This is a genomic window from Mesorhizobium sp. P3_A8 (genome assembly GCF_056402995.1).
Genome location: NZ_JBFUGI010000015.1, coordinates 1 through 55,897 on the forward strand (window position 1 = coordinate 1; position 55,897 = coordinate 55,897).

53 protein-coding genes (1 of these 53 cut by a window edge) are annotated in these 55,897 nt (G+C 61.4%); 36 read left to right on the forward strand and 17 right to left on the reverse strand.

The window, feature by feature from the left end; genetic code table 11:
* The first annotated feature begins 321 nt into the window (after positions 1–321).
* The 10 genes from AC1DX4_RS29075 (at position 322) to AC1DX4_RS29120 (ending at position 9,018) form a co-directional block, all read left to right on the forward strand.
* Positions 322–648 (forward strand): DUF736 domain-containing protein, encoded by a 327-nt coding sequence (locus AC1DX4_RS29075; RefSeq protein WP_113190782.1) that lies wholly within the window; start codon positions 322–324, stop codon positions 646–648.
* 303 nt (positions 649–951) lie between these two features.
* Complete coding sequence (locus tag AC1DX4_RS29080) at positions 952–1,233, forward strand: helix-turn-helix transcriptional regulator (protein ID WP_135906825.1); 282 nt, start codon at positions 952–954, stop codon at positions 1,231–1,233.
* Positions 1,234–1,250: 17 nt separating this feature from the next.
* A complete protein-coding gene (locus AC1DX4_RS29085) occupies positions 1,251–2,306 on the forward strand; it encodes a replication initiator protein A (protein ID WP_477223584.1) in 1,056 nt (351 codons plus the stop codon).
* Positions 2,303–2,794, forward strand: a complete 492-nt coding sequence (locus AC1DX4_RS29090) for a DUF2840 domain-containing protein (RefSeq protein WP_477223585.1) — start codon at positions 2,303–2,305, stop codon at positions 2,792–2,794. The genes AC1DX4_RS29085 and AC1DX4_RS29090 overlap by 4 nt, the downstream gene beginning before the upstream one ends.
* Positions 2,791–3,336 carry a S26 family signal peptidase gene (locus tag AC1DX4_RS29095; RefSeq protein ID WP_477223586.1) on the forward strand — a complete coding sequence of 182 codons (546 nt, stop codon included), beginning with the start codon at positions 2,791–2,793 and terminating at the stop codon, positions 3,334–3,336. The genes AC1DX4_RS29090 and AC1DX4_RS29095 overlap by 4 nt, the downstream gene beginning before the upstream one ends.
* A 35-nt stretch (positions 3,337–3,371) precedes the next feature.
* Complete coding sequence (locus tag AC1DX4_RS29100) at positions 3,372–3,701, forward strand: DUF736 domain-containing protein (RefSeq protein ID WP_477223587.1); 330 nt, start codon at positions 3,372–3,374, stop codon at positions 3,699–3,701.
* Positions 3,698–4,474, forward strand: coding sequence for a lytic transglycosylase domain-containing protein (locus tag AC1DX4_RS29105; RefSeq protein WP_477223588.1), 777 nt, complete (start codon positions 3,698–3,700; stop codon positions 4,472–4,474). The genes AC1DX4_RS29100 and AC1DX4_RS29105 overlap by 4 nt, the downstream gene beginning before the upstream one ends.
* A 243-nt stretch (positions 4,475–4,717) precedes the next feature.
* Complete coding sequence (locus AC1DX4_RS29110; protein WP_477223589.1) at positions 4,718–6,457, forward strand: relaxase/mobilization nuclease domain-containing protein; 1,740 nt, start codon at positions 4,718–4,720, stop codon at positions 6,455–6,457.
* Positions 6,458–6,598: 141 nt separating this feature from the next.
* On the forward strand, positions 6,599–8,578 hold the full coding sequence (locus tag AC1DX4_RS29115; protein WP_477223590.1) for a conjugal transfer protein TraG: 1,980 nt from the start codon (positions 6,599–6,601) through the stop codon (positions 8,576–8,578).
* Positions 8,579–8,583: 5 nt separating this feature from the next.
* Positions 8,584–9,018: a CopG family transcriptional regulator gene (locus AC1DX4_RS29120; protein WP_477223742.1), complete on the forward strand. Its 435-nt coding sequence runs from the start codon at positions 8,584–8,586 to the stop codon at positions 9,016–9,018.
* Between the two features lie 91 nt (positions 9,019–9,109).
* Here AC1DX4_RS29120 and ehuB read toward each other — a convergent pair whose 3' ends face one another.
* The 3 genes from ehuB to AC1DX4_RS29135 all read right to left on the reverse strand — a co-directional run bounded on the left by ehuB (position 9,110) and on the right by AC1DX4_RS29135 (position 13,049).
* Positions 9,110–9,982, reverse strand: coding sequence for an ectoine/hydroxyectoine ABC transporter substrate-binding protein EhuB (ehuB, locus tag AC1DX4_RS29125; RefSeq protein WP_477223591.1), 873 nt, complete (start codon positions 9,980–9,982; stop codon positions 9,110–9,112).
* A 603-nt stretch (positions 9,983–10,585) separates the two neighbouring features.
* Positions 10,586–12,121, reverse strand: coding sequence for a Fic family protein (locus tag AC1DX4_RS29130; protein ID WP_477223592.1), 1,536 nt, complete (start codon positions 12,119–12,121; stop codon positions 10,586–10,588).
* A gap of 460 nt (positions 12,122–12,581) precedes the next feature.
* Entirely contained in the window at positions 12,582–13,049 is a 468-nt protein-coding gene (locus AC1DX4_RS29135; RefSeq protein WP_477223593.1) for an Lrp/AsnC family transcriptional regulator, read from the reverse strand.
* Between the two features lie 126 nt (positions 13,050–13,175).
* On the opposite strand from AC1DX4_RS29135, the gene AC1DX4_RS29140 reads away from it, so the two are divergent.
* The 3 genes from AC1DX4_RS29140 to AC1DX4_RS29150 all read left to right on the forward strand — a co-directional run bounded on the left by AC1DX4_RS29140 (position 13,176) and on the right by AC1DX4_RS29150 (position 17,687).
* Positions 13,176–15,557: a transketolase gene (locus AC1DX4_RS29140; RefSeq protein ID WP_477223594.1), complete on the forward strand. Its 2,382-nt coding sequence runs from the start codon at positions 13,176–13,178 to the stop codon at positions 15,555–15,557.
* Between the two features lie 118 nt (positions 15,558–15,675).
* Positions 15,676–16,620, forward strand: a complete 945-nt coding sequence (locus tag AC1DX4_RS29145) for a GHMP family kinase ATP-binding protein (protein ID WP_477223595.1) — start codon at positions 15,676–15,678, stop codon at positions 16,618–16,620.
* Entirely contained in the window at positions 16,614–17,687 is a 1,074-nt protein-coding gene (locus AC1DX4_RS29150) for a PLP-dependent cysteine synthase family protein (protein ID WP_477223596.1), read from the forward strand. Before AC1DX4_RS29145 ends, AC1DX4_RS29150 begins: the two co-directional genes overlap by 7 nt.
* On the opposite strand, the gene AC1DX4_RS29155 is transcribed toward AC1DX4_RS29150, so the two are convergent.
* Positions 17,682–18,944, reverse strand: a complete 1,263-nt coding sequence (locus tag AC1DX4_RS29155; RefSeq protein WP_477223743.1) for a threonine synthase — start codon at positions 18,942–18,944, stop codon at positions 17,682–17,684. The genes AC1DX4_RS29150 and AC1DX4_RS29155 overlap by 6 nt on opposite strands.
* 202 nt (positions 18,945–19,146) lie before the next feature.
* On the opposite strand from AC1DX4_RS29155, the gene AC1DX4_RS29160 reads away from it, so the two are divergent.
* The 3 genes from AC1DX4_RS29160 (at position 19,147) to AC1DX4_RS29170 (ending at position 20,991) form a co-directional block, all read left to right on the forward strand.
* Positions 19,147–19,413 carry a helix-turn-helix domain-containing protein gene (locus AC1DX4_RS29160; RefSeq protein ID WP_477223597.1) on the forward strand — a complete coding sequence of 89 codons (267 nt, stop codon included), beginning with the start codon at positions 19,147–19,149 and terminating at the stop codon, positions 19,411–19,413.
* 168 nt (positions 19,414–19,581) lie between these two features.
* Entirely contained in the window at positions 19,582–20,310 is a 729-nt protein-coding gene (locus AC1DX4_RS29165) for a LuxR family transcriptional regulator (RefSeq protein WP_477223598.1), read from the forward strand.
* 66 nt (positions 20,311–20,376) lie between these two features.
* Positions 20,377–20,991 carry an acyl-homoserine-lactone synthase gene (locus tag AC1DX4_RS29170; RefSeq protein ID WP_477223599.1) on the forward strand — a complete coding sequence of 205 codons (615 nt, stop codon included), beginning with the start codon at positions 20,377–20,379 and terminating at the stop codon, positions 20,989–20,991.
* Positions 20,992–21,319: 328 nt separating this feature from the next.
* On the opposite strand, the gene AC1DX4_RS29175 is transcribed toward AC1DX4_RS29170, so the two are convergent.
* From AC1DX4_RS29175 to AC1DX4_RS29185, 3 genes are all read right to left on the reverse strand, one after another.
* Positions 21,320–21,502 carry a hypothetical protein gene (locus AC1DX4_RS29175; protein ID WP_477223600.1) on the reverse strand — a complete coding sequence of 61 codons (183 nt, stop codon included), beginning with the start codon at positions 21,500–21,502 and terminating at the stop codon, positions 21,320–21,322.
* 62 nt (positions 21,503–21,564) lie between these two features.
* A complete protein-coding gene (locus AC1DX4_RS29180) occupies positions 21,565–21,870 on the reverse strand; it encodes a hypothetical protein (RefSeq protein WP_477223601.1) in 306 nt (101 codons plus the stop codon).
* 1,880 nt (positions 21,871–23,750) lie between these two features.
* Positions 23,751–24,194: a Ros/MucR family transcriptional regulator gene (locus tag AC1DX4_RS29185; RefSeq protein WP_477223602.1), complete on the reverse strand. Its 444-nt coding sequence runs from the start codon at positions 24,192–24,194 to the stop codon at positions 23,751–23,753.
* A gap of 876 nt (positions 24,195–25,070) precedes the next feature.
* On the opposite strand from AC1DX4_RS29185, the gene AC1DX4_RS29190 reads away from it, so the two are divergent.
* Entirely contained in the window at positions 25,071–25,769 is a 699-nt protein-coding gene (locus tag AC1DX4_RS29190; protein ID WP_477223603.1) for a winged helix-turn-helix domain-containing protein, read from the forward strand.
* 63 nt (positions 25,770–25,832) lie between these two features.
* Here AC1DX4_RS29190 and AC1DX4_RS29195 read toward each other — a convergent pair whose 3' ends face one another.
* Genes AC1DX4_RS29195 through AC1DX4_RS29205 form a run of 3 tightly spaced genes read right to left on the reverse strand, consistent with a single transcriptional unit; the run spans position 25,833 to position 27,917 of the window.
* Positions 25,833–26,609 carry an amino acid ABC transporter ATP-binding protein gene (locus AC1DX4_RS29195; protein ID WP_477223604.1) on the reverse strand — a complete coding sequence of 259 codons (777 nt, stop codon included), beginning with the start codon at positions 26,607–26,609 and terminating at the stop codon, positions 25,833–25,835.
* Positions 26,609–27,268, reverse strand: coding sequence for an ectoine/hydroxyectoine ABC transporter permease subunit EhuD (ehuD, locus tag AC1DX4_RS29200; RefSeq protein ID WP_477223605.1), 660 nt, complete (start codon positions 27,266–27,268; stop codon positions 26,609–26,611). The genes AC1DX4_RS29195 and ehuD overlap by 1 nt, the downstream gene beginning before the upstream one ends.
* A complete protein-coding gene (locus tag AC1DX4_RS29205; protein WP_477223606.1) occupies positions 27,258–27,917 on the reverse strand; it encodes an amino acid ABC transporter permease in 660 nt (219 codons plus the stop codon). Before AC1DX4_RS29205 ends, ehuD begins: the two co-directional genes overlap by 11 nt.
* Positions 27,918–28,308: 391 nt before the next feature.
* Between AC1DX4_RS29205 and trbB the strand changes: the two genes are divergently transcribed.
* From trbB to AC1DX4_RS29260, 11 genes are read left to right on the forward strand one after another with little or no spacing between them, the layout of a single operon-like run.
* Positions 28,309–29,292: a P-type conjugative transfer ATPase TrbB gene (gene trbB, locus AC1DX4_RS29210; protein WP_477223607.1), complete on the forward strand. Its 984-nt coding sequence runs from the start codon at positions 28,309–28,311 to the stop codon at positions 29,290–29,292.
* Positions 29,289–29,621, forward strand: a complete 333-nt coding sequence (locus tag AC1DX4_RS29215; RefSeq protein ID WP_477223608.1) for a TrbC/VirB2 family type IV secretion system protein — start codon at positions 29,289–29,291, stop codon at positions 29,619–29,621. Before trbB ends, AC1DX4_RS29215 begins: the two co-directional genes overlap by 4 nt.
* A complete protein-coding gene (locus AC1DX4_RS29220) occupies positions 29,621–29,902 on the forward strand; it encodes a VirB3 family type IV secretion system protein (RefSeq protein WP_477223609.1) in 282 nt (93 codons plus the stop codon). Before AC1DX4_RS29215 ends, AC1DX4_RS29220 begins: the two co-directional genes overlap by 1 nt.
* A 10-nt stretch (positions 29,903–29,912) precedes the next feature.
* Positions 29,913–32,363: a conjugal transfer protein TrbE gene (gene trbE / locus AC1DX4_RS29225; protein ID WP_477223610.1), complete on the forward strand. Its 2,451-nt coding sequence runs from the start codon at positions 29,913–29,915 to the stop codon at positions 32,361–32,363.
* Entirely contained in the window at positions 32,360–33,118 is a 759-nt protein-coding gene (gene trbJ, locus AC1DX4_RS29230) for a P-type conjugative transfer protein TrbJ (protein WP_477223611.1), read from the forward strand. Before trbE ends, trbJ begins: the two co-directional genes overlap by 4 nt.
* 11 nt (positions 33,119–33,129) lie before the next feature.
* Complete coding sequence (gene trbK-alt, locus AC1DX4_RS29235; protein ID WP_477223612.1) at positions 33,130–33,456, forward strand: putative entry exclusion protein TrbK-alt; 327 nt, start codon at positions 33,130–33,132, stop codon at positions 33,454–33,456.
* A 2-nt stretch (positions 33,457–33,458) separates the two neighbouring features.
* Positions 33,459–34,796: a P-type conjugative transfer protein TrbL gene (gene trbL, locus AC1DX4_RS29240; RefSeq protein ID WP_477223613.1), complete on the forward strand. Its 1,338-nt coding sequence runs from the start codon at positions 33,459–33,461 to the stop codon at positions 34,794–34,796.
* Between the two features lie 4 nt (positions 34,797–34,800).
* Entirely contained in the window at positions 34,801–35,490 is a 690-nt protein-coding gene (gene trbF, locus AC1DX4_RS29245) for a conjugal transfer protein TrbF (protein WP_477223614.1), read from the forward strand.
* On the forward strand, positions 35,487–36,551 hold the full coding sequence (trbG, locus tag AC1DX4_RS29250; RefSeq protein ID WP_477223615.1) for a P-type conjugative transfer protein TrbG: 1,065 nt from the start codon (positions 35,487–35,489) through the stop codon (positions 36,549–36,551). Before trbF ends, trbG begins: the two co-directional genes overlap by 4 nt.
* Complete coding sequence (locus tag AC1DX4_RS29255) at positions 36,548–37,684, forward strand: TraB/TrbI/VirB10 family type IV secretion system protein (protein ID WP_477223616.1); 1,137 nt, start codon at positions 36,548–36,550, stop codon at positions 37,682–37,684. The genes trbG and AC1DX4_RS29255 overlap by 4 nt, the downstream gene beginning before the upstream one ends.
* 1 nt (position 37,685) lies before the next feature.
* On the forward strand, positions 37,686–37,907 hold the full coding sequence (locus tag AC1DX4_RS29260) for a DUF2274 domain-containing protein (RefSeq protein WP_477223617.1): 222 nt from the start codon (positions 37,686–37,688) through the stop codon (positions 37,905–37,907).
* 349 nt (positions 37,908–38,256) lie between these two features.
* On the opposite strand, the gene AC1DX4_RS29265 is transcribed toward AC1DX4_RS29260, so the two are convergent.
* Positions 38,257–39,588: a phospholipase D-like domain-containing protein gene (locus AC1DX4_RS29265; RefSeq protein WP_477223618.1), complete on the reverse strand. Its 1,332-nt coding sequence runs from the start codon at positions 39,586–39,588 to the stop codon at positions 38,257–38,259.
* Between the two features lie 529 nt (positions 39,589–40,117).
* Here AC1DX4_RS29265 and AC1DX4_RS29270 point away from each other — a divergent pair.
* The 3 genes from AC1DX4_RS29270 to AC1DX4_RS29280 all read left to right on the forward strand — a co-directional run bounded on the left by AC1DX4_RS29270 (position 40,118) and on the right by AC1DX4_RS29280 (position 42,761).
* On the forward strand, positions 40,118–40,348 hold the full coding sequence (locus tag AC1DX4_RS29270) for a hypothetical protein (protein WP_477223619.1): 231 nt from the start codon (positions 40,118–40,120) through the stop codon (positions 40,346–40,348).
* Positions 40,349–41,491: 1,143 nt separating this feature from the next.
* The gene (locus tag AC1DX4_RS29275) at positions 41,492–41,791 is read left to right on the forward strand and encodes a DUF1236 domain-containing protein (RefSeq protein ID WP_477223620.1); all 300 of its coding nucleotides are present in this window, start codon (positions 41,492–41,494) and stop codon (positions 41,789–41,791) included.
* Between the two features lie 514 nt (positions 41,792–42,305).
* The gene (locus AC1DX4_RS29280) at positions 42,306–42,761 is read left to right on the forward strand and encodes an ArsR/SmtB family transcription factor (protein WP_477223744.1); all 456 of its coding nucleotides are present in this window, start codon (positions 42,306–42,308) and stop codon (positions 42,759–42,761) included.
* A gap of 481 nt (positions 42,762–43,242) precedes the next feature.
* On the opposite strand, the gene AC1DX4_RS29285 is transcribed toward AC1DX4_RS29280, so the two are convergent.
* On the reverse strand, positions 43,243–43,464 hold the full coding sequence (locus AC1DX4_RS29285; protein ID WP_477223621.1) for a DUF768 domain-containing protein: 222 nt from the start codon (positions 43,462–43,464) through the stop codon (positions 43,243–43,245).
* A 46-nt stretch (positions 43,465–43,510) separates the two neighbouring features.
* Here AC1DX4_RS29285 and AC1DX4_RS29290 point away from each other — a divergent pair, with 46 nt between their 5' ends.
* A complete protein-coding gene (locus AC1DX4_RS29290) occupies positions 43,511–43,645 on the forward strand; it encodes a hypothetical protein (RefSeq protein ID WP_477223622.1) in 135 nt (44 codons plus the stop codon).
* 1,191 nt (positions 43,646–44,836) lie between these two features.
* Complete coding sequence (locus tag AC1DX4_RS29295; protein WP_477223623.1) at positions 44,837–45,055, forward strand: hypothetical protein; 219 nt, start codon at positions 44,837–44,839, stop codon at positions 45,053–45,055.
* A 25-nt stretch (positions 45,056–45,080) separates the two neighbouring features.
* Here AC1DX4_RS29295 and AC1DX4_RS29300 read toward each other — a convergent pair whose 3' ends face one another.
* Positions 45,081–46,874, reverse strand: a complete 1,794-nt coding sequence (locus tag AC1DX4_RS29300; protein ID WP_477223624.1) for a PAS domain S-box protein — start codon at positions 46,872–46,874, stop codon at positions 45,081–45,083.
* 550 nt (positions 46,875–47,424) lie between these two features.
* Here AC1DX4_RS29300 and AC1DX4_RS29305 point away from each other — a divergent pair.
* Positions 47,425–48,711, forward strand: a complete 1,287-nt coding sequence (locus tag AC1DX4_RS29305; protein ID WP_477223625.1) for an NRAMP family divalent metal transporter — start codon at positions 47,425–47,427, stop codon at positions 48,709–48,711.
* A 1,076-nt stretch (positions 48,712–49,787) separates the two neighbouring features.
* On the opposite strand, the gene AC1DX4_RS29310 is transcribed toward AC1DX4_RS29305, so the two are convergent.
* On the reverse strand, positions 49,788–50,024 hold the full coding sequence (locus tag AC1DX4_RS29310) for a DUF6894 family protein (protein WP_477223626.1): 237 nt from the start codon (positions 50,022–50,024) through the stop codon (positions 49,788–49,790).
* A 191-nt stretch (positions 50,025–50,215) separates the two neighbouring features.
* On the opposite strand from AC1DX4_RS29310, the gene AC1DX4_RS29315 reads away from it, so the two are divergent.
* The gene (locus AC1DX4_RS29315) at positions 50,216–50,935 is read left to right on the forward strand and encodes a Crp/Fnr family transcriptional regulator (protein WP_477223627.1); all 720 of its coding nucleotides are present in this window, start codon (positions 50,216–50,218) and stop codon (positions 50,933–50,935) included.
* A gap of 114 nt (positions 50,936–51,049) precedes the next feature.
* On the opposite strand, the gene AC1DX4_RS29320 is transcribed toward AC1DX4_RS29315, so the two are convergent.
* From AC1DX4_RS29320 to AC1DX4_RS29330, 3 genes are read right to left on the reverse strand one after another with little or no spacing between them, the layout of a single operon-like run.
* A complete protein-coding gene (locus AC1DX4_RS29320; RefSeq protein WP_477223628.1) occupies positions 51,050–52,690 on the reverse strand; it encodes a glycoside hydrolase family 1 protein in 1,641 nt (546 codons plus the stop codon).
* Positions 52,691–52,692: 2 nt separating this feature from the next.
* Positions 52,693–53,823 carry a UDP-galactopyranose mutase gene (gene glf, locus AC1DX4_RS29325; protein ID WP_477223629.1) on the reverse strand — a complete coding sequence of 377 codons (1,131 nt, stop codon included), beginning with the start codon at positions 53,821–53,823 and terminating at the stop codon, positions 52,693–52,695.
* On the reverse strand, positions 53,816–54,985 hold the full coding sequence (locus tag AC1DX4_RS29330; protein ID WP_477223630.1) for a glycosyltransferase family protein: 1,170 nt from the start codon (positions 54,983–54,985) through the stop codon (positions 53,816–53,818). Before AC1DX4_RS29330 ends, glf begins: the two co-directional genes overlap by 8 nt.
* 170 nt (positions 54,986–55,155) lie before the next feature.
* Here AC1DX4_RS29330 and AC1DX4_RS29335 point away from each other — a divergent pair, with 170 nt between their 5' ends.
* Positions 55,156–55,897 carry the 5' portion of an amidohydrolase family protein gene (locus tag AC1DX4_RS29335; protein ID WP_477223631.1) on the forward strand. 83 nt of this gene lie beyond the right edge of the window, so the window shows 742 of its 825 coding nt (coding positions 1–742); the start codon lies at positions 55,156–55,158; its stop codon lies off the right edge, out of view.

Genomic DNA, 55,897 nt, shown 5'->3' on the forward strand with positions numbered 1-55,897 from the left:
TTGGCGAACCAATTCGGTTTGTCTCTGAGCCACCGATGCCGCCGTTGCCTCCCCTTCATTTCGCCGAGCGCACCAACGACCTCTCGAACGGGCTGATCTGGCCGAAGGACGGCTGAAGCCTCGATCGCCTATGCCGCAATGGCGCGTCGCGCGTTTCTTCCCCTGGGCAAAGCCCATTCCTCGCGGAACCAAGAAACGCGCGCCTGCGCCATCCTCCGCTTTGCTTCGGTCGCAAGCGATGCGGCGGCGGTCGCCTTCGGCCTCGCGATCGCCATCGAGGTCGCATGGTGCGGGCTCGGAAACGAAGAACGGAGACTGAAAATGGCTACCATCGGCACTTTCAAGAAGACAAATGCGAACGAGTTCACCGGCGAGATTGTCACCCTCAGCGTCCAGGCCAAGGGCGTACGCATCGTCCCCGACACCCGGGCCAGCGGCGAAAACGCTCCAAGCCACCGCGTGGTGGTCGGCAAGGCCGAAATCGGCGCCGCCTGGTCCAAGCGCTCCAACGAAGGCCGCGACTATCTTGGGCTCAAGCTGGACGATCCGAGCTTCACCGCTCCGATCTACGCCAACCTCTTCGCCGACGAGGAAGGCGAGGGCCACAGCCTCATCTGGTCCCGCCCCAACCGCCGCAACGGCGAGTGAATTGGCAAACGCCTCGCCCGGTCCCGGGCGAGGCGTCCCCTGCCGGTGATCGCGCAGGCTTACCGCGCCGCCGACCCCTGTAAACGGGCTTCCTGTCGTCGGATGCGTTGCTTGATACGCGATGGCGTGACGATGGTCGAGCGCGGCTATCACCAATTGCTGCGCGCGCCGGCGCCACTCCCTGAAGGCCTCTTGGCAGTGCGAAATAGCGTCCCACAATTGCGCACCTGATCACCGTCCCCGAGCTCCTCCATCCTTGCCATCGATCGCCGTTCAACCGCAACGGCCGCAAGGAGACATCCCATGAATGCCGACGCCGCGCCATTGCCGCCCCGCTACCTGCGCACTTCGGAAGCAGCCCATTTCCTCAGTCTTTCCGCGCGTACGCTGGAAAAACACCGCACCTACGGCACCGGGCCTGCCTATCGAAAACTCGGCGGCCGCGTCGTCTACGCCGTCGACGACCTCCAGGCCTGGGCCCAGCGCGGCGCCATGACGTCGACATCCGATCCGCATGGCTCTGTGCTGCCAGCCAAGCCTCAAGCCGCCCGCCTGATCGCCTATGCCGGGCGCGAGAGGCGCTGAGCTCGCCGATCTTCCCTATGTCTGGACGCACACGCCAACCGTCGGAACGCGGACAGCTTGATCTGTTCCACGCGCTGCCCGGTGTTGTCGCGCCACGCGATGCGCAGGACCTCATGGCCTATCCCTTCTTCTCGCTTGCCAAATCCAGGCGCATCGCGCCGATCGACTTTCGCGCCGGCGATGTGGCTATCCGTGTCGAAGCGATGCCCGACCACGGCATGGCGACGATCTGGGATGCCGATATCCTGATCTGGGCCGCGAGCCAGATCGTCAACGCGCGGGACGCCGGATTGCGCACGTCGCGCCTGATGGCCGCGACGCCATACGAAATGCTTACCTTCGTTGGCCGCGGTGTCTCGAAGCGAGACTATTTGCGCCTCAAGGCGGCGCTCGATCGCCTGCAGTCGACAAGCGTCGTCACCTCCATTCGCCAGCCCGCCGAAGGCCGGCGCCATCGCTTCTCATGGATCAATGAATGGCAGGAGCGCTTCGATCGAAACGGCCGCCCGCTTGGCGTCGAGTTGATCCTGCCCGATTGGTTCTATCGCGCCGTCATGGATGACGCGCTGATCCTGACAATAGACCGGGCCTATTTCGGGCTGACGGGCGGCCTGGATCGCTGGCTCTATCGGCTGGTGCGCAAGCATGGCGGACGCCAGCGCGCCGGTTGGCGTTTCGACATCCGGCACCTGCATCAGAAGTCCGGCAGCCTCTCGCCGCTCAAGCGCTTCGCCTTCGAGCTGCGTGACATCGTGCGCCGCCAGCCTTTGCCGGGATATCTGCTGTTCACGGAAGTCGAAGCCAGCGGCCGTGTGTTGCTGGCGTTCGAACCGGCGCCCGCGCCGGTTGACAGGGTCGTGCCATCGGGAACCCGAACTATCGTGCCATCGGGAACCACATCCTCGTGCTTTCGGGAACCGCGATCGGCCTTAAGGGACGGGCCGGCAACGGAGAATCGCGCTCTTAACTTAGAGTCTAACTCTCAATCTAACAGTCTTGCGCGCAAGCTGCGGAATAGCGGTGGGGAGCAGAGGCGGCGGTGCGTTGGCCGGCGCGAGGGAGACGACACATGACGTCGTCTAGCCAATCGACGCCGCGCGACAACCTCACGACGGTCGAGCTGATCTGGATCGAGAAGCGGATCGAGCATCGCATCCGCTTCGGACGTGCTGCCGATGAGACGATCATCGACAAGCAGCGCCGCGTCGTCGGATTTGCGCCAGGCAGTGTTTTTGCGTTCGTGCGCTGGGCGGCGAATGACTTCGGCACTGTCGTTTCGCGCATCGACATCGTGCGCGCGGTGTTGCCCGCTGAACCGTATCAGACGCTGCCTTACATCCGGCCAGGCGGCGAGATCCTGCTCAAGATCGCAGGCTGGGACAAGGTTGAGCGGGTTCTCCAACGGATCGATGCGATCGAGGCGATCGGTCTCGATCCGGCCGAGGCCGCACCGGACTATTGGCGTCAGACCCACAACCGACTGATTGCCGGCGCAACGCCGCGTGTCTATTCGCTCGAGCAGCATCGGGCCTTTCTGTTGCGCAAGCGGGTGACCTCATGAGCCGCGCCGCTTGCATAGCGGCGGCGCTGGCGGCCGTCGTCGCGACGGTCGCTCCGGCTGTCTTCCAGATGCCGCAGGTGCTGCTGTGGAACGCGTCGGCCAGCGCGCCTCTTGGGCTCTATGCGATCCGGAAAATGGCCGTACCAACGGCAGGCGCGCTCGCTGTCATCGCACCGCCAGACAAGGTCGCTCGGTTCGCCGCCAAGCGTGGCTACCTTCCGCTCGGCGTGCCGATGCTGAAACACATCGAGGGCCTTCCTGGGAGCCAAGTCTGCCGCCTCAGTCGCGTCATCACGGTGAACGGGCTTGCGGTGGGTGCTGCATTGGAGCGTGACCGCAAGGGGCGCGCGCTGCCGGACTGGCAGGGCTGCCGCACCATCGCCGCCGCCGAAATCTTCGTCATGAACCGGAAGGTCGGCGACAGTCTCGACGGTCGCTATTTCGGCCCGTTCCCGGCGAGCTCGATCGTCGGCCGCGCGCTGCCGCTTTGGACCGACGAGAGGGGCGATGGCCACTACACCTGGCTCGCTCCTGCGAACTGAAATTCCGCCCAGCCAACAAGAGAAGGAGATAATCCATGGCCGAGATCGGCGTCTTCAAGAAAACAGATTCGGGTTATTCCGGACGCATTCGAACGCTGCTCGTGGACGCCGAGCTGGTGCTCGTGCCAACCAAAATATCTGACGGCAAAGCGCCGGATTTTCGTATCCACATCGGCGACGGCAGCGGCCCCGAGGTCGGCGCGGCCTGGAAGGAAACCGGACAGACGGCCGGCGACTATCTGTCGTGCCGGTTGGAAGATCCGCTGTTTGGCCGGCGCTTTCGCGCCGGTCTCTTCCGAACCGACGACGGCTCCTGGTCGCTGCGCTGGATCCGGCCCAAAGCGCGGCCGGAGCCTGCTCGATGAGTGGGCCATCAGCGCCGAACTGTGCGAACGGAAGCCGCGCCCTCAGTCGGTTGCCTGGTCGGCGAGAAGCACTTTGCCTTATCGGTGGCATGCTGATCGTCTGTCACGCAATGACGGGGGCCTTCGCACAATCCGCGCCGGCCCCACGCAAATCCGCGGACGATCCTTACGCCGCGCCCATTGCCGAGGCGTCGCATCGCTTCCGCCTTCCCGAGCGCTGGATACGGGCAATCATGCACCTCGAAAGCGCCCGCGACCCGCGCGCCGTGTCGCGAAAGGGGGCTTTGGGCTTGATGCAGATCATGCCCGCAACCTTTGCCGAGCTGCGCCTTCGTCACCGGCTCGGCCGTGATCCCTATGATCCGCGCGACAACATCCTTGCAGGCGCCGCCTATCTTCGCGAGTTGTATGATCGATACGGTTCACCGGGCTTTCTGGCCGCCTACAATGCCGGACCGGGGCGTTACGAAGCCTCCTTGAAGGGCCGTCCGCTGCCGGCTGAGACCCGGGCCTATGTTGCGACGCTTCGCCCTTTTTGGGGTGGCGGTGATGCACCCGGCGCGCTCACCGCCGGTCCTGCCAAGGCCGTCAGCTGGAAGGCTGCGCCGCTGTTCATAGTGCCGTCCACGTCCATGGCCGCTTCCGGTCTTCCGTCCGGCGAAGACGCTTCCGTCGAGGTTTCGTCGTCACCGTCGGTGCGCAAACTTTTCGCGGCCGGTTCGCAGCCGCGCCAGCTGTTCACTGGGTCCGACGTGCGGACATCGCAGCGATGACGAAGCCTCCGTCAGATCGCCCCCTGGGGTCTCTTTTGACGTCGCAGCCTGTGAGGCGCGCCGGGCAAAAGGCAACAACCGAGGGATGGCAAGATAAAAGGGCGCACATTGCGCGGCGGTCGGTTGGTTGTATTTGCTGGGCTTCTTGCCGCTTTCCGCACATTGCTGCGAACAGGCGCAATGTGCTGAACGCATGCAAATCATTGTATTTGCTATACTTTTGGCAGGGTGAGGGCGCATGCGATGCCCGATGAGGGCGAGTTCCGCGTCCGTCCAGGTCGCATTCGCTCGACACGAGCCCAATCGTCGCGGCCCTTCATCGCCCAAGCTCTTGCTGCCGTTCAGAAGTCTGGCGGCGGCGTGTCGCGGGCCGGAGGGATCGGGTCAGGCAAGCGCTCGCAGTTCGGACGTGGCAGGGCAGCGAGCGTCCAGGCCAACCGCTTGCTTACCGGCCGCTCCCGCGTCGCCATGATCAAGGCCCGCGTGGTTCGTCATTCGAAGCGTGGCGCGCCACTGGCGATCCACCTCAACTATCTGCGGCGCGAGGGCGTCACACGCGACGACGCGAGAGCCCGCATGTTCGGACCAGAAGTCGACGAAGCGTCGCCCCCGGATTTCGTCGCGCGCTGCAACGACGACCGGCATCATTTCCGCTTCATTGTCTCGCCCGAGGATGCCGTCGAAATGGCCGACCTGAAATCCTTCACCCGCGATCTCATGGGTCGCATGCAACAGGATCTCGGCACGGCGCTCGACTGGATCGCGGTCGATCATTGGAACACCGACAATCCGCATGTCCACGTCATCCTGCGCGGCCGGGCCGACGACGGACAGGACCTGGTGATCTCACGCGACTACATCAGCCGGGGAATGCGCGATCGCGCCAGCGACCTGGTCACGCAGGAGCTTGGCCCCCGGTCCGATCTCGAAATCCGCCGGCATGTCGAGCGTCAGGTCGACGCCGAGCGGTGGACCGGGCTCGACCGCCAGTTGCTCCGGGACGCACGCGACAACGGTGTCATCGATCTCGCGCCGCATGCCGATCGCCAGCCTGATGAATTCATCGTGCTCAAGGTGGGGCGGCTGCGCAGACTGGAGACACTCGGGCTTGCCGAGCAACTCGGTCCCGGCCAATGGGTTGTCAGCGACAGCGCGGAGGCAACGCTGCGTGCGATGGGTGAGCGCGGCGATATCATCAAACGCATGCAGCGCGCATTCTCGGCCCGCGATATCGAGCGCGCGAGCGCCAGTTATGTAATCGCGGCCGAGACCATTGATGAGACGATTATCGGCCGCCTGATCGAGCGCGGACTGGATGACGAACTCAAGGGCACCGCCTATGCGGTCATCGATGGCGTCGACGGCCGTTGCCATCACGTCCGGCTCGCCGATATCGAGGCGGCGGGCGATGGTGCGCCGGGCTCGATCGTCGAGCTGCGCACATTTGAGGACGCCCAGGGACGCCGGCGGGCGGCGCTTGCCGTGCGCTCCGATCTCGACATCGGCGGACAGGTCGATGCGGACGGGGCGACCTGGCTCGACCGGCAGGCGCTCGCGCGTCCCGCGGCGGCACTATCGGATGGCGGCTTCGGCGCCGAGGTCCGCCTGGCGCTCGAAAGGCGCGCCGAGCACCTGGTCGGACTGGGGCTGGCTGAGCGGAAGCCGGGCGGAACAGTCTTTGCGCGCAACTTGATCGGCACGCTGCGACAACGGGAACTCGACGCGCTCGGAAGCAGGCTGGCAGCCCAAAGTGGCCGGTCGTTCAACCGTGCCGGCAGCGGCGACTTCGTGTCCGGCACCTACAGCCAGCGCTTTGCGCTCGCATCTGGCCGTTTCGCGATGATCGATGACGGCCTCGGCTTCCAGCTTGTGCCCTGGACGCCTTCTTTGGAGCGCCATCTCGGCAATCACGTCTCCGGTGTTGTCCGCGCTGATGGCGGCACCGATTGGAGTTTCGGCCGCAAGCCTGGTCTCGGCCTGTGACCGCGCTCTCCCTTGCGCCGGGGATCTTGGGCTGCCGATCCCCTGTCTTCCTTGCCGGCAGCGCGACGCGACGCGATCGGTGCGAGACGGCTGTTGAATCTCGCATCAACCTTGCTGACTTTTCGCCACGAGGAGGAACCAATGTCGGGAACGAAAGTCCTTTGGGGGCAGATCGTCATTGTCTTCCTGATTGTGCTCTTGACGATCTGGGGATCGACGCAATGGTCCGCGTGGCAACTGGGCTATCAGCAGCAACTGGGGGTGCCGTGGTTCGTCATCGGCGGCATGCCAGTCTACTATCCGCCTGCCATCTTCTGGTGGTGGTATTTCTATGATGCCTATGCGCCTGGCATCTTTGCGCGTGGCGGCCTCATTGCCGCCTCGGGCGGCTTCATCGCGATCGCCGTGGCGATCGGCATGTCGCTCTGGCGTGCCCGCGAGGCGACGAAGGTCGTGACCTACGGTTCCGCCCGCTGGGCCGATAGGAGCGAGGTGCAGGCGGCAGGCCTGCTCGCGCCGGACGGCGTGGTGCTGGGCCGGTACGGGCCGCACTATCTACGCCATGACGGGCCGGAGCATGTGCTTTGCTTTGCCCCGACGCGTTCGGGCAAGGGTGTCGGCCTCGTCGTGCCGTCGCTGCTGACCTGGCCCGGCTCGGCCATCGTCCATGACATCAAGGGCGAGAACTGGAGCCTCACCGCCGGCTTCCGCGCCCGGCACGGCCGGGTGCTGCTGTTTGATCCGACCAATGCAAGATCGGACGCTTACAACCCTTTGCTCGAGGTTCGCCGTGGTGAATGGGAGGTGCGCGACGTGCAAAACATCGCCGACATTCTTGTCGATCCGGAAGGCTCGCTTGAACGGCGCAACCATTGGGAAAAGACGAGCCACGCGCTTCTGGTCGGCGCGATCCTGCATGTGCTCTATGCCGGACCGGACAGGACCCTGGCCGGCGTCGCGGCATTCCTCTCCGATCCCAAGCGGCCGATCGAAGCGACCCTGGCAGCGATGATGACGACGGCGCATCTGGGGCAGGGCGGACCCCATCCCGTTATCGCCAGCGCCGCACGGGAACTGCTGAACAAGTCTGACAACGAACGCTCCGGCGTGCTCTCGACCGCGATGTCCTTCCTTGGGCTCTATCGCGATCCGGTGGTGGCGCAGGTGACCCGCGCCTGCGGCTGGCGCATCGCCGATCTGGTCGCCGATTCTCGTCCGGCGACGCTCTACCTCGTTGTTCCGCCCTCCGACATCAGTCGCACCAAGCCGCTGATCCGTCTCATCCTCAACCAGATCGGCCGCCGCCTGACCGAGGATTTGCAGGCGAGGGCGGATCGCCATCGATTGCTTCTGATGCTGGACGAGTTTCCGGCGCTCGGACGACTCGACTTCTTCGAATCCGCGCTCGCTTTCATGGCCGGCTATGGGCTGAAGAGCTTCCTGATCGCGCAGTCTCTCAATCAGATCGAGAAGGCCTACGGGCCGAACAATTCCATACTGGACAATTGCCATGTGCGCGTCAGCTTCGCGACCAATGACGAGCGCACCGCCAGACGTGTCTCCGACGCCCTTGGTACGGCAACCGAGCTGAAGGCGATGAAGAACTATGCCGGTCACCGGCTCTCGCCATGGCTCGGTCATCTCATGGTTTCGCGCTCGGAGACGGCGCGGCCATTGCTGACGCCCGGCGAGATCATGCAATTGCCGCCTGGTGACGAGATCGTCATGCTGGCGGGCACGCCGCCGATCCGCGCGAAGAAGGCGCGCTATTTTGAAGACCCGCGGTTGCGAGAGCGCATCCTGCCGCCACCCGCACCTAGGGCGCGAGCCGAGCCGGAGCCTGACGATTGGACAACGCTTCCGTTGCCGCTTCCGCCAGCGGGGATGGCTGCCGCGCCCGTCGCGGTGAAAACCCAGCAGGAATCGACGGATTCCGAGTTGCGGCGTCAACCCGAACTCGATCCCCCGGCCACGGCGGAGCCGCCGCTCGTCAACGAATTCGAGATCGACGCGCCTGACGAGGCGGATGATCTCGCTGCAAGCAGCAGCCGGATGGCTGGCCTTGTGCGGGGCGTGGCGCGTCAGATCGCGCTCGATCCGGACGATGGCATGGAGCTGTGACGACTGTGCCGGCGACGAAGAAAAAGGTGCAGATTTCTGTCTATCTTGATCCTGCCGTGATGGCGGCGCTGCTCGACTATGCTGCCCGGCGCGATCGCTCGCAGTCGCTCATCGCTGAAGCGGCGATCGCCTCTTTCCTCTCGCCCGACGCCGACGCGCAAAGCGAGGCGGCGATCTCCAGGCGTCTCGACCGGGTCGACCGCCGGATCGCGCGGCTGGAGCGCGATGTCGGCATCTCGATTGAAACGCTGGCGGTGTTCATCCGCTTCTGGCTCGCGACCACGCCTGCCTTGCCGGAACCGATGGCGCAGGCGGCGCGCGCCAAGGCAAGCGAGCGCTACGATGCATTCGTCTCTGCTCTTGGCAGGCGCCTGGCCAAGGGACCGACCTTGCGGCAGGAAATCCCCGAAGACGTTGTGCCGTCCAGCGATGCGGAATGACGATGAAAGGCATGTCGGCAGAGGCGCCGCCCACGCTAGGGCGGCGGCGCCCGCTCTGTTGATGCCGGCTGGGTTCTGCTGCTGATGGCGCTCAGTTGGCGGCTCCGCACAATTGCGACGTCGTCAGTCCTGGCGGCACGTTTTCCGTGGGACCAAATCCGTACTTGGCCATGAGGGTGGCGATCGTGCCGTTTGACATGACCTTCGCCAGACCCTGATTGTAGAGGTCGCGCAGTTCGCCATCGTCCTTCCTGAACGCGATCGCGATGTAGCTGATCGACTTCTCGTCCGTCGTGAACGGGCTGGCGCGCTCCAGGTCGGGGGTCCTGTTGCCGGCCAGCAGCCCGATCACCGTCGGGGACGAGAACACCGCGGCGTCGATGCGGCCGGCGCGCAGTGCGGCGATGTTGGTCTCGATATCGGGGAACTGCAGGATGCGGTCCTCCGGCACGCCCTCGGTGATGGCGTTCTTGATGACATTGCTGCCGCGGCCGCCGCCCATGATCGCGTCGGATTTCTTGGCAAGATCCGCATAGCTATGGATCGCCTTGGGGTTGCCGGCGAGCACGATCGCCGCGTCGTCCGATCTCAGGTCGGGCGCGCCGAAGGCGACCTGTTGGCATCGCTCCGGCGTTATCGACAGGCCGGATGCGACGGCATCGAAACGCCCGGCCATCAGGCCCGGGATCAAGGCGCCGAACTCGGTGACCTCGAAGTCGACCTGCTTGACGCCGAGATCGGCGAAGGCAGCTCTGAGGAGATCCGGATGCCAGCCGAGCAACTCGCCGGTTCCCTCCTTCTTGTAGCCCCACGGCGAGCGGTTATGGATGCCGATGACGATGCGTCCTTCCTTCAAGACGCGTTCTTTCGTGGTCTCCGCCGCGGCCGGTAGTAGAGATCCAACAAGCGCGGCATAGGCGATGCAGGCCAGGCCAATGGCGGCAGATCGGGCTCGAAATTTCATCGGTGCAGTCCTCCCGTGAGATTGAGTTGTTGCGCGCAGGCGTTCCGCCTCAGCCGCGCGACGCTACGTTTGAAGGCGGCAATTCGTCAATATAGATATACAAAATATGTACAGAATATTGCGATATCAGCAGTGAGGGCTCTCGCTCGTGGCGACGAGGGGAATACGTTTGTTCGTGAGTTGCGATTGGGTTGATGGTGGAATTCGCGGCCTTGATCTACGCGGCCTGGTGCGTATTTCCTCCAGGTCGCCGTTGCCAACCCTGGAGGCGACGAAACGCCATCCAGAGGGCTCCCGCGCAATCGTGACAAGGCAGCCTCGCTCTTCGGCGCCTGTCAACAAGGTGCTCACCAACAAGAAACTGCTGCCGACATCGGAGCATAAACTCTACGGCCTGCGGCACACTTTCGAGGATCGGGCTGACGGCAGTTGAGGCGCCTGAGGAAGCAATCGCTCCCTTTATGGGCCGCAGATGTATGCGGCCGAAATACGCGCCGCACCATCCTTGGCGCAGAGGCGCCTGTGTGGCTTCAAAGAATCGCCTCTATTCGACCCGCGAGGATCAGACTGATGGGAACGTAGGGTTTATCGTCTTCTTGTTTGTTATCTGCCAGCTTGCTCTGAGGACCATTTGACCCGTTTCGCCAGGAATTCAGCGAAAGGCTTTACATTCATCCCAACGCTAGCCTGTTCAAGCCCAGCGAGGTATGCCTTCCGGTCCTCCACTCTCACCACTGTCCAGGCATAGCCGCCTGATGCCAGCATGGCATTCATCAGAAAGCGAGCCACGCGTCCGTTTCCGTCAGGATAAGGGTGAACATAGCCGAGAAGCCAATGCCCCAGAACAGCGCGAACTGCGGGGTCTGCTTCGGCTTCTAGTAGATCGAATAGCGCATCCATGCCGTCGAGTACCGCCTCCACACGCGGCGGTACGTGAGATGACCCCTTGAGATACACAGGGTGGTTTCGATAACCGGCGAGAGCGCTCGCTTTCAGTATGCCTGCACTCACTGAGGGCGCGAAGAGCTCCCTATACCATTCGCGATGCGCATCCCTTGTCAGTTTACCCGCAGGTGCGCCGTCGATAATCGCGGCAACCGCATCCTTGACCTTTTGGAACGCCTGATAGTAGCCGCGGGCGGCCAGCGCATCGCGGTTCTTACGATCTGCTTCATCGATCTCTGGATTCCAGCCGCCATCGCGCACGCGATCGATCAGTTCTGGCGTAACGCTGTAGCCTTCAATCGACAACGAATGATAGGCATCGCTCTCATAAATATCTTCCACGAATTTCATATAGCTATCCTTGTCGGACGGCAGCCCGGGTGCTTTCGGGAAAATTTCGGCCACCGCATCGCGCTGTGATTCCCAGATGGCGTGGAGCCTTGTCACGATCGGCGGCGCGCCTGACGTGATGGCAGTAACGCCGACCTGCCCGGCGAAAGGATCGGACTCTCGAATGTCATAGCTTGCAGCCTTGAACGCGGCGACGATCTCGTCAGAGAAGGCATCGCGCCCTATGCGCCGAAACGCGCCGGCAAGCCGCCCGGCGATAGCCGAATGGCCTCCATCGAGCAAAAGCCCTAGCACGCCTGAGACACTGCGTAATGAAGCCATAGCAACCTGGGCTTCGATTGGGTAACGCTGGAAGAATGCCTCGGGCACACGGACGAGGGCGGCATTGACGGGAAACAGGCGCAAGCCGTTCTTCTCCGTCAGGTTTTCAGGCATATCCTTGATTTTGAGGTCGTATAGCGATGTGCCAAACAGCAGGTCGATTTTATTGTTGCCTCCGTAAGGGCTGCTGACCACCACCTGCGGTGGGATCGCAGCAGCCTCTGCGTGCAGGAGCAATGATTGCTCGGGAGAAAGGTACCACGCCTTCCCGAAACGCTCGTTGCAATACATCGCGCAAAACTCCCAGAAGCTGGCATACCAAGGCGTCGTGTCTTGCTCCTGCGCTTGCGGTCCGGTGGACATCAACCACCCTTTGATCACCTCACGGAGGAATCCGTTTTGGAGTAGGCGTTCACGATGGACCCGGGTGATCTCTTGAGATTTGAAAATGCGGCGCCCTCCTGCCTGCAGGTCCTGAAGGATGGCGAGGGATTCCGCGAGTTTTTCGTGAGGCTTAGCCATGGCTGTGCCCTTGCAAGTTTCTGGTGCCGTTCAAATACAAGTATATAGAGATGTGTGATCGCAAGTCAATTACGCTGCGCAAATACAAGTTTTTGGTGATGTGTCATTACAAGTTTTTGACGCTGGACAGACGAGAAAAATCTTAAATCTCAATGAGATATACGGATATATCGCTGCCGACGTCACCATGAAAAACCGGGTTTGTAGGAGGCAGCTGCAAAGCTTACGCTCCTGTTGGCAGAATGATGGCAACAGGAATTCGCGACATCGAGCTTACCGGCATCGGTTCACATTTGCCTTTCGGAACAACTATCATATCGACCCGACAGGCCGCCCCATCCCGTAACAGTGAGGTGGCGATGGCCCTAAGGGACTTTCTGTCAAAGAGCATGAGCTTGCTTTCGTCGAGCACAATCTGAGTTCCGTATCGACAACTGGCCGTCGCAGAATACCGGGTCGGTTAGATAGGCAGCACTTCCGAGCGCTTGACCTGGCCAAGCGCGAAGCTGCTTTCGATCGACGCGATGTTGTCCAGCCGCGTCAGCTTGTCCTTGATGAACCGCTCATAGGCCTCGAGGTCGCGCACCACGATGCGCATCAGGTAATCCCGCTGGCCGGTCATCAGATAGCAGTCGACCACCTCCGGCCAGCGCAGCACCGCCTGGGAGAAGCGGTCGAGATCATCCTCGCGTTGCCGTTCAAGCTTGATCGACGCGAAAGCGCTGATCGGCAGGCCGAGCTTCTTCTGGTCAACGACCACGGTGTAACCCTTGATGACGCCGGCGCTCTCCAGGAGCCGCACGCGCCGGGCGCAAGGTGAAGGCGAAAGTCCGACGGCTTCGGCGAGCTCGTTCGTCGTCGCCTTTGCGTTCTTCTGCAGCGCAGCGATGATTTTAAGGTCGATTGCATCGAGCGTCGGATTTGGCACGTTTCCCTCGTCTGGGCGTCACTATTGGCTGGATCAGCCAATATCATTGATATGCTTGCGCAAGAATAGCCACTTTTGAGAGACCTTGGCCGCTATCGTTGAGCCGCGATTTCACGGGAGCCGACGATGACGATCCTTTCCGAACTTGAACGCAAGGTTCTGTGGCTGGCTGTCTGGATGATCCATCATGCCAATCATGTTCGCGGGTCGCAGGAGGGCCTCAAGGTTGGCGGACATCAGGCGTCGTCGGCCTCCGCATCGACCTTGATGACGGCGCTCTACTTCCAGATCCTCAGGCCCGAAGACCGCGTTGCCGTCAAGCCGCATGCCAGCCCGGTTTTCCATGCCATCCAGTATCTGTTCGGCAAGCAGACGCTTGAGCAGCTGCAGAATTTTCGCGGCTATCGCGGCGCGCAGTCCTACCCGTCTCGAACCAAGGATATCGATGATGTCGATTTCTCGACCGGGTCGGTCGGACTGGGCGTGGCGCAGACCCTTTTCTCCTCCCTGGTCCAGGATTATGTCAGGGCAAAAGGCTGGCACGCGGACCAGCCGGAAGGCCGGATGATTGCCCTTCTCGGCGACGCTGAGATGGATGAAGGCAATATCTTCGAGGCGCTTCTCGAAGGCTGGAAGCACGGCCTGCGCAACACCTGGTGGGTCGTCGACTACAACAGGCAAAGCCTTGATGCGGTGGTGCGCGAAGGCCTGTGGCAACGCTTCGAGTCCATCTTTCTCAACTTCGGCTGGGATGTGGTGATCCTCAAACATGGGACATTGCAACAAGCGGCTTTCCAGGAAGAGGGAGGCGAAAAGCTGCGGTCCTGGATCGATGCTTGCCCCAATCAGCTCTATTGCGCGCTGACCTTCCAGGGCGGCGGCGCATGGCGCCAGCGCCTTCTGGACGACCTTGGTGATCAGGGACCGGTCACCCGCCTCATCGAGAAGCGCAGCGACGAAGACCTTGCCGCCTTGATGGCGAATCTCGGCGGCCATGATCTGGCGAGCATCGTCGATGCCTTCGAGGCAGCGCGCGGCCATGATCGTCCGACCTGCTTCATCGCCTACACCATCAAAGGCTTCGGCCTGCCGCTCGCCGGCCACAAGGACAATCACGCCGGATTGATGACGCCGGCGCAAGTCGACACGCTGCGGCAAGGCATGGGTGTCCGCCAGGGGCGTGAATGGGAGATGTTCGAGGGCCTTGCGTACGATGAGGCCGCGATCCGGTCCTATCTGGCGTCGTCACCCTTCGCGCAGGCAGCCACCCGTCGCCATAAAGCCCCAGCCGTGCCCGTGCCGGCACAGATACCCTGGAGCGCACAGGCCTCCATGTCGACACAGCAGGGTTTCGGCCTTTTGATGCACGGGATCGCCAAGTCAGACAGCGATTTTGCAAAGCGTGTCGTCACCACGTCTCCGGACGTGACCGTCTCGACCAATCTTGGCGCCTGGGTTAACAGGCGGGGTCTGTTCGCGCGCGGCGACCAGGCGGACATTTTTCGTGAAGAACGCATTCCCTCGACCTTCAACTGGACGTTTTCGCCGTCGGGACAGCATTTCGAACTCGGCATCTCGGAGATGAATCTCTTCACGATGCTGTCGGCGCTGGGTTTGTCGCACTCGCTTCACGGCGAACGCCTGCTTCCGGTCGGAACGCTCTACGACCCCTTCATCGAGCGTGGCCTCGATGCGCTCAATTATGCCTGCTATCAGGACGCGCGCTTTATCCTGGCGGGGACGCCTTCCGGAGTGACGCTGGCGCCCGAGGGCGGAGCGCATCAGTCGATCGCCACGCCGCTGATCGGCATGGCACAGGACGGCCTGGCGACATTCGAGCCGGCCTATGTCGACGAGCTGGCAGTCATCCTGCGCTGGGCATTCGACTACATGCAGCGCTCCGGCGAGGCCGAGCCCGATGACCATACCTGGCTGCGCGATCAGACGGGAGGTTCGGTCTACCTCAGGCTCTCGACGCGGTTGATCGAACAGCCGACACGCCAGACCGGGGATCCGCTGGCGCGCGACATCGTCGATGGCGCCTACTGGTTGCGCAAACCCGGGCCGAATGCCGCGGTGGTGATCGCCTATTCGGGAGCTGTCGCGCCGGAGGCGGTTCAGGCATTGGGGCTGATGGCCGGTGACCGGCGCGATGTCGGGCTTCTTGCCGTGACTTCGGCCGATCGGCTGAACGCCGGCTGGTCGGCCGCGGCGCGGGCGCGCCAATATGGCCATCCGCATGCGACCAGTCATGTCGAGCGCCTGTTGGCGGGCCTGCCTGCCTCATGCGCCATCGTGACGGTGTTGGACGGACATCCCGCAACGCTCGCCTGGCTTGGGTCGGTTCATGGACATCGCACGCGCGCGCTCGGCGTCGAGCATTTCGGCCAGACCGGTACGATCGCGGATCTCTATCGGCACTACGGGATCGATGCGCAAGGTATCATGGCCGCAGTGCAATCGGTGTCGGCCGGCCGGCCGCTCAGGCACCTTGGCTCCGCCGCCTGACGATCCGCCAGCATCGCCTTGCGGCCGGGTCGTTCGTCAGGAAGCCGTCAATACCTGAATTCCTTGAGGGCGGCTGCCAATCGTCGGCGCCATCTTCCCGTGTGGCAAGCGCGTGGAGATGAAAATGGCTGAGGCCGGCGATCTCATGGGTCGTGAAGCGCTGCGGTCGTCGGTGGGGACGGCGGCGGCGATTGCGCATCACGGCGAACTCATCCAGGGCGTCTTCAAGGATGATGGCGGGCGCCTTCATCGCGGGCTCGTCACGCTGCCGATCGCCGGCTTGAGATCGGAGGCGCGCTTTGCCAGGAGCGACGCAGATGCGGTCGTTGTCCACCCCGATCACAAGGTCAAGGCGTCGGCCGCCGCGCGGCTTACGCTCGATTTCTTGAACGTCACCGGCGGCGGGGAACTGACACTTCAAAGCGCAATTCCCGTGGGGCACGGCTACGGCTCATCGACGGCGGACGTTGTCGCTTCCATTCGCGCTGTCGCCGCTGCCGTCAGCGTCCAGCTGCGGCCGTCAAGCATCGGGCGTCTGGCGGTGGCTGCCGAGCGCGCCAGCGACGCGATCGCGTTCGACGATCACGCAGTGCTTTTCGCGCAACGCGAAGGCACGGTGATCGAGAATTTCGGAGGCTCCCTGCCGCCGCTGCTTCTGGTCGGGTTCAAGGCAAATGGCGGGGTTCCGGTCGATACATTGCAGCTGCCGCCCGCACGCTACGACAGTGCCGAAATCCAGGAATTCGGCGTGCTGCGGGCGCTGGTGGCGCGGGCGGTTCGCCTTCAGGATCCCTATCTTCTCGGACGCGCCGCCTCGGCCAGTGCCCTGATCAGTCAACGGCACTTGCCGAAACAGAGCTTCGGCGAGATCGCCGAAATCGCCCGGCGAGCCGGAGCGTGCGGGGTGCAAGTCGCCCATAGCGGTTCGTTGTTCGGCCTGATTTTCGATCTCTTCGCATCGAATCTGAAGCGACGCGCGGCCCTGGTCGCGCAGCAGATAAGACGTGCCGGCTTCAAGGATGTCGAGGTCCATCTGGTGAATGCGGAGGGCTGGACATGGTGACCCTCGACGTGGACTATTTCAGGGACCTGGAGACCCCGCGCCTTGCGCGCCTGGCGCCAAATCTCGTGGCCGCGGCGTTTCCGCTGATGAAGCTGATGCCGGCCCGCTACATTCTGGATCGGGCAGCGTCGGATGGCGAACTGAAGGCAGGCTCCCACATTGTCGAAACGACGTCCGGCACGTTCGGAATGGCGGTCGCGCTGCTGGCGGCGGCGCGTGACTATCAGCTTACGCTCGTCACCGCTTCAACGCTGATCGATGCCAAATACAAAGCCCGCCTGGAGCGCATCGGCGCCACGGTCATCGCCCTTGACGATCCGCGCGGCGACGGCAACCAGCCTGGCCGGCTGGAGCGCCTGCAGGAAATCTTGGCCGACGAGCCGGATGGCTTCTGGACCCGCCAATACGACAGTCCGGGCAACTGGCTTGCCTATGCGCGGCTGGCCGAACTCTTCATCCGCGCAATGGGCAAGGTCGACTGCCTGGTCGGCTGTGTCGGTACGGGCGGCTCGCTATGCGGCACCACCTCCTTTTTGCGAACTGTCTTTCCGCATCTGACGGTGTTTGCCGTCGATACCCATCGCAGCATCCTGTTCGGACAGCCCGTCGGCAAACGCATGCTGCGGGGCCTGGGCAACAGCGTTCTGCCGAAAAATGTCAGGCATGAGCTTGTCGACGAGGTCCATTGGGTTGGCGCCTATCCGGCTTATAGGACCGCGCATCGTTTGCTGCGCGAGCACGGCCTCTTCATGGGGCCGACCAGCGGCGCAGCCGCGTTGGTGGCACAATGGGTTGCAACGACACTTCCGGATGCGCAAGTGGCGGTCATCATGCCTGACGAAGGCCATCGCCATGCCGAGACTGTCTACAATGATGACTGGCTTGCGGCTCTGCCTGGCTGGCCCTGCAAGGAACTGTCGGAGCCAAGGACTCTGGCCACCATCGCACCGGCCGCGGAGACGCAATGGACGCGCTTTCTTTGGCTGCGTCGCAGTCTCGACGATGTGCTGAAAACGCAGGCAGCAGGCGACGTGCCACCGGCTGTTGGCGCCGCGGAAAAACTATGAAGCGAGATCCAGCCCGTTTTTGTCGAGCCAGCGCCAGGCATCGTCCGTCGTCTGGAAGATAGGATCGTGTTCGTTCGATCCGGCCGACCGATCGAGGTCCTTGAGACCGCTGGCTGTCACGACGGCCACGACACGGTCTGTGGCTGCGATAACACCTTGGTCCTTCAATGCCGATATCGCCATCAGCGGCGTGACCGACGCCAATTCCGCAACGATCCCTTCGTCCCGCGCGAGGCGTTCCTGCATCGCGATCAGGCCGTTATTGCTGACGGGGACGGCGTGCCCGCCGGATTCACGCAGCGCCTTCAGCGCCTGAAAGGTGCTGCGCGGCGTGCCGATCGATACGGCAAGGCTGTCGAAAAGCATCTTGCGTTCACTCAACGCATCGGCGCCGCTGGCCAGAGCGTCCGCCAGCGACCCATGCACCTCCGCCGCGACGAGACGAGGCAAGCGCGTGATCGACCCTGCCGCGAACAGCTCGCAAAAGCCGGCCCATACACCGGACAGGGCATCGCCGTAGCAGACCGGCAGGACGCACCAGTCTGGCGCCATGCCATCTGATTGCTCGACGATCTCGTAGGCGATCGTCTTGTAGCCCTCGATGCCGAGTGGATGGCTGCCGACGACGGGACCGTGATAGGGCGAGGCGATGAACCAGTCGTATCGGGCCGCCGCCTGTTCAAGCAGCGACCATCGGTCCATTTTGCTGACCAGGGGCAGTACCGTCGCGCCATATTTGCGGATCTGCGCCAGCATCGCGCCCGCCGATCCCGCGAAAGTGGTGACGACGCATTTCAAGCCCGCGCGGGCAGCGTAGGCCGCCAGCGAAGCCCCGGCGTTTCCCGATGAGGCGGTCGCGACGATCTTCGCGCCACGCGCGCGCGCCACACTGACCGCGATGGTCGAGAACCGGTCCTTATGCGACCAGGTCGGGTTGCGGCCTTCGTCCTTGATTGCAAGATCCGGCACGCCGAGAAACGCGCCGATGCGCGGCGCGGCAAGCAAAGGCGTCAGCCCCTCACCGAGGCTCACCGCCTCGGCTTCCGTGCAAGGCAGCATATTCGCAAAACGCCACAGCGAGCGCGAGCTGGCGGCGCCGGCCAAGAGGGGAGACTGTGGGGCCGCGTAGACGGGCGCAAGATTTGCCGGCGCGGTGTCTTGGCACCGTGCGCATCCTTTGGAGTCGATTGTGACATCGGCGGGGTAGGAAGCGCCGCATCGGATGCAGACGAGTTCCAGAATCCGGCTTTTGTGCATCCCGGGACGGCTGATCTCGCCTGAGGAATGCGCGGACATGTCGTGCGCGAGGTCGCGAAACGGCCGGCTCGTCATGGCTATTCCTTGTCCAGGAAACGATGAATTCGCTGGTTGTTTCAAACAGCCCGCAGCACGGCTGTCAATGCGGAATGTGCACTATAGTGTGTCGCACCATAGTGCGCGTCGTAGCATCCGTTGTTTGATGAAACTTCGCGGCGTTTTTGGCCTGAACGTGCAGCGGCTTCGCAGAGAGCGAAAACTCTCGCAGGAGCAGTTGTCTTTCGTTTCGGGCCGCACGCGCGCCTATATCAGCAGCGTCGAGGCCGGGCGACGCAACGCCACGCTGGATACAGTCGAAATTCTGGCCAAGGCGTTGAATGTCGAGCCACAAGAGTTGGTTTCGGCAAGCACGACAAGTAAGCGAGCTATTCGGGTGACGAAGCAGGCGACTTCAAAGTCGACGGATTGAAGCCAGACTTCCTCAATGCTGTACTGACCCGGTTTTCACTTATCTCGTCTTTGTGATGCGGGATTGACTCCTTTAGTGTACATTCGATGCTTGTCCCATTGAAGGTGGTGTCTAGACAGCCATAGGTTGTTCCGCGGGGTAGGGCCTGACTGTGGTTGAGGTCTACCGATGGAGAACGAAACTGTTATCGACCTTTTTGCGGCGATCACGAAGATCGACACCGCGCGGTCGGCTGATGCGATCCTTCAGGCGTTCCGCTTAGCCATGGAACGCTACGGATTGCGCAATTTTCTGGTCACCGGACTGCCTGTGCCGCACGGTACGGACTGGCAGCGTGAAATTCTTGCTGATGGCTGGTCTCCTGAATGGCACCGTCGCTATGTCACGGAGGAATATTTTTTGCACGATCCTTGTGTCGCCCAGTGCCGGCACTCGCCAGAGCCTTTCCGATGGGGCGAGCTGCCCGCCGAAAGGCTGGTTGCACGCGCGAAGCTGGTCATGGACGAGGCGGCTGAGTTCGGGATGAAAGAAGGTATCTGCGTCCCAATTCATGTCCCATTGGCCGGGCCAGGTGTCGTCACTATGGCGAGTGACCGGATGGACGTTCCGCCAAGCGCCATGCCCCTTATCGAAACGCTTTGCGTGCACACCTTTCGCAGCCTCTCCGCGCTGGGAACACCCGCCGACGGCGATGAAACCACGCCCTTGACGGCCCGTGAGCGCGAACTCCTGGAGTGGAGCGCGCAAGGCAAATCCACCGATGACATCGCTTGTATCCTCGGTGTCACCAGGAACACGGTTGAAAGCCACCAGCGCAACATTCGAGCAAAGCTCGACGCGATCAATGTCGCGCACGCCATCGTCAAGGCGCTGCGACGGCAGGAAATCCAGATTTAGCAATACCTGAATTCCGTCATACGGACGGCAAGTCCATTTTTCTACGACCCTCCGCCTGGAGGCGTCATGGTTCGTATACATCTGGTCACTTGGGATAACAGGAAGCACTACAGGAAAATTCTGGAGCGCTACTTTCGGCTACGCTACGAGATTTACGTCAAGCAGAGGGGTTGGCGCGCCGTCGCACGGCCCATCAACATCGAGATCGACGCCTTCGACAACGAGCATACGCTTTATGTTCTGGCGCTTGACACCAACGGCAAGGTCGTCGGCGGCTCCCGTCTCGTGCCGACGCTGGAGCCGCATCTCATGAGCGAAGTCTTCCCGGTTCTCGCCGGCGGCAGGCCTCCGCGCGCGGCTGAAATTTTCGAATGGACGCGTTTCTTCGTCGTTCCATCCCTTCGCACGCACGGAAGCCCGTCGCCGATCGCCGGCTTGGTTCTCTGCGGTCTGCTCGAAATCGCTCAACGTCTGGGGGTTCGGCAGATCAGTGTGGTCTGCGAGACGTTCTGGCCGAAACGGCTGCGCGCCCTCGGCTGGACGCTGACCGAGCTCGGTGACGGTCTCGAACATCCCGACGGCGATATCATCGCGTTGCTGATCGACGTCACGCCCGAGGCTGTTGAACAGACGCGCCGCGCGTACGAAATCAACGGCGTCATACTTGCGGACATCGTCTAGGCTCGTATCCAGGCACTTTCGGGGAGCCCGCGAGGGGTCGATCGTTGGCGCAAATTCTACAGGCTTACCCCCTCGGTACTCGCTCAGAATATAGCTCTGAAGGAAGAAGAAGAATTCGGCCTGACCGGACCACGATATCGCCGCGGTGGCGCTGCGCCGACAAGCTCGCGTGTCGGCGGCTTCTCACCCATACGCGCATCCACTTTGATCGATTTGCGCCTGAGCCAGGCAGGCAACAATTCCCTAAACACGGATTTGAGATAATGCACCATGTAACGCCAACGCGCGTTGACGATCAGGGTTCCGTCTATGCCAAAGAGGGTCTCGGCTAGTGCGGCGCGGAAGCGTTCATGTGAGCCAGCGTCTCCACCGCTCGCTCGACCTTCTGGGCTGCAGCGTCGGTGTCCTGGAAGCACAGCATCAACTCGTGCTGCAGGAGCGCGAGCCTGGCAGCGCGGTAGATTGGACCGCTCCTGGCGATTTCTGGGTTGTAAGGAAAAGTCGGGCTCATGTGCCCAATCCTTCAGCCGATCGACCCGGCTCCAATCTGAGAGCCGGGTCTGGAGTCGGAGATCAGTAATCGTTGTTTTGGATGACGACGTGGCGATGACGGTGCATCGGGCGGTCGTCCGAACGCTTGATGACGACGACATCGTGACGATGATGCCTGCGCCAATGATGGCGATTGCCGTTGTCGTAGAACGCTTCGCTGCCATGCCGGCGATGATGGAGGCGACCGCCGTCCTCATTGATGACGACGGCTTGCGCACGGTGATGATGTCGGTGCTGGTTCGTGGTCAGAACGATCGCATCGGCCGAGGCAATCGAAGGCGCAGCCAAGCAAAGTGCCAGCGCGCCCAGAATCAGGGTTGATTTCATAATCAGTTCTCCGAGAATTTAAGTTGCCCTTCGCCACCTAAACATCGCTGCCACGATTTTGTTCCTGTGGCGAAACCAGCTGGCAACGGGCGCGGACCGATGGAGGCGCTGCATAGTGCTAGCCCTACAGGATCGCATCTGCTGCGGCTGGCGCGGATCAAAGCTGCGGAGGCCGCGCTTGCTGCTAGGCTGGCCGAACGCGACAAGGATTGCCGTGACGGTCATTCGACCCGTTACGACAGCCACCAGCAATCTACCGAGGCCCTTGCGGCCGCTCGGCGATCCCCGCAGCTTGGCTCTCAAGAGGGTATGATTGATGTTCCGCCGACATAGGGGTGTATGCCGCACAAAGACGGGGACGGATCTGCAATTTCACCCATCGCGCTCGTCCTGCACGTGACATCGGAAAAGGAAAGCGACACAGGCGACAGGGTCGGCGCAAACCGCCAGCCGCTGGGTAGCGCTTACAGGCGGCGCGACGGCTAACGCCAGCAATTCAGCGGGCGCGTCCAGCCCTCGCATGGCCTTGTGCAAGGCCGCGGCGACGGTCGCTAGATATCTTCCGGTTTGCGTTGTCGTTGGCGAGGTCTGGCGCGTGAGGCGCCATAGGAGAGTTATGCGCCTTGTGGTCGTCGGTCCACTGCTGCCGGACGGGGAAAGCTTCAGTCGAGGCCGCTCGGTCGGGGTGGGAACAGTCGATGGTTGATGAGCAGGCAAGCCGCAGACTGATGGCACCATCGCCCTCAGTCGATGCGACTGGCATTGCACAACAAGCACGCGAGCCTATCGCCTTCCTTGGGCTCGATTGGGCTTCCTTGGTGCGAGAAGCGCGGTTGCTGAAAAAGCGTCAGCCGCAATCAGCTCAGTTCCTGACCTTGCCAGGGTGTTCCGCGTCGGCCATCAGCTTATTGAAGACGGCAGCGTCCTCTGCGGTGCCAAACGGTGTTGCCTTCGCCGTCCCGTCCACTGTGAGAATAACAGCCAAGTATGGCAGACCCAGCAGTGGCGGGCTGTATACGGCATACGACGGTTTCTTTTCATCGTACATGTTAACGGGGCTACCCGCGAAGCGCTATAGGCGCGTGACTTCGGCAAGGCCGAGACGAGCCCGCTGGCCTTCAGCATACGCCAGAGCGAACGATTCCAGTTCGAATGTCAGGGTGCTTTTTCGGTCATCTTCGACAACCCGGACGTACCATTCGCCGCAGGCTTCGACCACTTCAACGCAAGGGTGAACCTTACTGTTCGTCTCGACGCAATCCATTACGGCTTCCTTGGAAAGCAATGGGCAACGTCGGGCATTATATGACGGCGGATTGGGTGCTGACATTTAAAAAAGATGTACCGGGCCGGCCCTGACGAGGATCCCTGCGAAGGTGCAGGCAGAAGAAATCCCGCCGAAGTCGAAGAGTCGCTAGTGAATTATGCCAGCAATGCGAACGGCAAGTGCATCTAGGCCGCTGGTGTAGATTCTTGCCAGTACAATCTCCGCAACTTCGGCTCTTTGTAGTGTGCATCCCAGAAGGTCGCCGCCGCCCAACCTGGCCGGCCTGTTGGCGACGCAATCCCAAACGCCCTATGATCCGTCGGCTTCGATATGGCAGTAGAATCTGTGCTGGTGACTTTTCATACAACCCAACGGCCATGCCGAGCTTTGGGTCCACCTCATTCACTAAGGTAGTTAATGGGATCGCGCGCCAGCACAGACAGGCAGTCGATCGAATTGAAGATGGCCGGCGCCAGTTTGGGAGCTGTGGGATGTGTGGCGCCGGCCAAGCGGACGTCAGATCCGCCGCCAGTCTTAAATGACCGATTCGGCGAGGCGCCGGCATGGTGTGATCGCGGAAGAGCTACGCGGGCCTTTCGCACCAAGCACGGTACTATTTGGCCTTTCGCTTAGCCGGAGCCTTTTTCGGCGGCGCTGCTCTCTGCCCAAGGCCAATCGATTTCGCGAGCGCCGAACGCTGTGCGGCATAGCTCGGCGCCACCATTGGATAGTCGCCAGGCAGGTTCCACTTTGCGCGATATTCGTCAGGCGTCATGCCGAGCTGGGCCAGGTGACGCTTCAGCGATTTGAACTTCTTGCCGTCGTCCAGGCAGATGATGAAATCAGGTGTCACCGACCGCTTCGGATTGACCGCTGGCGTAAGGGGCTCGGCTGGCCGTGGCATGTCTTTGCCGACTAAAGAGAGGGACGCGTGAACCGAGGAGATCAGATCAGCCAAGTTTGAGACAGGCACCGAATTGTTGCTCACGAAGGCCGAAACAATATCGGTGGTGAATTCGATAAGATCGACGGCGTTCTGGTCTGTCGTGTCCGGCATTTATTGTGCGTCCTGATTGCTTTGGCGTTTATGTATTGTGTTCGAATTGGCGATGCAAGCCAACCGGCGGCGCGCCACTCGCCACGCGGGAGCGCGCTAGCTCCAGTTATGGGGCTTGGTCATCGTGCTCGCGCAGGAGCGCTCGTTGTGGGAGACGTGGTGCGGGCGGATCGCTGGAACAGGTCGGCGACGTCACGCGCGTCCCCCCGTCGAAAGCCAATTTAATGCCCGCTGCCGAAGCCCTACGCTACCCGCCAGGCAGCGGGCTTACCTTTTCTCCAACTCCGTGGCGATTGCTTCCAACGCCTGAATGTCACTGTCATAGGAGGCGGCGTGGGCTGGATATCGCTGGCGCTGCTGGCGGTAAAACGCGAGCCACGTCGGCAACTCGGCGATGGGAAAGGTCCCGCGCCATTTGTCTTTCACGATTGTGAAAGTGCCAGTCCCCGAATCGTAAGTCGCAGTGGTTTGCATGCCCGGTTATAGCCGCGACGTCGCGCGCCTCCACCTCTCCAACGATAGCCCCGGCTAAGTTTTTACACGTTTCGCTAGGGGGCTTCGAGGTGTTCAGGCACAGAAGCGGTGTACAGGAACGGGGCTTCGATGGGGGTGCGACTGGTGCTCTAAGCCGATCGCGCGTACGCTTTGCGGAGGCGACTACAGGAAAGGGATCGCTTGCAATGCCAGGGCGTGTCGCATGCTGTGCGCTCCGTTTGCGCTGGAGATCGAAACGTGGCGTAAAGACTCGTATTCTGGCGTACACTCGTGTCCACCCGGCAGGTTCTGCCGATTTGAAGTGAATGAGCAAATGGCGAAGAACCTAGGCCACGGACTGGCCCTCGCACCGATAATGTTTCGAAATCGATTGATGGACTCATGAAGCCACTGGTCCTGATCGCCTCGAAGGATCCGGATTTTTTCCTGGTCTTCGGGCACATACTTTCTGTAGCTGGTTTCGAAACGCAGCTGATCACGGGAGACCGGGAAATAGCACGTGCTATCGCGGCGGCAGCCCCGCTTGCCATAATCATGGATTGTCATCCAGGGGACCGCGCGATCGTCAAGCAGTCCAGCTGGTTGAAGTCCACCGCCGCAACCAAAGCGACGCCGGTCGCGAGCCTGGTTGCCCCGCGTTCCGGCAAGCTGCATCTCGATTTGATCAAGGCTGGAGTAGACGAGATATTTTCCCGGCCGTTCGCCCCCGAACAGCTTCTGGCTTGGCTTCATGGCAAAGCGGGCCTTGTGAAGCTATCGCGCGAAACGCATTCGGGTGAGCTGGTGCACGGCAATTTCCGGCTGGAGCGACAAACCCACAGGACATTCTTCAAGCAAAAAGAAATCGTAATGCCACCGATCGAGTTCAAGCTTTTGCGCAGCCTTTTGGCGCAGCCTGGCAAAGTCTTCAGCCGTGAAGAGCTGGTCACGGCCGCATGGCCTGAACATGCCGCCGCAACCGACGTGCGGGGCGTCGACGTCCATATAGCCAGACTGCGCAAGAGGCTTCGTGCATCCGTGGGAAGCGATGTGATCCGGACCGTCCGCTCGGCTGGCTACGCGTTCGCGCCGGACTGGTGATCTGCCGACCGTGCACCCGTCCGGCGCGGTGTTGCCGGCATGCTGGTCGACACGCGTCTCATCTCAATGGCTCACGATGGTGTCCAGGAACAGCCGCGCGCGTGGGTGAGCGGTCGCAGAGAAAAACTCTTGCGAAGAGGCACGCTCGATGATGCGGCCGTCGTCCATGAAAACGATCTCATCGGCGACTTCGCGTGCAAAACCCATTTCATGCGTCACGCAGACCATGGTCATGCCCGTTTCCGCGAGCGCGATCATGACGTCGAGGACTTCCTTGATCATTTCCGGGTCCAGCGCGGAGGTGGGTTCGTCGAACAGCATGATGCGGGGATTGAGGCAAAGCGCGCGCGCGATCGCCACCCTTTGTTGTTGGCCGCCCGAGAGCTGGGCCGGGTAGGCCTGCGCCTTTTCGGGGATACGCACCGCCGTCAGATGCTGCATGGCGATCTCTTCGGCCTCCCGCCTGGATTTCCGGAGAACCCGGCGCAGCGCGAGCGTGCAGTTGCCGAGCACGGTGAGATGCGGAAAGAGATTGAAACTCTGGAACACCATGCCTGTCAACTGGCGCGCCGCCGTCGTGTCCCGGACACTTCTTCCCAGTGCTATCCCGTCGAGCTGGATCGTTCCCTTTTGAAAAGGTTCGAGACCGTTGCAGCAGCGGATCAAGGTCGATTTGCCCGAGCCGGATGGTCCGCAAACGACGATGCGTGTGCCCGCACGGATCGCCAGATCAATGTCTTTCAAGACGTGCAGCGCACCGAACCATTTATTGAGGCCATCGACCCGGACATGCGGCGTGGCTTGAACGGTGAAGACTGGAAGCGGGGCTTGAGCGAGCATCAGCGACGTCCAGATGCAAGCAGGCGCTGCTCGATGCGCTTCACGCCGTAAGAGATGAGCAGGGCCAGTGCGAGAAACAGAATACCGGCGACGGTCAGCGGCTCTGCATAGCGGTAGGTTTCGGAGGCGATATCGAAGGCGCGGCCGAGCATTTCGGGCACGGCCAGAATTGCGAGATAGGGCGTCGCCTTCAGGATCGACACAAGATAGTTGCCCAACGGTGCAGCCACGTTGCGCAACATCTGCGGCGCGATGACGAAAACGACCGTGTCGCGGCGGGTGAGCGACAATGCTCTGGCCGCTTCCTGCTGGCCTTTCGGGATCGAGTCGATGCCCGCTTTGAACACCTCCGCCAAATAACCGCTGTAATACAGGCTCAGCCCCAGTATGCCGACCGTCATGGCGCCAAGCCGGATGCCGTAGAAGGGCAGGACGAAATACAGGAAATAGAGCCAGGCCAGAACCGGCGTCGAGCGGATGAAGTCGATCAGGAAGCGGACGGCGAGGCCAGTCGCACCGCCGCCGCGGCGGATCATTTCGAAAGTGAAGCCAAGCGCCGAAGCGCCGACGCAACTCAAGACCGTTGCGAGCAGAGTTGCGCCAATCCCCCTTATGATCGTCGGGACCGTCGTTAGTGCGAAATCGAAGTTAAATCCCACGCGGTGTTCCTCTTTCAGGACTGACCCGCGCCTCGAGCCAGCGGCCGGCAAGTGCGATCGGATAACACACGACGAAGAAGGCCAGCAGCAGCGCCGAATAGATCGCGACGGGGTCGTAGTCGGTCTGCGCGATTTCCTTGGCGCGGAAGGTCATGTCCGTCAGCGTGACCAGCGAGACGAGGGAAGTTGCCTTGACGAGCTGGATAAGGTTGTTGACGAAGGTCGGACTCATCGCGACCAGCGCCTGCGGCAGCTCGATCAGGAGCAGGATCGCCGGGCGCGAGAGGCCGAGCGCCATGCCCGCCTCGCGCTGGCCGGCGGGCAGCGACTGCAGCCCGGCGCGAACCGCCTGGCTGGCATAGCCGCCGGTGTTGAGACCGAGCACCAATGCACTGACGGTCAGCGCCGACAGAGTGACCCCCATCACCGGCAGCACGTAATAAAAGAAGAAGAGCAGGACGACGACCGCTGAGCTGCGCCAGAATTCGATCACGGCGGTAACCAGAAAGCGCGTAATGCCGGTGGTCTGAAACTGCGCGACGCCGAAGACGAGCGCGAAGGGGACCGCAAAGACCAGGCCATAGGCCGTGACCTCTGCGGTGATACCCAGCCCTTGCAGAATGCCCAGCCAGATCTTGAGCATGCTCACTGGGTGCCACCACTCTTTGTCGAGACGGGCGGCGACGATGTCAGTATCGTTTCGGCGTGCCTGATGAGGGCGGTTTCGCGCCGGGAAATCGCGCCCTCCGGACCGGACCTCATGAAACCCTCCGCGCGGTGGAAAGAACGATACCTGTTGGAGCAGGCCATCGGTGGTTCTCTCATAAACCCGGCGGGAGTCGCGTGTCAATAAACATAGATATATTATTGCGAAAGTACATATTATAGTGCCGCTGTCGTCGGCACCGTCGTTGGCCGGTAATTGCACGCTACGCTACGATGACGGCTGAAACCCGTTGAATCGGACCGCTTCAGGGCTCTTTTGATCGTCCCCGACCGGGCGATTTGTTTGACGCGTTCCCGGCTCAAACGGGGACAAGATGGCTATATCGCACAACGATACCGAGGGACGCGCGCGCAGTTCGCGCATGCTGCGCACCGCGCTCGGACCCGCCATCGCCCGGTTTCTCGACGATCCCGCGATCGTTGAAATCATGCTGAACCCGGATGGCCGTATCTGGGTGGATCGGCTTTCGGTGGGTTTGGCCGATACGGGGGAAATGCTGGCACCGGCCGCTGGCGAGCGCATTGTGCGCCTGGTCGCCCATCATGTCGGCGCCGAGGTCCATTCCCGTTCCCCGTGCGTCTCGGCCGAGTTGCCGCAGACCGGCGAGCGTTTCGAGGGCTTGCTGCCGCCTGTCGTCGCAGCACCCGCCTTCGCGATCCGCAAGCCCGCCGTCGCCGTGTTCACCCTCGATGACTACGTCGCGGCAGGCGTAATGTCCGCCGGTCAGGCCGCGATATTGCGCGCCGCCGTTGCCGGTCGCGCGAACATCCTTGTCGCTGGCGGCACATCGACTGGCAAGACCACCCTCACCAACGCCCTGCTCGCCGAAGTGGCGAAAGGGATGGATCGGGTCGTCATCATCGAGGACACCCGCGAACTGCAGTGCGCCGCGCCTAACCTAGTCGCAATGCGCACCAAGGATGGCGTCGCCACGCTCGCCGACCTGGTTCGCTCGTCTTTGCGCCTGCGGCCCGACCGCATCCCCATCGGCGAGGTGCGCGGCGCTGAAGCCCTGGATCTGTTGAAGGCATGGGGCACCGGGCACCCGGGCGGCATCGGAACCCTTCATGCGGGCTCCGGCATGGGGGCGCTGCGCCGTCTTGAGCAGCTTATCCAGGAAGCCGTCGCCGCCGTCCCGCGTGCGCTGATCGCAGACACGATCGGCCTTGTCGCTGTGCTCGCCGGACGCGGCGACGCGCGGCGGCTTGTCGAACTGGTCAGGGTCGAGGGTCTCGGCCCCGACGGCGACTACCGCATTGCTGACGCCACCCCGATCACCACAGGAGAAACTTCATGATCTGCCTGCTTTCACGCTGCCGCGCCGTCCTGGCTGCGGCCAGCGTCGCAATTGCCTTCAATCTCGTGGCCGCTCCGGCCGCCCATGCGTCGGGCTCCTCGATGCCGTGGGAACAGCCGCTCGAAAAGATCCTGCAGTCGGTCGAAGGACCGGTCTCCAAGATCATGGCCGTCATCATCATCATCGTCACCGGCCTGACACTGGCCTTCGGCGACAGTTCGGGCGGCTTCAGGCGGCTCATCCAGATCGTTTTTGGTCTCTCGATCGCGTTTGCGGCGTCGAGTTTCTTCCTGTCGTTCTTCTCGTTCGGTGGCGGAGCGTTGATCTGATGAAAACCGCTTTCGAACAGCTTGATGCAGTGCCGGGGTGGATGGTGCCCGTCCACCGGGCGCTGACCGAGCAGATCCTGCTTGGCGGCGCGCCGCGCGGACTGGCGATCCTGAACGGCACGCTGGCGGGCGCTGTCGGTCTTGGGCTGCGGCTGTGGCTGGTCGGTCTCCTCATCTGGGCAATCGGACATCTCACGGCGGTATGGGCCGCCAGGCGCGATCCGCTGTTTTTTGAGGTTGGACGCCGACACCTGCGGCTTCCCGGGCATCTGTCGGTTTGAGGGCGCCGCCATGATGAGCCTTGCCGAATACCGCCGCACCGCTGCTCGCCTTGCCGACTACCTGCCTTGGGCAGCACTGGTCGCGCCGGGCGTCGTGCTCAACAAGGATGGCAGTTTTCAGCGCACCGCGAGGTTTCGCGGCCCCGATCTCGACTCCGCCGTCGCGGCAGAGCTGGTTGCAGTGGCGTCGCGCATAAACAATGCCTTTCGTCGCCTCGGCTCGGGTTGGAGCGTCTTTGTCGAAGCGCAGCGGCACGAAGCCGCCTCCTATCCCGAGAGCCAGTTTTCCAATGCGGCCTCCAGCCTGCTCGATGCCGAGCGCAAAGCCGATTTCGACGAAGAGGGGGTTCATTTCGTATCGAGCTACTTTCTCACATTCCTGTTTTTGCCACCGCCCGAAGACGCCACGCGCGCCGAGGGGTGGCTTTATGAGGGTCGCGGCCAGTCGGACGCGGACCCGGGCGAGATCGTGCGCGCCTTTGTCGACAGGACAGAGCGCGTGCTGTCCCTGCTCGACGGTTTCATGCCGGAATGCCACTGGCTCGATGACGGCGAAACGCTCACCTACCTGCATTCGACGATCTCCACCAAACGCCATAAGGTACGCGTCCCCGAGACGCCGATCTATCTCGATGCGCTGCTGGCCGACGAACCGCTGGCCGGCGGGCTCGAACCGCGTCTTGGCGACAAGCACCTTCGCGTGCTCTCGATTGTCGGCTTTCCGACCGCCACGACACCCGGCCTGCTTGATGACCTCAATCGGCTGGCCTTCCCCTACCGCTGGTCGACCCGCGCGATCCTGCTCGACAAGGTCGACGCTGTCCGCCTGTTGACCAGGATACGGCGGCAATGGTTTGCCAAGCGCAAGAGCATCGCCTCGATCCTCAAGGAGGTGATGACCAATGAAGCCTCGGCCCTCCTCGACACCGACGCCGCCAACAAGGCGGCCGACGCCGATACGGCGCTGCAGGAGCTCGGCGCCGACATGGCGGGCATGGCCTATGTCACCGCGACCGTCGCCATCTGGGATTGCGACCCGCGCGTCGCCGACGAGAAATTGCGGCTTGTCGAAAAGGTCATCCAGGGCCGCGACTTCACGGCGATTGCCGAGACCGTCAACGCCGTCGACGCCTGGCTCGGCTCCTTGCCCGGGCACGCCTACGCCAATGTCCGCCAGCCGCCCATCTCAACGCTCAATCTCGCCCACATGATGCCTCTTTCTGCCGTGTGGGCGGGGCCGGAACGGGACGAGCATCTTGTCAGTCCTCCCTTGCTTTACGGCAAGACCGAAGGCTCGACCCCGTTCCGGTTGGTCCTTCATGTCGGCGATGTCGGCCATACGCTGGTCGTCGGCCCCACCGGCGCCGGCAAGTCGGTGCTGCTCGCGCTGATGGCGCTGCAGTTCTGCCGCTACCGCAAGGCTCAGATCTTCGCATTCGACTTCGGCGGCTCCATCCGCGCCGCGGCGCTCGCCATGGGTGGCGACTGGCACGATCTCGGGGGGCACCTCACCGAAGGCATGGACGCCTCCGTTTCGCTGCAGCCGCTCGCCCGGGTTCATGACACATACGAGCGTGCCTGGGCGGCGGACTGGATCGTCGCGATCCTGATGCGCGAGGGCATCCAGATCACACCGGACGCAAAGGAGCAGATCTGGGCGGCGCTGACGTCGCTTGCCTCGGCTCCCGTCGAGGAGCGCACCATCACCGGGCTCAGTGTGCTCTTGCAAGCCAATGACCTGAAACAGGCATTGCGCCCGTACTGTGTCGGAGGCGCTCACGGCCGATTGCTCGACGCCGAGGCCGAACACCTCGGACAGGCATCCGTGCAGGCCTTCGAGATCGAAGGATTGGTGGGCACGCAAGCCGCGCCGGCTGTCCTGTCCTATCTGTTCCATCGCATCGGCGACCGGCTCGACGGGCGTCCAACGTTGCTCATCATCGACGAAGGCTGGCTTGCCCTCGATGACGAGGGGTTTGCCGGGCAGTTGCGCGAGTGGCTGAAAACGCTGCGCAAGAAGAACGCCAGCGTCGTCTTCGCCACCCAGTCGCTTGCCGATATCGACAATTCGACCATCGCGCCGGCGATCATCGAAAGCTGTCCAACCCGGCTGCTGTTGCCCAATGAGCGCGCGGTTGAGCCGCAGATTACCGCCATCTATCGGCGCTTCGGCCTGAACGACCGCCAGATCGAAATCCTGGCACGAGCGACACCCAAGCGCGATTACTACTGCCAGTCCCGTCGCGGCGACCGTCTCTTCGAGCTCGGCCTGTCCGAGGTCGGGCTGGCACTTTGCGCCGCGTCCTCGAAGAGCGATCAAGCCCTGATCGGCAGCATCATCGCCGAGCATGGCCGCCACGGCTTCCTGGCGGCCTGGCTGCGCGCCCGCCACGTCGGCTGGGCCGCCGACCTCATTCCCAACCTCACCGTCCCTGAGTCTGAAAAGGATCCCCAACCATGACTGTTCGTCAAAGCCGCCCGCGCGCCCTGCTTCTCGTCGCGGCGATGCTCGCCGCTCCGGTCACCATCACGCCGATGATGACTGCCCCAGCGTATGCCTTCATCGTGTTTGATCCATCGAACTATTCCCAGAATGTTCTGACGGCCGCGCGTTCGCTGCAGCAGATCACAAACCAGATCACCTCGCTTCAGAACCAGGCCCAGATGCTGATCAACCAGGCGCGCAACCTGGCGAGCCTGCCTTTGTCCTCGCTGCAGCAACTGCAACAGTCGGTGCAACGCACGCAACAGCTTCTCGGGCAAGCACAGAACATCGCCTTCGACGTCCAGCAGGTCGACAAGGCCTTTCAGCAGCAATACGGCAGCGTCTCGCTCTCTGCATCGGACCACCAGCTCGTCACGGATGCGCGCTCGCGCTGGCAAAACACGGTGGGCGGCCTTCAGGACGCCATGCGCGTCCAGGCGGGCGTCGTTGGAAACATCGAGACCGGCCGCGCGCAGATGTCGGCGTTGGTCGGCGCCAGCCAATCGGCGACCGGAGCGCTGCAGGCGACACAAGCTGGCAATCAGCTTCTTGCGCTTCAGGGCCAGCAGCTCGCGGACTTGACCGCTGTTGTCGCCGCCAACGGCCGTGCCCAGGCGCTGACTGAGGCCGAACGTGCAGCCGCGGTCGATCAGGGCCGCGAGCAGCGCCGCCGCTTCCTCACGCCCGGCTCGGGCTACGAGGCCGGCTCGGCCCAAATGTTCAACCGCTGAGGTCGATGGCCATGGACGGCAAAACCCTAGCTCGCACGGTGGCGGTCATCCTTGTCGCGGCCGCCCTCTCGGCGGCCGCGGTCGGTATGAGCCGGAAGGAGAACAAGCCGGCGGGCGAGGGCGCGCACGCAACCGCGGGCTTGATGCCGAATCCGCTTCGCGAAGGTCTGCGCCGCTGCCAGGCCCTCGGCGAGGCGGCCCTGGGTGACGATGGATGTGCGCGGCTGTGGGCCGAACAGCGCGATCGCTTCCTCGGTTTCAAAGAGCCATCGGGCCGTTCGATAGGCGATCCGGCCGCTTTGCAGTCTCCAGATGCTGCCATGCGCTGGGGCAAATAGGTATGGGCAATACAGGTGTCATCGACCAATTCCTGGCCACTTTCACCCGCTACATCGACAGCGGTTTCGGCCTCCTTGGTGGCGAGGTCGCCTTCGTCGCCACCACGCTGATCGTCATCGACGTGACGCTGGCCGCGCTCTTCTGGAGCTGGGGCGTTGATGACGACATCCTTGCTCGGCTTGTCAAGAAGACGCTGTTCGTCGGTGTCTTCGCCTACCTGATCTCCAACTGGAACGGTCTCGCCCAAATCGTGTTCGAGAGTTTCTCCGGTCTTGGTCTCAAGGCGAGTGGAACCGGCTTCTCGGCACAGGACCTGCTGCACCCCGGCAAGGTGGCGCAAACCGGCCTCGACGCCGGACGACCATTGCTTGAGGCGATCTCCGGTTTGATGGGCTATGTCTCCTTCTTTGAGAACTTCATCCAGATCGCTTGCCTGCTCTTTGCATGGGCGCTTGTCCTGCTCGCCTTCTTCATCTTGGCGGTGCAGCTCTTTGTGACGCTGATCGAGTTCAAGCTGGCGACGCTGGCCGGCTTCGTGCTGATCCCTTTCGGCCTTTTCGGCAAGACTGCCTTCATGGCCGAGCGCGTGCTCGGCAATGTAATCTCGTCCGGCATCAAGGTTCTGGTGCTTGCCGTCGTCATCGGCATCGGATCGACGCTCTTCGGCGAATTCACCCAAGGCTTCGGCGGTGAGAGCCCCACCATCGACCAGGCCATGGCGATCGTGCTGGCGGCGCTGTCGCTGCTTGGCCTCGGCATCTTCGGTCCCGGCATCGCCAACGGCCTCGTCGCGGGTGGACCTCAGCTTGGCGCCGGTGCGGCCGTCGGCACTGGCCTTGCTGCGGGCGGCATGGCGGTTGCGGGCCATGGCGCAGCCGGCCTGGCGGCGCGAGGTGAGACAGCCGCATTATCGAGCGCGATGTCAGCCGCGCGTGGCGGGACATCACTGGCTGGCGGCGTCTCGGCCGCTTATACGCGTGGCGCCGCCGGCCAAGCTGGCGTGGCAGGCATCGCCTCCGGTTTGGGCGGCATTGCGCGCGCTGGCGCTTCGGCGGCAGCCTCCCCCCTCAAGCGCGCAGCCGCAAACACCGGTCAATCGCTTAAGTCCAGCTTCGCATCCGGCGCCAGTTCGGGAACGATCGGCGATGCCGCGTCGGCAGCCGCGGCTCCTGCGTCCGGCGCGGGCAAGCCATCCGGCACTCACGGACAGCCGGAATGGGCCAGACGCTTGCAGCGCTCTCAGCGCCTCGCTCACGGCGCCCAGACCGCCGCCCACGCAGTGCGCGCCGGCGACAGCCATGGCGGCGGAGCTTCGATTTCTCTTTCTGAAGGCAAATGACAAGATGAATATCTTTAGGCGCCCTGCCGTCCACTACGGCAAGACCCCTCGACCGGAAACCCCCTATCAAAAGGCGGAGCAGATCTGGGATGAACGCATCGGCTCTGCTCGCGTGCAGGCACGCAACTGGCGCGCCATGGCGTTCGGGTCGCTCATCTTGTCGGCAGGCCTCGCCACTTCACTGGTCTGGCAATTGGGCCGCGGTACTGTCGTGCCCTGGGTCGTGCAGGTCGATGCGCTGGGCCAGGCTCAAGCGACCGCGCCCGCGATCGCCGACTACAAGCCGACCGATCCTCAGATAGCGTGGCATCTCGCCCGCTTTGTCGAACAGGTGCGCTCTATCCCCGCCGACCCGATCATCCTGCGCCAGGACTGGCTGCGCGCCTACGATTGGACCACCGATCAGGGCGCTGCGGCGCTCAACGACTATGCTCGCGCCAACGACCCTTTCTCCAGGGTCGGCAAGCAGCAGGTCGCGGTCGAGATTTCTTCGGTCATCCGGGCCTCGCCGGGCTCCTTTCGTGTCGCCTGGATCGAGCGTCACTATGAAAACGGCCAGCTTTCCGGCACCGAGCGCTGGACCGCGATCCTGACAATCGTGACGCAGATGCCGGACGACGCCGAACGTCTTCGCGCCAATCCACTCGGCATCTACGTCAACGCCATCAACTGGTCGCGGGAGATGAGCCAATGAGCCCGACATCGCGGCTTGCTGCCGGCACGATTTTCTCAAGCTACCTGCTATCGGCCATGCTGGTCTCGGGGACGACGCTGCTGGCGAGCTGCGCCACGCCTTTGAAGAAGCCGCCGACGATCAGCTACGATGCCTATGTTCCGCCTTTGCCGTCGGCACCAGTCGCCGCGACGGACCAAAGGCCCAAGCCCCTTCGTGTGCCGCCAGGCTGGGCTCCCGCGCAAGGAGGCGCCATCGGCGAAACGCCGGCCGCGCGTGTCGAGAACGCAAACGTTGCGGCGCGCGTGGAGCCCCGCCGGGAGGGCTACTACAATGCCATTCAGATCTATCCATGGAGCGAAGGAGCGCTCTATCAGGTCTATGCCGCGCCTGGCCAGATAACGGACATCGCGCTTGAGCCGGGCGAGAGCCTGACCGGAGACGGTCCGATCGCCGCCGGGGATACCGCGCGCTGGATCATCGGCGACACCGAAAGCGGCTCCGGCATTGCCCGGCGCGTCCACGTCCTGGTGAAACCCTCGCGGGCGGACATCACAACGAACCTCATCATCGCCACCGACCGGCGCAGCTATATGCTTGAGCTCCGGGCAGGCACGAAGCCATACATGCCTGCCGTTGCGTGGTCCTATCCGGCTCTGAAAGCGGGGTCCCTGAAGACCGTTGCCACAACGCCGGTGATACCGGACGTTACTGTGCGCAACTATCGCTATGGCCTTACCGGCGACAGCCCGCCCTGGAAGCCGGTGAGCGCCTATGACGACGGCCGCAGGGTCTATGTCGAGTTTCCGCGCGGCATCGTGCAGGGCGAGATGCCGCCGATTTTTGTCATCGGTCCGGACGGCCAGGCTGAAATCACCAATAGCCGCGTCTATCAAAACGTCCTGATCGTCGACCGCCTTTTTGGTGCGGCCGAACTGCGTCTTGGCGCCGCCAAGCGGCAGCAGACGGTAAGGATCGTCCGCACCGACGGACGAAGAGCCGATGGGTTTTGGCGGAGGCTGAGCGACGGCGCAGCGTCGAATGCGCCGAACGCAACGCAAAGGGGAGCGATGCAGCCATGAACGAGAAGGATATGGCCGCCGAACCCATGCGCCTTCGCGCCGACCCGCCGCGCGTGACGCGTCTGTCGCGCAAGATGCTCGCAGGCATCGGTTTCGTAGCCTCGCTCGGTATCGGGGGCGCGCTGATTTACGCTTTGCGGGACGCGAATACGATCAAGCAGGGCGAAGAGCTCTACCCTACCTCCAATCGGCCGCCCGCTGACGGACTGGCACGCCTGCCGCGCGACTATGCCGGCCCGGTCCTTGGACCCCCGCTACCTGGTGATCTCGGCAGGCCGATCCTCGATGCCCAAAACAAGGGACAGGCCGTCGTGCCTCCCTCGATCGCAAGCCCCGCGATTGACGAAGCCGAGCAACGCCGGCGGGCTGAGGAGGAAGCGGCAAGAACCTCGCAGGTCCTTTTCCAGACAGGGCAAGGAGACGCCAGGACCGCCGAAGCGTCCGCGCCCGCCATGAATGACCTCGCCAGTCAGGTCGGTCAGCCAAATGCCGGGGATCGCCAGCTTTCCTTCCTGTCCGCCGCCGCTGACCGGCGTACAGTCGCGCCAGATCACGTCACGGCTCCGGCGTCGCCTTATGTGCTTCAGGCCGGTGCCGTGATTCCAGCCGCGCTCATTACGGGCATCCGGTCGGACCTGCCCGGCCAGATCAGCGCTCAGGTAACCGAAAACGTCTATGACAGTCCCACCGGCCGCTCGCTGCTTATTCCCCAAGGCACTCGTATTGTCGGGCAGTACGACAACGGAATTGGTTCGGGCCAGAGTCGCGTCCTGCTTGTCTGGAACAGGCTGATCTTTCCCGACGGACGTTCCATCGTTCTGGAGCGTCAGCCTGGCGCCGATGCTCAGGGCTATGCCGGCCTGAAGGACGAAGTCGACTACCACTGGGGCGACTTGTTCAAGGCTGCGGCGTTGTCGACGGTTCTGAGCATCGGCGCGCAGGCCGGTTCCTCGGATCAAGACAGCGACATCGTGCGTGCCCTGCGCAGCGGCGCTTCCGATAGCGTCAGCCAGGTAGGCCAACAGGTGGTTCAACGGCAACTCGCTATCGCCCCAACCCTTACGATCCGACCTGGGTTTCCCGTTCGTGTCCTCGTTACCCGTGACCTCGCCCTGGTGCCATACGGAGGTTGACATGGCCAAATTGAAGCTTGCAATGATCGCCGACGATAAGCCGGTAAAGGTTACGGTGGAACTGCCGGCGCCCCTGCATCGTGACCTGGCGAAGTACGCAGAAATCCTTGCGCGCGAGACCGGGCAACTCGCTGCCAATCCGTCGCGCCTCATCGCGCCGATGCTGGAAAGGTTTATCGCGACGGATCGGGGCTTTGCCAAGGCAAAGAAGGAAGAGCGTTAGATCGGGTTTCCGGTGGCCGGCGACCACCTCTTGGACAATCGGCCGTTCGCATAATCATTCAAGCGGGTCTGCCATCGACGCCAAGCAGCGAGGCGACAGGCGGCCGGAATGTGTGTTCGTTTTCCGTTCACTAACGGAAGTCGAAATTGATGGCGTCGGCTCGTATCGGTTGCGCAACCAGTGGGGGGCGGGCGGCCAGCTAAGGCGAGGCCTTGAAGGCGGTGGCACGCCGGGGTTGGCCGCAGGTGGCTCTGTCAATCAGGCCCTGCGAGCGACGGTGGGACTCGTCATGAATGGGCGAATTCATGACAGTTGCGGCTTCTCCGGTTTGGGCGCGAGCAGACGCCAGTTAAAGTTGTGACCCCAACCGGCTGGCAAACCAGTCTGTGAGCTTCTCATTCAGGGGACGCGCTTGCCATTCTTCCAGGCTAATCTGCCTGGACCGCTGAAGATCTTGATTGAACAAATCGATTTGCGTCTTTGCAAAATCCTTGCCGTAAACGTTAAGCGTGGCTTCGTCGTTGAGACGTAAGGAGCGCTGATCCAAATTTGCTGAACCGAAGCTCGCCCAGACATCGTCAACGATCAAGAGTTTGGGATGGTACATTGTCGGCTGAAACTCGAAGATCCGAACACCGGCTTTGAGCAATGTGCCCCAGAAGTAGCGCGACGCCTTTCGCGTTAGCGGCACGTCGGTCAGCGAATTGGGGACGATGACATCAACCGACACGCCGCGTTTCCTGGCATCCAGGATTTGCTGGAGGGCGATGTCGTCCGGCACGAAATATGCCATCCCAATACGCAGGTGATCCTTGGCAGCAGCCATCGCTGCCAACATCATCAGTTCCATGGCCTCCGATCCATTCGGCTGCGAAGAAAGTATCAACTGGGCGTCAAGCGCTCCCGCTGGTTCGGGTGGAGGATAGAACTTCCCACCCAGCAACGTCTCCCCGGTTGTCTCCAACCAATTTTCCGCGAATGCCGCCTGGAAACTGGATGTCGCCGGTCCTTCGATTCGGTAGTGCGTGTCACGCCACTCATCCGGGCCGCGCGCCTTTCCTCTCCAGTTGTCGGCGATGCCGACGCCCCCGGTAAAAGCGACCCGTCCATCCACGATCAGCAGCTTACGGTGAGTACGATTGTTTACGCGGTCAAGCGTATACCAGTGGAGGGGTCGATAGCGCTCGAACTTCACGCCGGCACTTGTCATGATGTGGATCAGGTCGTCATCGAAAGGAAGACTGCCGACCCAGTCGACTAGGACGCGGACCTCAACGCCCTGTTGCGCTTTTGCGGCAAGCGATGTCGCGAACTCATGACCGACAGCACCCGACCAGTAGATGTAGGTTTCCATATCGATCGTTGAATGGGCCGCTCGGATCGATTGCAGCATCGATGGGAAAATCTGGTCTCCGTTGACCAGGGTTTGGACGGCATTCGAATTGAACATGTGCCCTTGCGAGAAACTGCTCATCGTTCTGGCGAATTGCGGATCCGAGGCGTCGAAACGATGGGGAACGAGCGCTCGCAAAGCGCGGGGTTCTGGCTTCAGATTTATGGCGAGCAGAGTCAGTAAGCTGGCGATCACGGCGACGGCCACATAAACGAGCCCCCCGCGCAAACGTCTGAACCCGCTCGCTTTCGCGTCTAACGTCGAAGCGACGGGGACCTCGCAACTCATTCGCACTTTCCCTTGCCGGTATAGCTACCACATGCCACCCGCATCAGACATGTGCGCAACAGGAGGCCCCTGCTCCTATCGAGGTGAGCATGATCGCGGCAGGCCAACTTGCCATCTCTCATGAACTTGCAACGGTGGCGCGGGTTCCCTGGCGCACTTGCGACTAGCAGGGGTCAAAGCGCAGAAAGCATTTGCCGCGCCCATCGACTACGCCGAAGTCACTACCGTTGACGAGGACTCACCCTTTTTGGCCGTTGTTGGTTAGCAGTCTGAAATGCCGAGCGCGAACAGGCAGGGCGCGCCCACAACGCCAACGATCTTCCTCCGCAAATTGGCATTTCGCCTAGCGGTCGAACGCGACAATGATGCTTCGCAGAGTTGAAGAGGGCACCTGAGGATCGAGCCGCCGGTTGCGTTCAGCAAACGGCGGGGCCGCAGCCGCGAGCGGGTCCCTTCGAGGGCCCGGAACACATTATTCAGCCAATGCGTTTCATCACCCTGCAAGGGACAATTTTTATGGAGTCTAGATATGCGCAGCTTCGAAATGGTCGATCTGCTTTGCGTGGTAGAGGCCTGTAAGCGCGATCGGGTGGTCGGCAATTTTGTCTCGATGGCAGAGGGCGTGGAAGAGTTGCGGGTGCTAACCGGTGATTTCGTGTCGCCAGACGATATGGTGGCAAACGCCCTCTGCGCGGTGGCGATTGCGCGCGGGTGCCCAGTTGTGTTCGACGAACAGGCAGGCGCTGAAATCCAGCTTTGACATGAGAGGTGAATCCAGCCCTCCGGCGAGGGCGATTCCCCTGAAATGCGCCTGCGCAGAGGTGTACCTTCGGCAGCCGACCCGCTGGCGGTTCTTTGCCCCATGGCCGTCGGCGTAAGCGCCGAGAGCATCTCAGCCTGGTGCGCCAACCGCGACACTACCGTCGCTCAAATGGGGCTGGTTGAAAAGTGGATTCCGCCGGTGTTCTCGTGGTTCCGTTGAGCAGGTCGTCTCCTGTCGGATGGATCGTCGCGGGCCCACTGGACCGACTGCGCGTTGTTTGATTCTGGCATCTCCTCCAGACCTGTCTGCTCAATGCCCCCAAGAACAAGCGGGCGCTTTGCGGATAAGGCGAACCTGATATTCAACAGGCTCGTTCCTTTGACGGTAGTCTCCTCGCTGCTGGCCAACGCTGCAACATTTTGGCTTGGCTCACTTCGCCGCCCGCGAGGCGAGCCCCACGCAGGTTCCACGACCGGCGGTGATTTATTAAGTCGAAGCTAATGGAACGTCTGTTCGCCTTCGAAGTTTGAAGGTCGGAAGCGTCGCGGACGGGGGTTCGAGCTTCCGCAGCCCGTCTCGTGGCGCCGGCAAATGCTCGGGGCGGGCTGTCCCATCTCCCGCTGCGGCTGGCGCGAACCGAGCGGCGCGCGCTTTCGCGCGTTCTCGCTAATGGAGCAGCATACTTCGACAAGGCGGGTCTCGCTGTCGCTACACTTCTTCAATCTCGATGCGAAGGTGTTGTGAGATGGTCAGGGTTCGCCCGCGACACGAAAATGCGGGCGAACCCTATCGGCGCAGGAAGGGACGGACCAGCGCCGATCTGTGATGCGTGGGTCATCCCAACGCTACTCCGATCGCCAGGAATGTGAGGGCCATTGCAAAGACCGGTGCGAGCAACCAGCGCGCTTGTCCGATACTCTTGTCCATCTATTCCTCCCGCGAAAGCCTCCATCACAAAAGTCACAATGCGGTTTCGGTTCCGGTCGACGCCTCACCCAAGACCATTGCAGCGGGTGCTCGGACCAAGGTCCCACACGCAATGCGACCGAAGTCCGGCCTGCGGAACGTTTTCAACCTGCTGAAGTTTTTCGGACCCGCCTTCGAAATCCTGTCGGAGGCCCGTTTACAAAGGAGATCATCATGAAATTTCACCTCACAGGAGCTGCCGCCGCGTTGTTGTTGATGGCTGGCGTTGGCGCCGTCGCGGCCCAGGATGTTGTCATCACGCCGGAACAGGACACCGTTGTGCGCACGTATGTGAAGAAGCAGCCGCTCGCTTCGGTGAAGATCCCCGGCGTCGAACTCAATATCGGTACTGCTCTTCCCGACACGGTCGAACTCCATGAAGTTCCCGATGTCAAATACCGTTATGTCGTGGTCGACAACCGGACCGTGCTCGTGGATCCGAGCACCCGAAAAATCGTCAAAATCTACGACTGACGTTCAGCCCTCCTTCAGGCATGCGACCGACCTGGTCGCCGACCGAACCGCAAAGAGCCCGTCACCGCCCTGTCGGTGGCGGGCTTCCTGGATAAGCAACCAACTCCTTGCGCGTGACCGAGGCTGGTTGATCCCAGCACTTGCGGGAAGCCCGTAACGCTTCGTTACAAGGAAGAGGAGTGGATCAGGTGTCAGAGATTTCTCGCCAGAAGCGAGTGTTTGCTTACAGCGTGCGGCGCTAACGCTTGCCCGCCGACTTTTGCACATGCCGCTGCACATGCCGCGCGCGGCCACCGAAAAAACTGCCTGTTGGGCTAGCGCAACCCTTCCCCGAAAATGCCTGCCCTAGCAACAAGGCCGCTTGCCGGAGGTCGCGGTTTTTTGTTGGAACCGATCGCGGTCAGTGAAGTTCATCGTCTGCCCGGTTGTCCCTCGGCCGGGCGAACAAACAAGAGCCCGTCACTGCCTCTGTAGTGGCGGGCTTTTTCCAACGACGCAATCCCGAAGGTCGATGATGGGATCTTATGTCAGACAGCGGCTCGTCGAGATTGAGGCAAATCCTGCGTTGCAGCGCCGGCCAGCGACGCGCCTAGGCTTGCGCAGCAACACGAAGTATGTTGCGCGATGGCTTGGCATTGTGGGCAACGGCAAGCGTTTTTTGATTCTCGTTCACTTGATAGACGGTGAAAAAACGGTTGGGGAGTTGGCCAAGCTAATCGGGCTCTCCCGTACGGCCTCCTCACAGCACCTGGGGCTTCTGACTGGGGAGCGGATTGTGGAATCACGCGCGGATGGTGCGCGCCGCTACTATTCCTGCAAGTCAGAAGCGGCGAGAGCTGTCGTCGCCCTCGTCGATAGTCTGGATCGGGATGAGAGGCTTCCGAAGGCATCGTTAAGCACGGCAGTTGACAGGGCGCACCAACGCAAACAGTTTTCATCCGACCGAAAAGCGAGGAGCAGCGCGAAATGAAGAAGACTACCAAAAATCTGCACTGACGAAGAAGTACCGCTATCGCTGTCACGGCAGGCCGCCTCCGCCTTCAGCCCCTGACCATGAGGTTCGTCGAGCAACGCGCTGGCTAAGACCGCGGGCATTTTCGCCTCAGTCGCGGCAGGGTTTCTCATCGCCTGTCACTTCACCGCAGACAAGCCCAGCGAACTCTTGAACCTCGGTCGATCGCTATTTGCACAGTTTTTCCTGACGTAGCGTTTGCATTGCCGGCCTAACGAGGCGACCAAACACTCCAGCAAGTGCCCGCTTTGCAGGACCCGCGTTGTTGCCTGGTAGTGGCCCCAATATGCGATATGGCTAGGTGCAACTTCCGCCCTCCCAGACAGCGTCGGCTTCTACACGCGAGAAAAGGTTTTGATCTGTTTTGGCGATCTCCGATTTGCGACATGTTCGCCGAAATAAAGGAAACATGTGCTCGTCTTAATGTCGGTAGCAAGGGCTATTCGGGTAACCCCGGATTGTAATGCACAATCGCGTCGAGGATCGTGCGGTAGAGGCTGTCGACCTCTTCGTCGATCTCGCCCCGCTTGATGCCGAGCGCCTTGGCGTCGGCGATCAGCTTGTGCGTAAGTTCATCGACCGAGATGACATCGTCCTTCGTCGTCTCTGGAACGTTGTTGGCCAACCATCGGTCGAGGAAGTTGATTCCGCGAGTGCTCATGCCCCAATAAGCTGTGCCGGCACATTAGGTTCCGATTGAGGAAGGCATGGCGAGGGAAGCCGACTATCAGGATGACGATTTGGTGATCATTTCGCGCAACCCGCTGAAAGGTAAGCTGCTGCTAATCGAAGAGCATGAAGAGATTGAGTTGCATCTTGAACGGGACGCGCCGAAGGGTTGATGAGCGAGCCTGATGGAAAGCGTCGTCGCTCCCCTACAGCCGGCCTGCCAAACCGCCGGTGCGCGTCGCCGGCTGCTGCTCCCCGGTTCCAGGGCCGCGATGGCCAGCGCAGCCCTCTGAACCCAAGCAATTCGAATGAGGCTGGGCAGCCCTCCAATATTGATTGGTCAGTAAACCATTCGATGCCCCTATCAAGGGCCGCTCTGATATCGTCTGGACTGCCGATACGCCCGCTGAAAACGGCGATAAGCCGAAGCGCAAAGTGCGGCCGCGCCGGATGCCTACCCGCTCTGCCTGCTCGCAATAGCCATCCAGAATTGTAGTGAGCTTTGCCAACTGTATTTCGTCCGTCGTTGCACGAATGGTCATCTCGCATATTCCCTGACCGGGCGAAAGCGTGATGGACTCTTCAAATGCGTTCGAGCCGGGCGACTTAAGAAACGTCCTCTTCCGCGAGTCGGTTAGCGAGTCAATTCCCCGCGTTGCCGGGGTGCTCAATACCAGCCATCAGCCGGTTAAACGCCGCGGCATCCTCCACCGTGTCGAATGGTCTTGCTGTCGCGGTGCGGTCTACCGCCAGAATGACAGCCAGAAAGGAAAACCCAACATCGGCGGTTCATACACAACGTGTTGGGCGCTTCTTCATGAGCCTCTGACGGTGACCCAGGGCGGTAGGCAACGTGGCCCATGTGGCTAGATAGCTGTCGAAACTTCGCGCCGGTCAGGACCGTAGCATGCCTGCATCTGGCTTGATGGAACATTAGCCACCTCTAAAGGTTATCCCGCGCGGCAGGTTGGTGCCCTCCATCGCCTGCTGAAGATCGGGCCTCCGATCGGCCCGCGCTCCCAGAGGGGCGCGGGCTTTCGAACTTACCAGACTGACCCGAGAATAGAGGACTGCGCCGAAGCCGAGAAGGCGCTAACGACGCCAGCGGGCCGAGCACCAGTGTCGGCACATTTCAGCCGCCGTTGTCGACACCACCACTGACGCCCGGCTTGGTGACATTGTGGTTGCGCACTTCCACAGCCACGACACCATCAGCAGTTTGTCGGGCAGGAGACGCCGCCTGAGCATAATGACGCTCCCAAGCACCGAGCGCGAACTGTGCGCCAAGTCGCCAAGCGGGTCCATAGCGGACCGCTGGTCGCGGTCTTGCAAACGGCCCATTGCTGCGTAAATTGCCCTCTGCCATGACCACCTCATACCTCAACCACAACCTTGAATGTCCGCGCTGCCTGACCATCCGGCTGAGAATACCGGCTGATGCCCAGCCCGATACCAGGATCGTCTGCAGCGATTGCGGCGAATTCCTGGGGACGTGGGACGACCTGCAGACCGACTTTGAAAAGCAGGGCGGGAACACGGGGGTTTTCCGGCTCGACAAGGGCCGCATCAAGCGAATCGAGTGACGAATACTGTCGGCAAATTGTGCTTCTAGTGCTGATTGGGAACAGAACCATCCACGCCTGCCAACGGCGCTTCCAAGCTCCAAGTGATCCCATGGGGACCGTATTCAAGGTTTCCCTGCCCACCCACCGCTGCGGGCGCAACCCGCTTCAAGACCACGGTTCCAAAGCCGCCCTTTCCGATGGTCTGGACGTGCGGCCCATCTGTTTCAGCCCAGGTGAGATGAAAGCGCCGCGATGCTCCGGAACCGGTGATGGTCCATGTGACTAAAATCTGGCCGTCATCCCCTGAGAGCACGCCATATTTCGCCGAGTTGGTCGCGAGTTCGTGGAAGGCAATGCCAAGATACTGGACCGCATTGGGCCCGAGTACCAACGATGGGCCGGACATTTCGATCACGTCACCCCTCGGGAATGGCTGGGCTTGGGCCGCCAAGAGTTCATTGATACTGGCGCCCTTCCAATCGGCGGATACAAGCAGGTCGTGGGATCTCGATAGCGCCATGATGCGCTCCCGTACCTGCGATTCAAACTCCCTCGGCGTCTCCGATCGCTTGTTGGTCTCGCGGATCATCGACAGGATGACCGAGTACTGGTTTTTCACCCGATGGTTGACCTCGCGCATCAGCATGCGGATGCGTTGCTCGCTTTCCCTCGCCGACGTAATGTCCCGGGCAATCTTCGATGCTCCAACTATCTGGCCAGTCGCATTACGCACCGGCGATATCGTCAGCGAGACCGGCACTAGGCTTCCGTCCTTGCGCTGCCGGATCGTTTCGTAGGTGTCGACGCGCTCGCCACGTCGGATGCGCTCGAGGATGCGGGGCTCCTCGTCCTGATGATTAGGCGGGATCAGTATCGTCACCGACTGGCCGATTGCTTCGTCGGCGGTATATCCGAACAGGCGTTCGGCACCTTGGTTCCAGCTCTTGATGATGGTGTTAAGATCCTTGCTGACGATTGCATCGAACGAGGATTCAACAATCCCTGACAGATGCTGCCTGGCCTCCTCGGCACGCTGGCGGTCGGTCAGGTCAAGTAGCATGTTCACGGCACCGATCAGATTGCCATGCTCATCCCGTAGCGGCGTGGGGTAGGGCAGGAACGGAAAAAAGGATCCGTCGGGACGCTGCGCAACGGCCTGCTGGTTTCGGACCGGCCGGTTTTCCTTCAGTGCAATGGCCATGGGGCACTCGTCATGCGGCAGTTCCTTGCCGTCGGCCGTAAACAGCTTGAACGTCACGCACCATTTGTCCTTGCCGATCGCGGGCTCCCGTCCTGCCATATCGGCAGCAGCGCGATTGCAATAGGTAATGGTGCCATGCTGATCAGTCGTGTAGATGGCGACCGGAAGGCCGTCGAGAATCTGGTGATAGGTGTTGTCGTGCTGCCTGAGTTCCGTACGGGTCCGTTCCAGATCAGTCACGTCGACTGTGAAGCATCTGGTGTTGACCAGCTTGCCGTTGCGGAAATGGCCGCTCGAGGTGATTTCGACATGCTTGATCGACCCGTCGCAGGCCCGCAACCGCGCCGGATGTCGGGCGATGTTCTCGCCTCGCGTGAGCCGGCTTAAAATGTCGTCGATCATGTCCCGGTCCGGGTAGAAGTCGGCGATATGGCGACCGACATAATCCTCCGCAGGATAGCCAAGCAGGTTCAGCTCGGCTTTGTTGGCGTGCAGGATAAAGCCTTCCGCGCTTATGAGATGGAGGGCAACGGCGCCATTCTCGAAAAAATCCCGATAATCGAATTCGAGGCTATCCTCTACGGGCCCTCCGGGGTTGTTGAGGGCGACAACGTTCGCCTGCGGCAGTTCATTCATTCCGGGATTCCTGATACAGTAAAACACACAGCAACGCAGCACCTGGCCGTTCGTTCCAAGACTGGCGCGTTCAGATCGATAGGGAACAAACTCGATGTGGAGATCAGGGGACCCGTCCTTCCCAGCGCGGACGCTGACGGAGAAGCTGCCGCGCCTCTCTTAGCAGCGAATAGCGATACGTTGCGATCAGCCGGTGAACTCACGGGCCTGCTCTTCCGAGATCCCGGTCTCTTTGCAACCGATTGCGTCCGTGCGTCGTGCGCCTCCGGGAGAGCATTGTGCTCATTGTCGTTGAGCACGGCGATGATTCCCGCCACACAGGCAAGGACGTTCGAGTCCGGGAGTTGCTCGCATCGCGGCCACTTTTACGCCGTCCCCGTCCACCATTCGATATCCATGACGAAGCGTCAGGCCGGGGACCGGACATTCCACCGGCGAAAATGGCGCAGCCTGCATCCGCTCGCCGGCAAACGTAGAATAATTTTCTTCATGACGGAGCTTTTGCCACGGCGGCAAGTTACCTCGCTCGGAGCGGAGGGAGGCTGTGAGAATGGAAAAGAACGATCCGGTTGTTGGCCCGTCGAAGCCCCGGTTTTTTGGCATCCTGGGACCTGGCCTGATCACGGGAGCGTCCGACGACGATCCCAGCGGCATTGCCACCTATTCCCAGGCAGGTGCGCAGTTCGGCTTCGGCCTTACATGGACGTTGCTGTTCAGCTATCCGTTAATGTCAGTGGTGCAGGAAATCAGTGCACGGATCGGGCGCACCACCGGCCAAGGGATTGCCGGGAACATGCGCCGTTATTATCCGAACTGGCTACTTCAGTCGGTTGTCGTGTTGCTCCTCATCGCCAACACCATCAACATCGGAGCCGACCTCGGTGCCATGGGCGACGCCCTGAAATTGATTATCGGCGGGCCGCATCTCGCGTATGTCATCCTGTTCGGGGTGGTGTCCGTCGTCCTGCAGGTCTTGCTCAAATACAGCCGCTACGTCTCGGTGTTGAAATGGTTGACCCTGTCCCTTTTCGCTTATTTTGGCACTGTGTTGGTCGTGCATGTCCCATGGGGTGACGTCGCTCGCGGTCTCTTCATCCCGAAATTGACCGTGAACGCCGGCTTCTGGACATCGGTGGTGGCGATCCTCGGAACCACCATCAGCCCATATCTGTTCTTTTGGCAAGCCTCGCAGGAAGTGGAAGACCAGAAGGCCAAGCCGGAGCGCAAGCCCCTCAAGGAGGCGCCGGAGCAGGCCGAGAATGCGATCGAACGCATCCGGCTCGACACATATGTCGGGATGGCGTTCTCCAATCTTGTAGCCTTGGCCATCATGATTACGGCTGGTGCAACGCTGCATGCCAACGGCATCACCGACATCGAGTCGACCAGCCAGGCCGCCGAAGCGCTGAAGCCGGTGGCAGGCGCGTTTGCGTTTGCAATCTTTGCCTTGGGCGTGATCGGCACCGGCCTGCTGGCGATCCCGGTTCTGGCAGGGTCTGCGGGGTATGCCTTGGGCGAAGCCCGCAAATGGCCAACCGGCCTCGATCGCAAGCCGCTGGAGGCCAAAGCGTTTTATGTGACCATCGCGGTCGCAACGCTGTTGGGCGCCTGTCTGAACTTCACCCCCGTCAATCCGATCAAGGCACTCTACTGGAGCGCGGTGGTCAACGGCGTGGTCGCCGTCCCCGTCATGGCAGTGATGATGATGATGTCGGCGCGAAGCGACATCATGGGCAAGGCAACTGTTCCCCGGTTGATGAGGACCGTCGGCTGGGCTGCGACGGCCGTCATGGCGGTCGCAGCCCTTGTGATGATCGCCCAGTTCTTCTGGGACTAGGATGCGAAAGCATTTGTGGAGGACAGGCCCTGGCGGTCGGCCGCAGCTTAATCCACCACCGAGCCTCGGCCAGCAACTCGCCGTTCAGCACGGTGGGTCTCGACCGGAATGGAGGAACACATGATGCGCATAATCAAACCACTCGCTAGCTGGACATGCTCGTCGAGCAGTATGTCGAAGTCAGGTAAAAGCGGTACGATGTCGTCTCGGTAGGGCAGGCGTGAAGGCGGTCAGGAGCGCTAGGGGAACGCCGCGCGTCACGGGAAAGGCCCTCGATGCCGCTAGTGCTGTGGCGCACGGTATTTGGTCTCACCGGTCCGGGGTTGAACCGCTCTGCCTGGAACCGGACCTCCAGCTCAATATTTCCTCGTTTGCCATTGCTGCAAAGCGCTCAGCTTCGTCGCGCTTGAGCCCGCAAGGCTTACCGCCGTGATCAGCCTGGAGACAGAAATCTCGATCATAAGCTGCCCATGTATCCCGAGAGTCCTGCCAGATAAAGAAACTTATCGACCTGCCCATTCTGTATTCCTTTAGCGACGATGCCTGTCTATCCGAGGTGGTCCTGTTCGGTGATGGAACTTGGCCCAGAGTTCCGCGCGATTTTTGGCACCGATACAGATCGCGTCATATGGCGAAGCCAAGCACCATCGTTTCGCGTCGTCGCTCCACGCGATCCCGTCGCGTTGTATACGCTTGGATTTTTCCAAACTGTCTGTTTGCACGATGATGACCCTACGACAGTCTTTATGCACGTCGTAACCCATGTTGGTGATGAGGTTTAGGATTCGGCGCGTTTTTCGATGGCACTTTGATCCCGCGCGTATATCGACCGAGGTGCGCGCGAGGTCGCGTGGCGCTGTGTCCGAATGGCCCGCGCACCTCCGCACTTGCTGCCCCAGCTCTAGGAAAGCAGAAAGGCTGTGAATTGCGCTGCTCACGGCGCCGCGGCGCTCTTCCCGTTGCGCTGCCCTTACACGTCGATCAATGCCGCTCTTATCTATATCTTTGATAGTTTGGGGCGATGTCCTAGCTGAAAGTCGCCGTGGGCCTTATTCGAAAAAGCTGGACCATTATGTCTATGCGCTCCAGCCTGATGTCAGGATCAACGATGCTTCGAACATCTGTGCGCCTCCGTCACTCCTAACCTTCACAGTGAGCTTGACAAGGTCGCGATCAGGCATTTCATCTCGAGCTATGTCATGCAGGATCCGCAGCGCCTCGGCGCGTGCGCGATCTCGCGACTCGAAAAATTGGCCGTCATCGTCGAGAACCTGGCCATCACTGTTGTAAACATCGAAAAAATATCGGTCCATTAAGATCACCCCAGGACGTCAGATTACTAAATCTGCTCGACGAATCGTGGTTCCTTCACTCCTGGCGTTTCGTTAGAAAATATATCAGATTGCGCCGGCGAGCTTATTTTGAGTTGGGGGGACTTGCAGCTCTTCTCGCTAATCCGCCAGGGCAGTCAGCGATTCTCCGCCTACAACCTTCGGGATGCGCAATGCTTGAATCGCTTTTTTTGCAGCTGGAACAACACGATGTTCTCTCAGAGACCGAACGGGCTTTGCTAACGCAGACGATTTCAATCGGACGTGATTTCGCCATCGGTCAGGATTTGGTGTCTGCGGGATCCCGTCCAACCTATAGCACCCTGCTGGTCGAGGGACTGGCAGCGCGCTACAAAGTGCTTGAGGACGGCGGTCGACAATTCACGTCGCTTCAGGTGCCGGGAGATTTCGTCGACCTTCACGCTTTCCTGCTCAAGACCATGGACCATGGCATTATCGCCTTGTCGGCCTGTCGCGTGCTTTTTGCCGATCACAATCGGCTCCGAAAGATTACAGAGACGGCGCCTCACCTTACGCGCCTTCTGTGGTTGGACACCCTGGTCGACGGGGCGATCCACCGGGAATGGATCGTCGCTATGGGGCGTCGATCCAAGATCTCCCATCTAGCCCATCTGATTTGCGAACTTTATGTCCGATTGAAGGTGGTAAATCGCACGGCCGGCCTAAGTTTCCGTCTACCTATAACTCAGGCCGAACTCGCCGACGTGCTGGGACTGTCGGTGGTCCATATGAACCGTGTCGTAGGCGAACTTCGTAAACTTGGCGCTATCACTTGGGCTGATCAGTCGTTGACAATCATCGACTGGGAGCGCCTGCAGGAGATCGCGGAATTTGATCCGACCTACCTCAGTATGGTGCGAGATGCGCGCTGACCAGCGCCGGTGTAAATCGCCAAGCAGCATGAAATTCCCAGGCGTGCGTCGCCGATCCCTGCCGCCGCCTTTGGTTTGTCGGTCAATAGGACGGGCCAGCGAGATCATCCTGCATCAGCGCTGACGTAACATGGCAGCGGTATTTGGGGCTGGGCGCTTGGCAACCCGATACTGGTTGTCGGGATGTGCGGAAACCAGCTCATAGGACCCGGTAAGGCCGTCGATCACCAGGTCGAGGAATGCGTTGCAGCCGGCAACCCAGTCCACACTGTCAGACACCGCGAGCGAGAAGTTCGTGCCTTGGCAATAGTCGGCATACAAGACAGCTACTGAGCCGTCTCCGGTGTACCCGATGCTTAGCTGAACCCATTCATCCGGCGATCCTGTATGCTGGGGTGCAGCGTGGGCTGGAAGTCGACGGCGACTGCAACACTCCCCCAGAATCGATAGTCGCCGGTCAAATCCTCGCAGCTGGATCGTAGGCGATTTTACCAACCTCTTGCGCGGCGCATGCCACCAGCCTGTCTGCGCAAGCACGGGATGGTCGAACGATTGCTTATTGACCAAGGCCGAAATGGCATCGGCCATAACTGTACTGCGCGGAAGGCCTGCCCTAGCGTCAAACACCCCGCATTCGTAGTATCCATCTTGGCGCATCATCATGGAATTCCAGTCCACGGCGCCGAACATTGACCAAGCGGTGACGGCACGTACGTCGATACCCTCAGCCGCGCATTCAGTGGCGGCCTCCCATCCCTCCATGAACCACCGCAGCTGTTCCTCACGGGTGCAGGCGTTGTGCACTTCTCCCATTGCCATTGGTAGCGCGTAGCGGCGCCACACCTCGCGCAGGCGCGAGGTAAATCCGAGTTCGCAGGCTGGCGCGTCGGCGCGGATAGCGGCGATGTCGACATAAGAATCGATGCCGTTGCCGCCGACCGGTTCTCGAGGGTGCCTTTCGACCCGATGATCGAGGAACCGATCGCTGGTGAGGTAGTAATCAACGCCGATCAGGTCCGGAGTGCAGGGCGCCCCCTCCAACTCTGCCAAGTGGGTTGGATGGACCCCAGCGTCGAGGAGACGGTCATAGAAAGGATGGCTCTGACCGACATGGCCACAAAGCAGATCCAGCGATAACCATCGCCGGCCGTTCTCGTATTCAGCTTGGTATGCTAGCTCTGGCGTGGCAAAGATCTTTCCGAAATCCTCGGTCTGCAGTAGACGCGCATCGGGGATGATCTTGCGGATGGCCGACATTGTCATCGCTATCGCACGGCATTGGGCAACCAGAAGCCGCAGGCAACTTGGCTCGTCCGTGCGGTGTGGGTGCCAGAATCCATAGAGGCCGCTGAGACGGGCGGTCGTCATCGGTTCGTTAATTGGCGTGAAAGTCTTTATCCACGGGTATCGACCTGCGAGCCGACCGGCAAACGCGGCTAAACGTTCGGCAAAATCCGGGGCGAGAACGGACGTCCAGCACGGCCCGCTGCCATGATGGACAAGGGCAGCCATTGGAGTGATGCCGAGTTGGCGCATCCGTTGGAGCCGCTGGTCCAACCAGCCCCAGTCACCCATGCCCTCAACAGCCTCGACGTGCTCCCACAACGCAGGATATCGAAGCGTTTTGATGCCGAGGGAAGCGACGAGATTCAAATCCTCGATGCGCTTTGAATGTCCGGTTTCGGCGAGCTGATCGCGGATCACGCCCCCGACACGAACCACGCTGCACTCAATGCCGCCCCAAACTTCCACCATGACTATCCAGCCGCGCCCTTGGCAAGGGACAACGTTGGTACGCCCGTCTTCTGAATGCGGTTGAACGCGGCCAGCGCCTGGCCAATCACCTGGTCCATATTATAGTACCGGTAGGTTGCCAGCCGACCGACGAAAATCGCATCGGTTTGCTGAGCAGCGAGTGCCTCATACCGCTTGTAAAGCACTTCATTCTCCGGCCTGGGCACCGGATAATAAGGATCGCCGTCATCCGTCGGATATTCGTAGGTCAGGCTGGTTTGAGCGTGCTGCTGTCCCGTCATATGCTTGTATTCCGTGATCCTGGTGAAGGCCTCGGTCTGCGGGTAGTTGACGACGGCGACCGGCTGAAACCGTGGCATGTCCAGTGTCAGGTGCTCAAATCGCAAAGATCGGTACGGCAATTTTCCGAGCCTGAAATCGAAAAATTCATCGATTGGACCGGTATAGACGAGACGCCGATAGGGGATGACCTCTCGAACCTCACGATAGTCCGTCTGCAGCATCACCTTGATATTGGGATGGGCTAGCATCCGTTGAAACATGCGTGTGTAGCCATCCGCCGGCATGCTCTGGAAGGCGTCGGCGAAATACCTGTCATCGCGATTGGTTCGTGTCGGCACGCGCGCCGTCACTGATTTGCTCAGCTGCGAGGGATCCACTCCCCACTGTTTTCGCGTGTAGCCTTGGAAGAACTTCTCGTAGAGTTCGCGTCCGACCGCCCCCACGACGACGTCCTCGGCGGTGCGGATCTCTTCCACTCTCTCTCTGCGTTCCGCCAGAAACTGCTCCATTTGCTCGGAGGTGAGGTCGAGGCGATAGAGACGATTGATGGTGTCGAGGTTGATTGGAATTGGCACCAACTGACCGTCGACCTTGGCCAGAACACGGTGGTCATAAGGATGCCATGCGGTGAACTGAGACAAATAGGCGACAATGGCTTCGGCATTGGTGTGAAAAATATGCGGCCCATAGCGGTGCACAAGAATGCCGGCTTCATCGTACCAATCGAAAGCGTTGCCGCCGATGTGACTGCGACGGTCGACGACAAGCACCGTCTCTCCGCGCTGACTGGCCAGGCGCTCTGCCAATACGCTTCCGGCGAAGCCTGCGCCGACGACAAGCCAATCAAACATGGTCGACCAAGCTCCTGAAACCAGGATGACGCAAAACCTTCGCGGGCTTGAGTAGATCGTGCATTGCGCTCCAGGTCGTGTCCCAAGACGTTCCCGAGAGGAATGTGTCGACCTTGGCCATGTCACCGCGACCCCTGCGCATAGCGGTGCTGAGGGCGGCTGGCATCGAGCCGGTATCTGCAATCTCGACTAGGCCGCGACGGCCGTAGGTTTGCACCACATCGACGATTGCAGTCGAGACGACCGGCAGTCCGCCGGCGAGGAACTCAGGCGTCTTCGTCGGACTGATATACCGCGTCGCCTCGTTCAGGGCGAAGGGCATCCATCCAACGTCCCAACCGGCCATGTATCTGGGCAATTCGGCATACCGCTTGGCGCCCAACCAATGAATGTTTGAGCCGGCGGGCAGCGTGGCCGGGTCGATCTTGACCACTGGGCCGATCGTGACGAACTGGACCGTAGGCATCGCCGCAGCGGTTCGAGCCACCAGGTCGATGTCGAACCGCTCGTCGATCACTCCGAAGAAGCCCACGCGGGGATGGGCAATGCTCAGCTGGTCTGGGGGGTCTGCTTGGGGCCGGCGAGCCTGATGGAAGTGTGCCGTGTCGATGCTGCTTGGAAACGCATGGACGGAGGGATGCCGGCTGCGCTTGGCCTCATAAAGACTCATTCCACCGGTGAACACGACGTCGGCCTTGGCGAAGAGCTTTTCTTCCAGTCGCTCGAGTTCGGGAGGTGCGTTTCTAAAGGCAGAAAGTTCGTCCATGCAGTCGTAGACGCAGACATCCTCCTGCAGCGCTTGCGAGAACTTCAATGCCATGGGCGTGTAGTACCAGGTCACCAACTGGTCGTGTCCGATGCCCGCCACCAGATCCTCAAGCAGAACGGCGATGGCTGTGTCGACATCATTCCCGGACTGATGGAGCGGCAGTATCGGCGTCACAACTTCCAGGCCTGGCGCAACCGCCTTGCGGCGCAGAAGAGGTATCTGGACAGTCTCGAAGACGGGTTCTTCGAAGAACACAACGGCGTAGTCGGCCGCGGCGCGCGTCATCAAATGCTGCGGGCGTTGAAAAACGAAGTCCCACCGCAAGTGGGAGAAACAAATCAGAAGTGGGTTATCGAAAGGCACGAGCATGGGGTTGGATACAGTCTGATCCATTGCAAAGATCCGCATTCGGGTTGGCTTGTGGTGGATCAAGCTCCGTTCGCAAATCGGGTTCCATGGCGACGCGGAATTTTGTCTTTGTCACCGGAGATCAACGAACCACGATTTTCTTGTCATGGCGGGAACGGGCATCACCTCCGTAAGTTGTCCGCGGGGAGGCGCCAATGATTGTTGATGCACACCTTCATACATCGGGCCGAGAAACGACGGCAGATGTGCTACAGACGCTTGACGATGCAGGGGTGGATATCGCCTTCCTGCTGGCGCCTTTCCTGACGCCGCCCTACTCGCTGAATGACCGGGAGTCGCTGCGCGCCGGCAACCGGTACCTTTCCGAGCTTGTAAAGGGCCGCTCGGATCGGCTGGTCGGATTCGCGGTGGTGAATCCGCTCAATCCGCAAGCAGCCGACGATCTTGAGGAGGCAGCTGCACTTCCCGGCATTCGCGCGCTGAAGATGGTTCCGACCGGATGGTATCCGTATGATGAGTGCGCGCATCGCGTCTACGCGGTCGCCGCGAGGCTCGACCTCCCCATCTTGTTCCACAGCGGAATTTTTATTGACGGCCGGTCCGGCAGGTTCTGCAGGCCGTCCTTCTACGAGGCGGTTCGCGATCATCCCGGCCTTCGCGTCACCCTAGCTCACCTTGGCTGGCCATGGTGTGACGAAGCCAACGCGGTTGGTGTTATCGATCGGATCAATGGTGTCGACCCAGCCGAAAGCCAGTTTCGCTTCGACCTGTCGTTCGGACCACCTCCCATCTACCGCGACGAGGTTTTTCGCAAGGCAATCGACGTGATCGGCCCACGCTCGCTGCAATTCGGAAGCGACCGCTTCTTGCCGTGCAGCGGTGCGCACATTCGCGCTGCTTTAGACGAGGTCGGGGCAATTCTCGATCAACTCGAGG

Bases quoted from the DNA above. Each gene is read 5' to 3' on its own strand.
- AC1DX4_RS29195 (WP_477223604.1), bottom strand. From the start codon at position 26,609: ATGCTCGCTCAAGCCCCGCTTCCAGTCTTCACCGTTCAAGCCACGCCG.
- AC1DX4_RS29255 (WP_477223616.1), top strand. From the start codon at position 36,548: ATGAACGAGAAGGATATGGCCGCCGAACCCATGCGCCTTCGCGCCGAC.
- glf (WP_477223629.1), bottom strand. From the start codon at position 53,823: ATGTTTGATTGGCTTGTCGTCGGCGCAGGCTTCGCCGGAAGCGTATTG.
- trbE (WP_477223610.1), top strand. From the start codon at position 29,913: ATGATGAGCCTTGCCGAATACCGCCGCACCGCTGCTCGCCTTGCCGAC.
- trbG (WP_477223615.1), top strand. From the start codon at position 35,487: ATGAGCCCGACATCGCGGCTTGCTGCCGGCACGATTTTCTCAAGCTAC.
- AC1DX4_RS29295 (WP_477223623.1), top strand. From the start codon at position 44,837: ATGACCACCTCATACCTCAACCACAACCTTGAATGTCCGCGCTGCCTG.
- AC1DX4_RS29090 (WP_477223585.1), top strand. From the start codon at position 2,303: ATGACGTCGTCTAGCCAATCGACGCCGCGCGACAACCTCACGACGGTC.
- trbK-alt (WP_477223612.1), top strand. From the start codon at position 33,130: ATGGACGGCAAAACCCTAGCTCGCACGGTGGCGGTCATCCTTGTCGCG.
- AC1DX4_RS29095 (WP_477223586.1), top strand. From the start codon at position 2,791: ATGAGCCGCGCCGCTTGCATAGCGGCGGCGCTGGCGGCCGTCGTCGCG.
- AC1DX4_RS29190 (WP_477223603.1), top strand. From the start codon at position 25,071: ATGAAGCCACTGGTCCTGATCGCCTCGAAGGATCCGGATTTTTTCCTG.
- AC1DX4_RS29290 (WP_477223622.1), top strand. From the start codon at position 43,511: ATGGCGAGGGAAGCCGACTATCAGGATGACGATTTGGTGATCATTTCG.
- AC1DX4_RS29085 (WP_477223584.1), top strand. From the start codon at position 1,251: ATGTCTGGACGCACACGCCAACCGTCGGAACGCGGACAGCTTGATCTG.
- AC1DX4_RS29155 (WP_477223743.1), bottom strand. From the start codon at position 18,944: ATGCACAAAAGCCGGATTCTGGAACTCGTCTGCATCCGATGCGGCGCT.
- AC1DX4_RS29305 (WP_477223625.1), top strand. From the start codon at position 47,425: ATGGAAAAGAACGATCCGGTTGTTGGCCCGTCGAAGCCCCGGTTTTTT.
- AC1DX4_RS29105 (WP_477223588.1), top strand. From the start codon at position 3,698: ATGAGTGGGCCATCAGCGCCGAACTGTGCGAACGGAAGCCGCGCCCTC.
- AC1DX4_RS29220 (WP_477223609.1), top strand. From the start codon at position 29,621: ATGAAAACCGCTTTCGAACAGCTTGATGCAGTGCCGGGGTGGATGGTG.
- AC1DX4_RS29215 (WP_477223608.1), top strand. From the start codon at position 29,289: ATGATCTGCCTGCTTTCACGCTGCCGCGCCGTCCTGGCTGCGGCCAGC.
- AC1DX4_RS29265 (WP_477223618.1), bottom strand. From the start codon at position 39,588: ATGAGTTGCGAGGTCCCCGTCGCTTCGACGTTAGACGCGAAAGCGAGC.
- AC1DX4_RS29330 (WP_477223630.1), bottom strand. From the start codon at position 54,985: ATGGATCAGACTGTATCCAACCCCATGCTCGTGCCTTTCGATAACCCA.
- AC1DX4_RS29280 (WP_477223744.1), top strand. From the start codon at position 42,306: ATGGGATCTTATGTCAGACAGCGGCTCGTCGAGATTGAGGCAAATCCT.
- AC1DX4_RS29075 (WP_113190782.1), top strand. From the start codon at position 322: ATGGCTACCATCGGCACTTTCAAGAAGACAAATGCGAACGAGTTCACC.
- AC1DX4_RS29080 (WP_135906825.1), top strand. From the start codon at position 952: ATGAATGCCGACGCCGCGCCATTGCCGCCCCGCTACCTGCGCACTTCG.
- trbB (WP_477223607.1), top strand. From the start codon at position 28,309: ATGGCTATATCGCACAACGATACCGAGGGACGCGCGCGCAGTTCGCGC.
- AC1DX4_RS29270 (WP_477223619.1), top strand. From the start codon at position 40,118: ATGCGCAGCTTCGAAATGGTCGATCTGCTTTGCGTGGTAGAGGCCTGT.
- AC1DX4_RS29260 (WP_477223617.1), top strand. From the start codon at position 37,686: ATGGCCAAATTGAAGCTTGCAATGATCGCCGACGATAAGCCGGTAAAG.
- AC1DX4_RS29180 (WP_477223601.1), bottom strand. From the start codon at position 21,870: ATGAAATCAACCCTGATTCTGGGCGCGCTGGCACTTTGCTTGGCTGCG.
- AC1DX4_RS29100 (WP_477223587.1), top strand. From the start codon at position 3,372: ATGGCCGAGATCGGCGTCTTCAAGAAAACAGATTCGGGTTATTCCGGA.
- AC1DX4_RS29170 (WP_477223599.1), top strand. From the start codon at position 20,377: ATGGTTCGTATACATCTGGTCACTTGGGATAACAGGAAGCACTACAGG.
- ehuB (WP_477223591.1), bottom strand. From the start codon at position 9,982: ATGAAATTTCGAGCCCGATCTGCCGCCATTGGCCTGGCCTGCATCGCC.
- AC1DX4_RS29165 (WP_477223598.1), top strand. From the start codon at position 19,582: ATGGAGAACGAAACTGTTATCGACCTTTTTGCGGCGATCACGAAGATC.
- AC1DX4_RS29300 (WP_477223624.1), bottom strand. From the start codon at position 46,874: ATGAATGAACTGCCGCAGGCGAACGTTGTCGCCCTCAACAACCCCGGA.
- trbL (WP_477223613.1), top strand. From the start codon at position 33,459: ATGGGCAATACAGGTGTCATCGACCAATTCCTGGCCACTTTCACCCGC.
- AC1DX4_RS29160 (WP_477223597.1), top strand. From the start codon at position 19,147: ATGAAACTTCGCGGCGTTTTTGGCCTGAACGTGCAGCGGCTTCGCAGA.
- AC1DX4_RS29130 (WP_477223592.1), bottom strand. From the start codon at position 12,121: ATGGCTAAGCCTCACGAAAAACTCGCGGAATCCCTCGCCATCCTTCAG.
- AC1DX4_RS29285 (WP_477223621.1), bottom strand. From the start codon at position 43,464: ATGAGCACTCGCGGAATCAACTTCCTCGACCGATGGTTGGCCAACAAC.
- AC1DX4_RS29315 (WP_477223627.1), top strand. From the start codon at position 50,216: ATGCTTGAATCGCTTTTTTTGCAGCTGGAACAACACGATGTTCTCTCA.
- AC1DX4_RS29175 (WP_477223600.1), bottom strand. From the start codon at position 21,502: ATGAGCCCGACTTTTCCTTACAACCCAGAAATCGCCAGGAGCGGTCCA.
- AC1DX4_RS29110 (WP_477223589.1), top strand. From the start codon at position 4,718: ATGCCCGATGAGGGCGAGTTCCGCGTCCGTCCAGGTCGCATTCGCTCG.
- trbJ (WP_477223611.1), top strand. From the start codon at position 32,360: ATGACTGTTCGTCAAAGCCGCCCGCGCGCCCTGCTTCTCGTCGCGGCG.
- AC1DX4_RS29320 (WP_477223628.1), bottom strand. From the start codon at position 52,690: ATGGTGGAAGTTTGGGGCGGCATTGAGTGCAGCGTGGTTCGTGTCGGG.
- AC1DX4_RS29140 (WP_477223594.1), top strand. From the start codon at position 13,176: ATGACGATCCTTTCCGAACTTGAACGCAAGGTTCTGTGGCTGGCTGTC.
- AC1DX4_RS29185 (WP_477223602.1), bottom strand. From the start codon at position 24,194: ATGCCGGACACGACAGACCAGAACGCCGTCGATCTTATCGAATTCACC.
- trbF (WP_477223614.1), top strand. From the start codon at position 34,801: ATGAATATCTTTAGGCGCCCTGCCGTCCACTACGGCAAGACCCCTCGA.
- AC1DX4_RS29150 (WP_477223596.1), top strand. From the start codon at position 16,614: ATGGTGACCCTCGACGTGGACTATTTCAGGGACCTGGAGACCCCGCGC.
- AC1DX4_RS29115 (WP_477223590.1), top strand. From the start codon at position 6,599: ATGTCGGGAACGAAAGTCCTTTGGGGGCAGATCGTCATTGTCTTCCTG.
- AC1DX4_RS29275 (WP_477223620.1), top strand. From the start codon at position 41,492: ATGAAATTTCACCTCACAGGAGCTGCCGCCGCGTTGTTGTTGATGGCT.
- AC1DX4_RS29310 (WP_477223626.1), bottom strand. From the start codon at position 50,024: ATGGACCGATATTTTTTCGATGTTTACAACAGTGATGGCCAGGTTCTC.
- AC1DX4_RS29145 (WP_477223595.1), top strand. From the start codon at position 15,676: ATGAAAATGGCTGAGGCCGGCGATCTCATGGGTCGTGAAGCGCTGCGG.